A 56919-nucleotide genomic window follows, 5' to 3' on the forward strand; every position below is an offset into this window, starting at 1 on the left:
GATCGACCGCAACGAGCAGCGCATGCTGAGCCATCGAGAGATTTCCTCTCGTTCAGAAAGGCCGAGCGCCTGTTTGGCACGGTGCCGATCCGGAGGACGTATGCCACCGGTTGGCGAGATCACAGAGAAGACCGACGAGGACTCCCGGTCAAATCGGCGTCCGATCGAACTCATCGGCTCGCCGGCCTGCCAGCGATCCCAGATCTCAGACCGCTGAGCGGTCGAGTAATAAATGCGACGTCGCTGTTTCATGCCCACACTCCATCTTTGCTAAAAGATTAGAGTGTTGCGCTGACCAATTGAGCCCGCCGTGAAAAGCGGACATCGGAATTTCAGCTGCAGCGAGTCCACAACCAGTCGTTCACGGAGCGCGCCGACGCTGGGCGCGCGAGGCACCGCTGATGCATTTGGCTAGTCAGAAGGATAGCGGTGACGGTTATGAACAGTGCTTTTCGCATCAAGATCTCCAAGTTACGACTTGTGCAATCATCAAACTGAGCGCGAATGCTCCAAGCGCAATTAAATTGAGTGTTATACTCCGATGTCTTGGCAGATATCGCCGTGCGATTCCGCGATCAACGGAGATTCCGATCAGGTGCTCTCGTTGTGCGGAGTTTGCCTCGACTTGATCGCAAGTCGAATGGTGTTCCCAGTCAAAGATGCAGGACTACAGCCCGTCGAGGAGACGACAACCGGCACCATTGCTCCGCGCAATGGCGAGACAGGATTCATAGTATTCCTTCAGAGGCTCGCGTCGCGATGTTTGGCCACTCCATTTTCTCGCTAGCCATCAATGACCGGTTGTGGTCGTCGGCGCCCTGTCCGGCGGATGCGGGTCTTTACCAGAGCCGCCGAAGCGCGCTTTCACGCGCTCGCGCAACTTCTGGAACGTCACGTAAAGCATCGGCACAAGAAAGATGCCGATCGAACTCGCGGCCAGCATCCCGCCGAACACCGCGGTGCCAACGCCGCGCCGGCTGAGTTCCGCTGCACCGGTGGCAATGACCAGCGGCAGCAGACCGAGAATGAAGGCGATCGAGGTCATCATCACCGCACGGAATCGGGTCTGCGCGCCGAGGATCGCCGCCTCGTCGATCGTCATGCCGGCCTCGCGCCGCTCTTTGGCGAATTCGACGATCAGAATGCCGTTCTTGGCAGCCAGTGCGATCAGCACCACGAGCCCGATCTGACCATAGAGATCGAGATTCAGCCGGGCAATCTTGATACCGAGGTAAGATCCGAGCACGCCGACCACGACCGACAACAGCACGGGAATCGGAATCGCCCAGCTTTCATAAAGCCCGACCAGGAACAGGTAGGCGAACAGGGTCGCAAGCGCCAGAATGATCCCGGTCTGGCCGGACGCCTCGTGCTCCTGATAAGCGGTGCCGGTCCATTCAAAACTGTAGCCCGCCGGTAGCGTTGCGTTGGAGATCTCCGTCATGGCGGCGAGCGCCGTGCCCGAAGAGACGCCCGCCGCGGGGCTGCCGTTCACCGTGACCGAGCGGTAATTGTTGTAGCGGGTGATGACCTGGGGTCCGGTCACGATTTTGAGGCTGGCGATGGATCGCATCGGTACCATCTGGCCGGTGCTGTTGCGCACATAGATCTGCCAGATGTCCGAAATCTCGTCGCGATTGGCGGCCTCGCCCTGAACGTTGACTTGCCAGGTGCGGCCGTAGAGATTGAAGTTGTTGACGTAGATGCCGCCAAGCGTTGCCTGCAGCGCGGTGAAAACGTCGCTGATGTTGAGGCCGAGCACCTGCGCCTTGGCGCGGTCGATGTCGAGATAGAGCGACGGATTGGTGGCCGTGAAAGTCGAGAAAACGCGCGTGAGCCGCGGGTCGCGGTTGGCGGCGGCGATCAGCCCGCTGGTGACGCTGCCGATCGCGGCCGGGTCCTGTCCCTCCAGTGCCTCGAGCTGGTACTCGAACCCGCCGCTGGTCGAGAGCCCGATGATCGGCGGCAGGTTGAACGGCAGCACATTGGCTTGCCGGATCTGCGCGCCACCGCTGAACGTTTGTCGGATCAGTGCCTGCACCGAATCCGCCGCCGCCTTGCGATCCGCGAACGGCTTCAGCCGCGCCACCATGAATGCGTTGTTCGGTTCGGATGCTCCGTCGAGCAGGGAAAAGCCGATGATCGAGAGCGTGTGCTCGACCGCCGGCATTTGTTTCAGCAGGTCTTCAACTTGCTTGGTCACTTCACTGGTGCGCGCCACCGACGCGCCGTCCGGCAACTGCACCGAGATGAAGAAGGCGCCCTGATCTTCTTCCGGAAGGAACCCCGTCGGTGTTACAAGTGACACACCGAATACGCCGCCCGCGAACACCAGCACGAGCACGAGCGACAGCGCTGCCATTCGTACCAGCCGCCGCACGCCGCCGGCGTAGCGGTCGCGCACCCAGTCGATGCCGCCGAGCACGCGCCCCATGATGCCGCGCCGCGGCCCGGTGTGACGCAGGAACACCGCGCACAGCGCCGGCGACAAAGTCAGCGCATTCAAGGCCGAGATGATCATCGCCGCGCTGATCGTTACCGCGAATTGCCGGAACAGCGTGCCGGAAATTCCGGGAATGAAGGCAATCGGCACGAACACCGACAGCAGCACCAGCGTGATCGCGATGACCGGCGCGGTAATCTGGGTCATGGCCTTCTTGGTGGCTTCGGCCGGCGAAAGTTCCGGTTCCTCCTCCATCACGCGCTCGACGTTTTCGACCACGACGATGGCGTCATCGACCACGATGCCGATCGCGAGCACCATCGCCAGCAGCGATACCGTGTTGGCCGAATAGCCCAGCACCAGCAGCACGGCGAAGGCGCCGATCAAGCTCACCGGCACCGCAACCGCGGGGATGATGGTGGCGCGCAAATTGCCGAGGAACAGAAACACCACGATCACCACGAGGACGAAGGCTTCCCCGATCGTCTTCAGCACCTCCGCGATGGTGTCGCTCACAAAGGTGGTGGAATCGTACTGCACCAGATAGGTGAGGCCCTCCGGAAACCTCCCCGACAGCCTCTGCAACGTTGCCTGCACCGCCTTCGCCGTCGTCACGGCATTGGCGCCGGGCGAAAGATAAATGCCGATCGGCACCCCGGCGCGGCCGTCGATCCGCGATTCGCTGTCGAGATTCTGCGCGCCGATCTCGACGCGGGCGACGTCGCTGATCCGCAGCACCGAGCCATCCGGGTTCGCCCGCAGCACGATGTTCCCGAACTGCTCCGGGGTCGTCAGCCTGCCCTGTGTCTGCACGTTGAACTGGAACTGTTGCTGGTCACTGATCGGTCGCGCACCGATGCGACCGACCGGCGCCTGCACGCTCTGGGCGCTGACTGCGGCGATCACATCGGAGGGCGCGAGATTGAGGCTGGTGAGCCGCTGCGTATCGAACCAGATCCGCATCGAGTAATTCAATTTCGCGAACAGGCTGGCCTGGCCAACCCCCGGGGTTCGGGAAATCGCGTCGAGCACGTTGATAATGGCGTAGTTGGTGATGAACAACGGGTCCTGCTGGCCGTTCGCGCTGTAGAGCACGATGAACTGCAGGATCGCCGAAGATTTCTTCTGCACCACCAGACCCTGCCGCTGCACCTCGGGGGGTAGCTGCGACAGCGCGCTCTGAACGCGGTTGTTGACGTTGACGGTATTGATGTCGGGATTGGTACCGAGCGCGAACGAAACGGTGAGCGTGTAGCTGCCGTCGTTGCCGCTGGTCGACTTCATGTACAGCGCGCGATCGACCCCGACCACCTGCGCCTCAAGCGGCTGGGCAACGCTGGACTCGACCACTTCTGCGGAGGCGCCGGGGAACACACCGGTGACCGTGACCTGCGGCGGCACGATGTCGGGAAATTGCGCCACGGGAATCTGCAGCAGCGCGAGCGCGCCCGCGATGGTGATGACGAACGCAATCACGATCGCGAGACGGGGACGGTCGACGAAAACCGCGGAAATCATTGGCTCTTGCCCGCAGGCTTGATTCCGCTCCCGGCGCCGCTATCGGTGGGCGTGCCGCCGTCGGTTGCCACGGCCTTCATGCTGGACTGGATCAACTGGCTCGCCGGCCCCGGCGCGACCGGCTGGCCAGGACGCACCCGCTGCAGGCCCTCGACGATCACCTTGTCGCCGAGCGTGAGCCCGCTGAGGACTGCGGCGATTGTGGGGGTCGACTGTCCGAGCTGGATCCGGCGCTGCTCGGCGTTGTTGTCCGCGCCGACCGTGAAGACATAATCGCCCTGCTGGTCGGACAGCACGGCGGACCGCGGGACCGCCAGCACCTCGACCGGCTGCACACCCTCCAGCATTACCGTGACGAATTCGCCGTCGGTGAGTTCGCGCACCGCACCGCCTGTAGTGGAAGGATCATGCAGCGTTGGATTAGGGATTGCGCCGCGTACGGAGATGGTGTCGGTGCTTTGCTGGACGGTGTTGTCGACGAAGTTCATGTGGCCGGTCTGGCCATAAAGGCGACCATTGGGCAGGCGGACCTTGATCACCACCGCGTTGAAGCCGCCCCGCGTCGCATAACGATCGCGCAACTCCAGCGCCGCGCGCACCGAGACCGGGAAGAGGACGTACATCGGGTCCTGGCTGACGATCGTGGTAAGTACCCCCGAACTGGGACTGACGACGTTGCCCTCGGTCACCGCGGTGCGGCCGATCTTGCCGTCGATCGGCGAACGGATATCGGTATAGTCGAGATTGATCTGCGAGAATTTCACCTGCGCCTGGGCGGCCTGAACCTGGGCTTCCAGGCTGCGCTGGTTGGCGAACGCGGCGTCATAGGTCGATTGTTGACCGGCTGGCCCACCGAGCAGCGTCCGCGCCCGATCGGTCGTCAATTTGGCGTTTTCGAGCGTCGCCTGCAACTGCGCCACAACCGCCTGCTTCGACGCAAGATCGGCCTCGAACGGGGCGCGCTCAAGACGATAGAGTTCATCTCCCGTCTTGATCTCGGCGCCTTCTTCGAACAGCCGCTTCTCCAGGAACGCGGTGACGCGCGCGACCACGTTGACCCGGTTGACCGCCTCTATCCTTCCGAGAAACTCGCTGGTTTCGATAATCGGTCGCTTGATCGCTTCGACGACTCCCACCGCTGGGGGCCCACTTGCGGCTGGCTGCGCCCTGGTTGCCGCGGTCGCTCCGAGCACGACGGCACCCGCAGTCAGCAGGTTGATGGGCACTCTTGGAAGGTGCATCTCGCGCGCCCTCACCATGACCAGAGAAATGTGTTTAACATAATTCGGGTGAACAGATCACCGACATTGATCAATCTGTCGTGCGGAACAATTCTGACATCGCGGGACTCTTCACTCTTCTACGAGCCCCACATACCGGCGCTCGAGCGCCGTTCGAGCGCGGCACGATCGCTCATGTGGCGACATCGTGGCGCTGAGCCCATCACATCCGTTCACAACCTTCGACAAATGGCGTTTGATCGGGGGGATAGACGACGACTAAAATGTTGTCCGAACTATCGAGACGTTCTTTGGAGGCAACGACCGAATAACCGGAAAGATGAGCGACGGAGCGGGAAAAGCTCCGATTGCTTTCGGGAGAAGCGACATGGCCATCCATTTCAACCACACGATCTTGTCGGCTCACGACAGCAAGGCCTCGGCGATATTCCTGGCCGAGATCTTGAATCTTCCGGCCCCGAGGCGCTGGGGACCATTTCAGGTGGTCGTCACCGAAAACGGGGCCAATCTCGATTACATGGACACCGATGGCGAAATCACGCCGCAGCATTACGCGTTCCTGATTAGCGAAGCCGAATTCGACGAGATTTTCGGCCGGATTCGGGATCGAAAGCTTTCCTACTGGGCCGATCCCGGGCGGAGGCAGCCAGGTGAGATCAATCACCACGACGGCGGACGCGGTGTCTACTTCGAAGATCCGAACGGCCACCTGCTTGAAATCATCACCCGCCCGTACGGCAGCGGCGGATGGAATCCATGAGCCGGGTTTCCGCTTTGCCTTCTTTGGTGTAGCATTGTCGCATGAACGACGCGCAGCCTTTGTTTGTGGCCCTGCGTCAGTCGGCCGACGACGACGTGGTGGACATGTTCGAACGCATGGTGCGGGATGCCCCGGATCATGCCTTGAACAAGATGAACGCGCTTGATCTCGCGGCCAGGGAAGGCATCGACGAGGAGCGAGTCATCGCGGCGCTCCTGAATGCGGTGGGCCTCGGCATTTTCGAGATGACATGGAACGTCATGTGCCCAAGTTGCGCCGGTATTCTTTCCGCCAATAAAAGCCTGAAGACCCTGGATCGGGCGCAGTATCGTTGCGCTTTTTGCGCCGCGGGCTATGAGACGACGCTCGACAACCTGGTCGAGGTGACCTTCACGGTGACCCCGCGCGTGCGGAAGATTGCCGCCCACAGTCCCGACGAATTGTCCGCGGCCGAATACTATCGCCAGATCTTCTGGAGTTCGGCCATCGATCTTCCAGCCGATCTGGAGAAGCTGCTACAGGAGGTCACGCTCGACAGCGTCGACTTGCCGCAAGGGGAAAGAGCCATCCTCTCCTTGCAATTGCCGAAGGGCACGTTGATCGTGTTCGATCCCGTGACGCATGCGGCCCAGTTTCTTGATGTCAGCGGCGAGGTAGCGAGCGAGCGCCAGAACCTGACCGTGATCTTCAACAAGGTCCAGGTTCCGGTCGACACCGTTGCCTTGCGCCCCGGGCCGCTGCGCCTGGCTTTGGAAAACCGCATCGAGAGTCGCGTGTTGCCGGCTGTATGGGTGGCGAACCAGGCGCTGGACGACCTCCTGAAGCGACGCAAGCCCATTCTCACTGCAAAGCGCCTCCTCACCAATCAGACCTTCCGCGACATCTACCGGACCGAAACGCTTGCCATCGGCCAGCGCCTCAAGATCCTGAGCCTGACTTTCCTGTTCAGTGATCTCAAGGACTCCACGGGGCTCTATGAGCGCGTCGGTGACCTCGTCGCCTTCGATCTCGTCAACGAGCATTTCAGGCTGCTGCAGGAGATTATCGCGTCCGAAAGGGGGGCCGTCGTGAAGACTATTGGCGATGCCGTGATGGCGACCTTCGAGACGCCTGACCGCGCCATTGCCGCTGCGATCCGCATGCGCGAGGCGATGAGCGATCTTGGCGCCGAGCGTCAGCATCAGAGCCTGCGCCTGAAGATGGGCATCCATGAAGGATCATGCCTCGCGGTCACACTCAATGCCCAGCAGGACTATTTTGGCCAGACTGTGAACGTCGCCTCGCGCGTCCAGGGCCTCGCTGCCTCACGCTCGATCGTGGTGACGGAATCGGTGGTGGAGAATGCGCATGCCCGGGCCCTGCTTGAGACCAACGGGCTAAAGCCAACGCTCAGACGCGTGGCGTTGAGCGGCATCGCGGACAAGGTGTCGGTCTACGAGATCTCCTGAGCACAGTGGTAGTCGGGGGAAGCGCTCGCTCATATACTTTCTTTTCGCGCATGAGGGTATGGGTCCGCATTCTCGCGGCATGAGAGCCCGAGGTTTGCTGTAACTTTTCACCCTCTCGGTAGATCGAGGGCGCAGGGAAAGCCGGGTGCGCGCTGCACCCGCGGTCTCGCGTGCAAATGGACTTAAGAAATGCGCACACGAGCATACAGGTTCAGCGGAAGCAATCCGGCCTTCCCTGCGCAATGGTTTTACGGCTTACTTCGCGCTCTCCCCGGTGAGCCGAGCTCTTTTGCCACCGTCACTTCGCAGATCATCTCCGCAAAGCTTAGCGCCAGCGTCGGGCGCCAGGACCACACGACTTCGCCGTCCGCGTCAGCCACGTTCGTCTTCGTGACTTTCGCGTCCACCGCATCCCACCGCAACGTTCCTGACGATCGCGAGCCGCCCCTCTCTCGGGTGAGACGCGCGGAGTTAAAGCAGTGATTTGCCCGACGTGTTAAGCGGAATATTTTTGTGGGAGGGGATGGACAAGAATTGGGTGATTTGCCCGACGGGTTGTTATGTCGCGGCGCGGTGCCGTAATTGTGCTTGAGCGCGAAGCGAAGCAGAACTCGTAGGGCGGATTAGCCAAAGGCGTAATCCGCCGCCTCTCACCGGCAAGACGGCGGATTACGCTACGCTAATCCGCCCTACGGGCTATTTCAATTGCGTGTTGGCGATCGGCATGATCGACGCAACGTGCCAGCCGTTCGCGTCGTGAACGAATGTCTGGCTGATCAGAAACTTGTTGCCCTGCGACGGCTGGCCCGGCAGGCCTCGCGTGAAAACGATGGGAACGAGAATCTGCATCACATCGTTCGCGATCGCGGTGGCATGAAATTGCGACATGTCGGGTTCGAGATGCCACGTGCCTTCGTAGTATTCCCTGAAGCGATCGGCAACAGCTTCGCGCCCCCTGGTCTCGACGCCTCGCCCGTACCAAAGCATGCCGGGTGAATCCCAGAGCATGGCCTTCACGCTGCCCACGTCATGCGCATTTTGCGCGGCAACGAATTTGGTGAAGAACGCGCGCGCCTCGGTTTCGTCCGCGGCGGCGGATCCATGACCGCCCAGCACGACCGTCACGATGATGGCGAGAACCGCAGTCACGACCGGACTTCGCGCAGATCGTTCTGCCTGACGCAAAGTCGAGGGCTGACTATCCATGGCAACGCTCCTATGAATGATACTCATCATGAGATCATATTCATCATCCGTATAATCAATCGATTTTTGGGCGCGCACGTGAAAGTGAGCAGGAGTCGGTCGCTGAGCACCGGAAACGAATGTGATTTTCCCGCCGGGTGGATTGGGACAACGTGTTGGTCCCACCCTTGACAAGCGGCACATCGAACAGACTAGCATTGAGAATGGCGGGACTCCGAACGACAAGCAAGATCAGAGCCCGCGGACCCGATATCAGCGGGGACCCATTCCCTTCGACCGTCGTTTCCCGAAGCGGCTGGGGGATCATCATGCGCTGCTGTCTACGTCGCGACGAGCATGTCTCGCCGGGTCGCCGCCCAGAATACCATCGCCGACAGGCTGACCGCGGCCCCAAGCAAGCAGACACCTTGCCAGCCTGCATGGGCGTAGGCAGCCGTCGTGCTGATCGCACCCAGTCCGCTGCCTACCGCGTAGAACAGCATGTACAGGCCAACCAGTCGGCTATGCGCCTCCGGCCGGGTGCGGAAGATCATGCTCTGATTGGTGACATGAAGGGCCTGGCCGCCGAGGTCGAGCAGGACAATCCCGATCACCAGCGCCCAGAGCGACCACGCCATCAGCGATAGCGGCCACCAGGCCAGCAACAGCAGCATGAGTGCGGCCGCACTGGTTCGCTGGCCAAATCCCCGGTCGGCCCATTGCCCCGCGCGCGCGGCGGCGAGCGCGCCCGCGACACCCACCAGCCCGAAGGCGCCGATGACGGTGTGGGAGAATTCATAAGGCGGCGCCCGCAACGGCAATACCAGGGCGCTCCAGAAGATGCTGAAGGTCGCGAACATCAGGAGTGCGAGCATGCCGCGGATTTGCAGCACCCGTTCTTCCCGCAGCAAGGTAAACATGGAAGCGATCAGACGTGGATAGCTCGTCGCGCCGGGGGCGGGTACCAGCGCCGGCAGGCGGCGCCACAGCGGCCATGCGAGCGTCAGCATCAGCACGGCAGCGCAGAAATATACCCCGCGCCATCCGGCGAGGTCGCTGATGCCGCCCGCGAAGACACGGGCCATCAGCAGGCCGATGAACACGCCACTCTGGGCCGCGCCCACGACGCGGCCCTGCTCGTGGGGTGCGGCGGCACTGGCCGCGTAGGCGATCAGCCCCTGCGTCATCGCGGTGCCCAGCATACCAACGCCGAGCATGCCTGCCAGCAGCATCGATGCGGATTGCGCGCAGCCGACCACAGCGAGCGCGGCTACTAGCGCCAGCAATTGCACGGCCATCAGCCGGCGACGATCCACAAGATCGCCCAGCGGCACCAAAAGCAGCAAGGCAAATGCGCAACCGACTTGCGTGGCTGTGATGACACCTCCGACTACCGCATGGCTGATATTGAAATCCAGCGCCAACGCATCCAGCAGTGGCTGTGCGTAATAGACATTTGCGACGCTCAGGGTACAGGCGGCCGCGAACAATAAGACGAGACTGCGAGGCATATCGCCTCGACGTACCGGGACATCATCTTGAGCATCGTCCTGGGCTTCGTATCGGCGCAGCACCGCCTTCAAGCTGGGAGAGGTCGTCATCGCCGGGGCCCGTCCTATGTAGTTGCAAAATAAACCACTTGAACAGTTGGGCATGTAGTTTTAAATTGCAACCACTAAATGGACCTTCAGGTCTGAGGAGATGCGATGGCCGGTCACAAATCGATGAACGACGAATCCTGTCCCGTCGCGCGCTCCGTCGATATCGTCGGCGATCGGTGGTCGCTGCTGATTGTACGGGATGCCTTCGATGGCATGAGCCGCTTCGGCGACTTCCAGCGCAGCCTCGGCATGGCCCGCAACATCCTGTCGGACCGCCTGCACAGGCTGGTGGAGGCAGGCATCCTGGAAACCCGGGCCGCCTCGGATGGCAGCGCCTATCAGGAATACGTGCTGACGGCCAAGGGAGAGAGCCTTTTCACCGTCGTGCTGGCCCTGCGGCAATGGGGCGAAGCCCATTTGTTCGCGCGTGGGGAACGCCATTCCCAGCTGATCGACAAGCGAACGGGCAAACCCATCCCGTTGATGGCGCCCAAGGCCAGCGACGGCAGGGGGTTGCAACACGCGAATACGGAAGTGCGGAAGGTGTCGTAGGCATAGGTGTAGGCGACAACGCATAGGGCTGGGGTAGCAGCGGAAGCGCAGCCCGCCATCAGGAATTCAACGCGAGAAGATATGTGGCGGATTACGCCTCCGGCTGATCCACCCTACGGGTTGTTCCGCTCCACGGCCTGCATCAAAGGTGCGAACACAACATGCGCGCAGACGTCAAACAGGGGATATCTCATGCTCTCGGCTTCGCTTAATCAACCATAAGTGTCAATATCGGTAAAACTTCGATCTCAATAGGCCCAGAACCACATGGGAACCGAGACAGGGAGCGCACCAAGGACAAAGAGACGGCTCCGGGACGCGCCCAAGCCGGTGATCGAAAGATGGATGCGCATCAGGGGAATAAGGTGGGCACACACTATTTCCCGCGCGTACATGCGTCTAAAATTGCGAATATCAGAACGTGCGCGTCGGAAGGCTCTTGAGCAAACGTTCGAAACGATCAAGTACTACGCAATCAAAAATGAGAATGGAAGGTTTCGTGGCACTTTGCTCATTGCGGATAGGGACATTCAAGCAGTCAAGATTGACGCATTAACGCATCCTAACGAATGGAATCGCAAGCTCAGCGCTCGCATTGTCCTTCTCACGGTATACGAGTGGGACGCCGATAAGGTAACCGGGCGAACTCTTAGGGACGCCCTGGACTTGATGATGATTCCAGATGAGCTGAAATCCCAAGCGATCGCAGTACTGCGAAATCTAAGGCTTGTTCAGCGCAAGGTGACAAAGAATTTCAGCTTTATTCGAAATGCCACTATTGCTCATAGGGATCCGAATGCATTGGCACAATATCGCGCCATCAGAGATCTAAATACCGATGAGGTCATGGCAATCGCGGTAGAGTTTTTTGCCGCAGTCGAGCAATTCGTAGGGGTTCTCACCCAAGTTATGCTAGCTGGAAACTCACTGCAATCTTATGCCCGGCAGTGGGTCGAGAGTGAAGGCAATAGCACCGCGTCCGAGCATTGATTTACCATCCGCGCCATCACGGTAACAGTTCGCCTGAGTGCGACCGTAGGCCCCGTCAACCGGAACCCGGAACCAGGGCATGAAACTCTACAAATACAAATCGCTCGCTAACCTCTGGCATGTCCTCGACCCTGTCCTAAACCAGCGCCTGCACTGCGCGCACTGGTCGACTCTAAACGATCCTCTTGAGGGCAGATTCGAGGTCTATCTGGGAAGCAAGAGCCACGGGCTCGAGTCCAGCATGGTCAACCGCATCGAGCAGGCGCGGGACGGATTCCGAATTGCATCCCTCTCGGCGACCCCTACAAACTTCCTGTTGTGGTCGCATTATGCCGATGGCCACAAGGGTGTTGCGATCGAGGTCGACATTCCGGACGGCCACCCTGATCTTACAGAAGTAGTCTACTCGCCGTTCTCGTCTGTTTTCTCGGAAAAGGAGCAAACTCGGGAAGACATGAGACACCTGTTCAATGGAAAGGGCGAGGAGTGGGCTTATGAGGAGGAGTACCGGATCATCACTGACCGTCAGTACTTCGATTTGCCGTCAAAGCCCTGCCGCCTCCTGCTAGGTCCGATGGTCCGGCAGGAGCAGTCTTCCCTGCTTAGAAAGGCGTTATCCGATAAAATAGAGATTGTGGCGATGGATCTCGACCGGATGCAGGGTACGCTCTACGTCGTCGGGCCGACCCCGTCGCTCCAACCGGCTAGTCCGTAGGACGAGTTAGAGAATGCGTAAGCCGCCATTGCAAGCACAAATCGGTGACGTGGTAGACGCCTCCGGCTAATCCACCTTGCGAGTTAGATCTTGACAGCGCGACTAGCACGAGAGCTTTTATGCAAACGGTGAGACCATGCATCCCATCGCCTTAGTAGACGTGCAAGCAGTGCAGGAGATGCGTCGTGGATGTTTGGCCTCAGATCGTGTTCGGCGGGGTTGTCGCCGGTATAATTGCACAAGTCATTAGCGGGCGAATTTCTCGTTCAGTTAAGGTCTCCGAGTTTCGCCAGAAGTGGATCGACGCTCTGCGTGAAGATGTCGCCGCCTATATTGGCGCCGCGCATAAATGGGTCCGAAAATACGAAGAAATCAACAACATCATCTCGATGGAGGAAAGAGATCAGAAGGATCGCGACGAACTGTTGCCGGTTCAAAATGACGCCTTAGTAACCTTGTCGAGAATCAAGCTACGAATTAACCCGAATAAAAACCGCTACAAAAATGAAGACGACGCGTTTCTGCTGGCGCTCGAGAAGCTGATTGATCCGAATAAGCTCCCGCCAATTGATCCTGCAACAATTGAGGTGAGTTGGCGTAAAGCGGCAGAAGAGGCGATCGAGTTGACGAGAAGAATACTAAAAAGAGAGTGGGAAGTTACGAAGCAGCCTGGCCAATGGCTCTGACATTAACCGGCGAGGAACATTAGGTGCTCACGATACGAAAGCTCGGACTAGGATTCTTGTACATCGTTGCCGTGGCTTATTTCGGCAGTGCTGGCAGCTTTTCTTGCGGCTTATCGAGCTAACATAGATTGGTTGATCGTCCTCGGTGCGTTCTGGCTCGGTGCTTTCCTGGGAACTTTGCTGGGCTTCTACATTCACGAGGCTGAAGAATGGGGACCGCGCGCCTTGGCGGCTTCGATTTGGGTCGTGGCCGGCAGTAGCGCCCTAGTTCTTTTGCAGTTCCTCAGTCCGAGTACCGGAGTACGGGAGGTATGGTTTTATCCGATTTGGAATTGTCGGCGGATTTATCGTTGGTACGATTTGGGAATATGTAGATCCACCGGTCTCCGGATAGTCTGATTTTCCAAGATAAGTCGACTATACCTCGATCATCAAGACATCCGCCTGCCCGGGAAAGCTAAAGCGCTCGGTTTCGTCCAACAGGTCGTTGATCGTCACGAACGCGTAGTCCAGAAGCATCAACGCCTCTGAAGGCGATAATGCTTTTTCGGTGATCAAGTTCATTGGGGTGGCGTGAAGCAGCTTGCTGGTGTAGCTGTAGAGGAAGTCGTACTGGGCTTTCATGCCGACCTCACGGGCACGGTCACTCCAGTTCCAGCGAGATTTTGCGCGTGTCAACATTGCGGGGGTCAGAAGGGTGTTCTTTACTCCCTCATAGCGAGCAAGATGCGTCTCGATCTCGGTAAGCGTCGCGCGATGCCGCGGTATCACCTCTTCGCGCAACAGGTGGCATTGATAGGCGTAACTGTTGAACTGTGCAGCGGCGGCATAGAGCGCGAAGTTTCGGCGAACGCGCATGTCCAACTCACTCGTGAGCGCCCGGTGAGTCTCCCCTGCTCTTTGAACCTCCGCTTCGCTCGGATCTTCTGCCTCCATTACGGAGGCGAAAGCAGTATCGAGATTATCGCCGTCCAGCTTGTCGTATTCCTCGAATAGCGCGATCTCGCCCTCTACCTTGGCGATCATGTTCCCCGTGTTCTGCTTTTGCTGAATTAAGAGCTGCTCATAGAACACGAGCCCGTACTGCGGGTCGCGATTGAACAGCCGGAGCCAGACAAGATTCTCGAAGAGGTTGCGTGCAATCGCAAGCAGCTCGAACGTCTCGTACTCGCCATCTCGTGTGAGCAGCCCTTTGAGCTTGTCGAGGGTACCGATTTGCGCTCGTAAGATCCAGATAAGAGGCGAGTGCTGATGGTCAAGTTTGCTGGCGAAGGTAGCGGTGAGAAAAAATAGTTTGCCTTTCACCCTACCACGGATCACGGGCTCGCGCTCCGCAACTAGGCCCCGGATTTCTTTCAAGAGCTGCTCTGAGGTTCTCAAGAGCATTCAGCTCTACCCCTTCATTGTAGCCGGAACGAGGTCTGGCGAGCGCGAACCGCGCCTTGTCAGCTGTATGCCGGAGATGGCGCGAGAGCGAATACACGATACCATGCGAGGTAGAAACTTAATCAGAAAGCCACAAGCACCGGCAAAGACTGCGCTCCCCTACTCCCACTCAATCGTCCCCGGCGGCTTGCTCGTCACGTCATACACCACCCGGTTAACGCCCTTCACCTCGTTGATGATCCGCGTCGCGGTCTCGCCCAAAAACTTCATGTCGAACGCATAAAAATCCGCGGTCATGCCGTCGGTCGAAGTCACGGCGCGCAGGCCGACGACATATTCGTAGGTGCGCCCGTCGCCCATCACGCCGACGGTCTTCACCGGCAGCAGCACGGCGAAGGCCTGCCAGATCTTGTCGTACAGGCCGGCCTTGCGGATCTGATCGATATAGACGGCGTCGGCGTTGCGAAGGATCTCGAGTTTTTCCGGCGTGATCTCGCCGGGGCAGCGGATCGCAAGGCCGGGCCCGGGGAATGGATGCCGGCCGACAAAGATTTCGGGCAGGCCGAGTTCGCGGCCCAATACGCGCACTTCGTCCTTGAACAATTCGCGCAAGGGTTCGACCAGCTTCATGTTCATGCGCGCGGGCAGACCGCCGACATTGTGGTGCGATTTTATCGTCACCGACGGGCCGCCGGTGAAAGAGACGCTTTCGATCACGTCGGGATAAAGGGTGCCCTGCGCCAGGAATTCGGCGCCGCCAATTTTCTTCGCTTCCGCGTCGAACACATCGATGAACAGGCGGCCGATGGCCTTGCGCTTCTGTTCGGGGTCGCTGACGCCGGCCAGCTCGCCGAGGAATTGTTTCGAAGCATCAACATGTACCAGCGGGATGTTGTAGTGGTGACGAAACAGGTCGACCACCGTCTCGGCTTCATTAAGCCGCAGCAACCCGTGATCGACGAACACGCAGGTGAGCTGATCGCCGATCGCCTCGTGGATCAGCACCGCGGCGACGGCGGAATCGACGCCGCCGGACAAGCCGCAGATCACCTTGCCCTTGCCGACCTGCTTGCGGATTTTCTCGATCGCTTCCTCGCGGAACGCGCGCATGGTCCAGTCGCCGGTTAATCCAGCGACCTTGCGCACGAAATTGCGGAGCAGTTTCGCGCCGTCGGGCGTATGCACCACCTCAGGGTGGAACATCAGCCCGTAATATTTTCGCTTCTCGTCCTGAATCACGGCGAACGGCGCATTGGCTGACACGCCCGCGACGGCAAAGCCCGGCGGCATTTTTGTGATGCGGTCGCCGTGGCTCATCCAGACCGGATGCCGCTCGCCCATGCCCCAGGTGGAATCGAACAGCGCGCTTGCGGCCTTGACCTCGACGTCGGCGCGGCCGAACTCGCGGTGATGCCCGCCCTCGACGCTGCCGCCGAGCTGGGCGGCCATGGTCATCTGGCCATAGCAGATGCCGAGCACGGGAACGCCGGAATCGAAGATCGCCTGCGGCGCGCGCGGCGAGCCCTCTTCGTGCACCGATTCCGGCCCGCCGGAGAGGATCACCGCCTTCGGCTTCATCTCGGCAAAGGCCGCTTCCGCCTTCTGGAACGGCACGATTTCGGAGTAGACGCCCTCCTCCCGCACCCGGCGCGCAATCAGTTGCGTCACCTGGCTGCCGAAATCGACGATCAGAATCTTGTCATGCGCCGAGGCCACCGAAGGCGTCGACTCGCGGGCTGGCTGGGCTGCTGTCATGGGAAGCAATTACGCGACGGGGCGCGGGCTCGCAACCGCACAAACGACTGGCCCACATTCTTCTGATTGGGATCGACAAGCTCCTGTAGGTCAGTATTATTGACCCAATTTGCGCGGCAAAACCGGCTTCAAACCTATTGGGGCAAGGCGCTCCAGTTGCTGCCCGATCTGCACTTCGAGCTGATCGATCTTTTCGTCAGCCCCGGCAGCATCGTTGTGTTCTACAAGAACGACCGCGGCGCCAAGGTTTGCGAATATCTGAGGCTCGATGCGCAAGGCAAGATCATGGTGCTTAAACCCATCATTGCACAACGTAGGGCTTCCCCATGAAGATTCCAGCCTTGCCCTTTACCGTCACAGACTGGAGCAAAGTTCCTGCCACGGCGCATCCGGGCGAAACGGGTCAGGCGCTCTGGCGCACCCTGAATATCGGCGATCTGCGTGTCCGGATGGTCGAGTACACGTCCGGCTACCTCGCCGATCACTGGTGCGACCGAGGTCATGTGCTCTACGTGCTGCAGGGCGAACTCGAGACCGAATTGCGCGACGGCCGCTCATTCACATTGCTGCCGGGCATGAGCTACCAAGTGTCGGACTTCGGCGACGCGCCACATCGGTCATCGACGAAGACCGGTGCGAAGATCTTCATCGTCGATTGACGGAGCCTGTCAGATGAGCCGCCAATTCAGCGGCGCAGGATGGACACGAAAAACCCATCGGTTCCGGTACGGCGCGGCGTCATCAGCCAGCCCTCCGGGGATTGCAGCGCGGCTGCGGCAAAATTCTCGGCCTTGTCCCACAGCACTGCCGCGGTCTGCGATGGCGGCACCACGGCAAATTCGGGATGGCGCGCGACGAACGCGCGGACTTGCTCGCCGTTCTCCGGTGGCAGCACCGAGCAGGTGATATAGACGATCCGCCCGCCCGGCTTGACCAGGGCTGCGGCACGATCCAGTACCGCCACCTGATCCTTCAGCCGCACCTCGAGCGCGCCGGGGCGCATCCGCCATTTGGCGTCCGGATTGCGCCGCCATGTACCGGTTCCCGTGCAGGGCGCATCGATCAACACCAGATCGGCCGTGGCATGGATATCAGCCAGCGTATCGTCCGGCCCCTTGGGCGTGCGCACGTCACAATTGTGCACGCCGGCGCGGGACAGCCGCTCGTAGATCGGCGCGAGCTGCCGCTTGTCGTGGTCGGTGGCGATCAGCCGGCCCTTGCCCTGCATCATCGCCGCCAGCGCCAGCGTCTTGCCGCCGGCGCCGGCGCAGAGATCGATCACCTGCTCGCCGGGTTTCGCCGCCGATAGCAGCGCCGCAAGCTGCGAGCCTTCGTCCTGCACCTCGATGGCGCCCTTGATGAAATCCTCCTCGGCATGAATGCCGGGATTGCGGGCGTCGGCGCCGAGCTCGATGCGCAGGCCAATCGGCGACCACGGCGTCGGCTGCGCGCCGAGATGGGCGAGCGAGGCCAGCATCTTCTCGCGTTTGGCTTTCAAGGTGTTGACGCGCAGATCGAGCGGCGCCCGGCTTGCCATGGCGGTCGCCTCCGCGACCCGGTCGTCGCCGAACACCTGCGCCAGATATCCGTCCAGCCATTCCGGGTAATCGCCGGCGATGTGGGAAGGAGCCTCGTCAAGGATTCGCGAGGTGAGCGCGGCACGCTCGCGGTCGGTCAGCGGCGCGGGCGCAAAACGGCCGCCATTACATAAAGCGTCGATGGCATCGACATTCATCCCGCGCTCGAGCTTCATCATGCCCAGCACGCGCGCACGCGGCGTATCGTCATCCATGATCCACGCGCTCGAAGCGCGCCGGCGCAGCACATCCCAGACCAGGCCGGAGATCGCGGCGCGATCGCCGGAGCCGGCATAGCGATGCGCGGTGCCCCACTCTTTCAGCGCCTTCGACGCGGGGACGCGTTGGGTGTCGATAGTGTCGATCAGTTCGATGGACGCGGAGAGCCGGGCAGCGGGAGTCATTCAAAGCTTTCGGTTTGAGAACGGGAGGCGCGGGCTAGATCAGCAGGATCCTCAGTGCGAAATAGAGCCACATGGCGAACAGCACCAGTACCCCGGCGAACCATGCCAGCGAACGCTGCCGGACGTCGTTTGAAGTCACGAAGATTCCGGCATGGGCGAAGCGGGTGACCACGAACACCCATGAGAGCAGCACGATCACGAGGTCTGCATGGCGAAGCGGCAGCGCCAGCGCGATCAGGCTGTAGAACAGCAGCGGCAGCTCGAACTGGTTTCTGAAGCAATTGCCGATCTGGGTGGCCCGGTCCGGCCAGTTCTGCTGACCCAGGGCGATATCCTTGATCCTGGTTTCCCGGCTGATGAGCGCGCGGGTACGCGCCGACGCCATCCACAACAGCAGGGCGAAGGTCAGCCCCACCAGAACGAAAACCGGCAACAAAACTGTTTGAACCGACATAGGAATTCTCCCCCGGATGAGCCCGAGGGCCCGCTATAGCGACCGCGCTTCCCCCTGACAATCAATCCGCCACGGCCGGGTTGAACCACAATCACCGCTCCGGCCACTAACTAACAACACTTTCAGTCATTTCCGTCCGTCATACCGGCCACCGGGTCTCGCCTTTGGCGAGCCCAATGACAGGCTCCAGCGGGTATCAGGTCGCCGCGGCTTCTCGATGCTTTCGTTTGTGCTCTGGAATATTGGATCATCCGCTTTCGCGGATGATGACGGCCGTGGCCGTGTGACGTGTTCGGTTTCATGATCCCGACGTGCACGGAATGTATGATCGGGGCTCGGAAGGAATATGGCATGCCCGAGTTTCGCCTGACGCAGATTTCCGACACCCATCTTGCCCGCCGCCTGACGAAGCTGACCGATAACTTTCATCGCGTGAGCGAGTACATCAACGCGACGCGTCCGGATCTCGTCATCAACAGCGGCGATGTCGCCTTCGACGGCCCGACCAGTCGGGACGATCTCGAATTCGCCGGGACGCTGCACAATGCGCTTCCCGTCGCCTGCCGTTACCTGCCCGGCAATCATGACATCGGCGACAATCCGACCAAGGTCGGGCCACCCCCATCGCAGCCAGCCACGGAACAGGGCCGGCAGGCGTTCCTCTCGATATTCGGCGAAGACCGCTGGCGTTTTGAGGCTGCCGGCTGGTGCCTTATCGGCCTCAATTCGCTTGTGATGAACACTGGTTTGGCGAGCGAAGCCGAGCAGTTCGACTGGCTCGCTTCGCAGCTCTCCAGCGCCAACGGAAGACCGGTGGCGCTGTTCCTGCACAAGCCGCTTTTTCTGGATTCACCCGACGATCCGGAGCTCGCGGCAACGTCGATACGCTACGTTCCGATGCCGGCGCGGAGCCGCCTGGTCGAGATGTTTGGCGCCGTCGACCTGCGGCTGGTCGCCAGCGGCCACATTCACCAGCGCCGGGATTTTACCTTTGGCCACGTCCGCCATGTCTGGGCGCCCTCCGCCGGCTTTGTCATTTCCGATGCCAAGCAGGACGTGATCGGCGTCAAGGAGGTCGGGCTGGTGGAGTATCGCTTCCAGCCCGAAGGCTTCGAAGTGCGTCACGCAAGGGCGCCGGGCCAGATCGATGTCGATCTGGATTCGTTGCTCGGCGCGGCTACCAAAGGCTAGACACTCCTATCGATCGGCGTTTCCGCAACTCACGCCTTGTCGGGCCCGACCCGCACCAGCTGCTTGCCGAAATTGGCACCCTTGAGCAGCCCCATGAACGCGCCGGGCGCGCTGTCGATCCCTTCGGTGACGAACTCGCGATACTTAACCTTGCCCTCGCGCACCCACTGCGACATGTCGCGCTGGAAGTCGGGATGACGCGCGGCGAAATCGCGGACAATGAAGCCCCGGATGGTCAGGCGCTTGGTCAGCACGGCGCGCATCAGCGATGACGCCCATTTCGGCACGGACGGTTCGGTGTCGTTGTATTGCGCGATCAGGCCGCACACCGGCACGCGCGCAAAATCGTTGAGCAGCGGGAATACCGCTTCGAACACCGCGCCACCGACATTCTCGAAATAGACGTCGATGCCTTTCGGGCAGGCCTCCTTCAATTTTGCCGCAAGATCGGGATCGCGGTGATCGAGGCAGTCGTCGAAGCCAAGCTCGCGTTTGACGTAATCGCATTTGTCTTTGCCGCCGGCGATACCGACGGCACGCGCGCCCTTGATCCTCGCGATCTGGCCGACCGCCGAGCCGACCGCACCGGACGCCGCCGCGACCACGACGGTCTCGCCCGGCTGCGGCTTGCCGATATCGAGCAGCCCGGTATAGGCGGTCATGCCGGGCATGCCGAGCACACCCACCGCGGTCGAGACCGGGCCGAGTTTCGGATCGACCTTGCGCAGGTCCTTGCCGTCGGAAAGCGCGTGGGTTTGCCAGCCGGCGCGTGCGAGAACGATGTCGCCCTTGGCAAAGGAGGGATTGTTCGAGGCGATCACCTCGCACACCGTGCCGCCCTCCATCACGCCGCCGACCGGCACCGGCGCCGCATAGGACGGGCCCTCGCTCATGCGTCCGCGCATATAGGGATCGAGCGACAGCCAGATGGTGCGCAGCAGGACCTGGCCTTCGCCGGGCGTCGGCAGCGCGTAATCCTCGATGCGGAAGTCCGACGCCTTGGGCTCGCCGACTGGACGAGAGACGAGAACGACGCGCTTTGCCTGATTGGACATGGTTGTTTCCTCCGATTTTGCCATTCGTCATTGCGAGCCATCCGGTCGCGCCAATGCGCGCTCCCGATGACAGGTTCCGCGAAGCAATCCATCGTTGCCGCACAATGGGTTGCCTCGTCGCGCAGCTCCTCGCAAGAACGGTACCGATTTAAGCCGTGATTTTCGCCAGCGCCGCGTCGAACGCCGCGGCCGCGCTCGGCAAATCCTTGAAGGCGCGGATATGCCGCTGCTCCTGCGCATCCTTCTCCGAGATGCCCGGCCGAACTTCGGAGACCGGCTTGCCGCCTTCGATCATTTCAGCCGGCGCGCTGACATGGAATTCGTGATCCTCGATCGGCGCGTCCTTCAACAGCCACACGCCCAGCGTCACAATGTCGTTGCCCCGCCGATACGAGATATAGCGATCGACCGCCACCGTTCCGTCGCGCTGGTGCCCGCCGAGCTTTGCGTAACCCTTGGCATCCAAAAGCTTGTGCGATCGAAATCCTTTCACGCCCGCCGACTTTGCCTTCGCGGTCTCCTCCGTGAGATCGTACTTCCCGGCCATCTCTTTGCCGACGCCCGCCAGCTGGGCGGACATATCGTGCTCGAATTCTTTCAGTTCGGTGCGCGGCTTCGATGCCTTGCGGGGCTTTGCCGCGTCCCGCTTTTCCATCTCGGCCTTGCATTGCGCGACGACGCCGGCGACGGATTTCCGCTCCGCATTGACCAGCAAATTCTTCAGATCCTGATCTGAAAGCGCAGCGATCCTCTCCTCCGACCAATCGACCATAGACCGACTTCTTTCAAGTTGTGTTGAGATGAATCTTTTCGAGATCCGCTCCTACAATCGCGAGCGGGCATTCCAGTGCGGAACGGCGAACCGCGTTCCAACAGTACCGCGTTTCGCCGGCCTTGTGGTGTCAAATTAGGTGAAAAAAGCTACATCCCGCCGGGGTAATTCGGGCTTTCACGGGTGATGGTGACATCGTGGACGTGGCTTTCGCGCAGGCCCGCCCCGGTGATGCGCACGAACTGCGCCTTCTCATGAAACTCGGCAAGATTTCTCGCGCCGACATATCCCATCGCCGCGCGCAGTCCGCCCGCGAGCTGATGCATCACATTGCCGACCGGCCCCTTATAGGGCACCTGACCCTCGATGCCCTCCGGAACCAGCTTGAGCGTGTCCTTGATATCCTGCTGGAAGTAACGGTCGGCGGAGCCGCGCGCCATCGCGCCCACCGAGCCCATCCCGCGATAGGCCTTGTAGGAGCGGCCCTGCCACAGGAACACTTCGCCTGGGGTCTCGTCGGTCCCGGCCAGCAACGAACCGACCATAACAATGTCGGCCCCGGCGGCCAGGGCTTTGGCCAGATCGCCGGAATACTTGATGCCGCCATCGGCAATCACGGGCACGTTGGCTTTCTTCGCGGCTTCGACCGCATCCATGATGGCGGTCAGTTGCGGCACGCCAACACCGGCCACAATACGCGTGGTGCAGATCGAGCCGGGACCGATGCCGACCTTGATCGCGTCGGCACCAGCATCGATCAGCGCCTGCGCGCCTTCCTGGGTCGCGATATTGCCGGCGATGACCTGCACGGCATTGGAGAGCCGCTTGATGCGGTTGACGGCTTCCAGCACGCGCGAGGAATGGCCGTGCGCGGTGTCCACCACGATCACATCGACGCCGGCATCGATCAGCAGTTCGGTGCGGTCATACCCGCCCTCCCCGACCGTGGTCGCGGCCGCGACCCGCAAGCGGCCATGCGCATCCTTGCAAGCCAGCGGATGCGCCACCGCCTTCTCCATATCTTTGACGGTGATCAAGCCAACGCAGCGGTACTGGTCGTCGACGACGAGCAGCTTTTCGATGCGGTACTTGTGCAGCATCCGCTTGGCTTCGTCCTGGTTGACGCCTTCGCGCACCGTCACGAGATTCTCATGCGTCATCAATTCGCTGACTTTTTGGTGCGGATCGGTGGCAAAACGCACATCGCGGTTGGTGAGAATGCCGACCAGCTTGCCCGGTACGCCCTTGCTGGCGCCCGTGACCACCGGAATGCCGGAGAAACCGTGATCCTTCATCAGCGCCATCGCATCCGACAGCATCGCGTCGGGGCCGATGGTCAGCGGGTTGACCACCATTCCGGATTCGTACTTCTTGACCTGCCGCACCTGGGCGGCCTGGCCATCGGGGTCAAAATTGCGGTGGATGACGCCAATGCCGCCAGACTGCGCCATGGCGATCGCCATTCGCGCCTCGGTGACCGTATCCATGGCGGAGGCGATAATTGGAATGTTGAGCGGGATGGCCCGGGTGAGGTGAGAGCGGATATCGGCTTCCGAGGGCAGGATATCCGAGAGGCCAGGCTTCAGAAGCACATCGTCGAACGTATAGGCTTCGCGTATTCCTTGTCCCTGCACCATCGCCAACTCCATTCAGCGGCCATCGCCGCGATACACCCCGGAATGAACGCTTGCTTCGGCGACGCTGTTTGCATCGCCGTCGAATCGCCCATCGGTAGGGTTGGCGGTGGTCGATAGCACGGTGGGCTGCCGAATCAAAGCGTTTGCCTGCCATGCACAGGCTTTTCCTAAAAACCGCGCTTCCCCCCGCGTCAGCGCGAATAACCTGGCGGCGGGCCATGCTGGCGGATCGCCTCCACCACTTCCCGATGCATGCGCTCTTCGCGTTTCAGATGAACTGCGATCACCGCGTGTGCCGACGGCACCAGCAGCAGGACATGAAAAAATAGCCCGAAAATCCCGCAAAAGACCATCAGGACCAGATTGAAAATCGCCGAGAACGGCTGCCCGTTCACGAGCAGCCCGAGCGGCGGTAGCAAGGCAGCGAGGACATAGATCATCGTCGGATCTCCAGCGGAGGCCTCAGGCAATCGCGAAGATTGTTACCGACGATTTAGGCGGTTTCCGGGGTTCCGCAATGGCCTGTGTGGCAATGTGATGATACAGCCCTCCTCCCGCTGCCTTCCATTCCTCTCCACGAATCTTCCATGAACAAAGAACGCCTGATCCCGCTCATCGTGGCCACAGCCCTGTTCATGGAGAACATGGATTCGACTGTGATCGCGACCTCGCTTCCGGCGATCGCGGCGGACATCGGCACCAGCCCGCTGACGCTGAAGCTAGCCATCACCTCGTATTTGCTGTCGCTGGCCATATTCATTCCGGCAAGCGGCTGGACCGCCGATCGCTTTGGCGCGCGGACCGTGTTCTCGGTCGCCATCGCCGTCTTCATGGTGGGCTCGATCGGCTGCGCGCTGTCCACCTCCGTCACCCATTTTGTCATCGCGCGTATCCTGCAAGGCCTCGGTGGAGCGATGATGACGCCGGTCGGACGGCTGGTGCTGCTGCGCTCGATCGACAAAAGCGCGCTGGTAAATGCCATGGCCTGGGTCACCGTGCCGGCCCTGATCGGACCGGTGATCGGTCCGCCGCTCGGCGGCTTCATCACCACTTATTTCTCCTGGCACTGGATCTTCCTCATCAACATTCCGATCGGCCTGCTCGGCATCTTCATGGCCCTGCGCTATATCGATCCGATCCGCAGCGAAGACCCCGAGCGCTTCGATCTCTACGGGTTGGTGCTGGCCGGGATCGGCCTTGGCGGTATAGCGTTCGGGCTTTCGGTCGCCGGCCTCAATATGTTGCCGTGGCCCATCGTCGCCGGGCTTGTCGGCGTCGGGTCGATTTCGATGACGCTCTATGTGATCCACGCCAAGCGCACTGCCTCGCCGGTACTCGATTTTACCCTCATGCGGCTGCCGACGCTGCGCGCCAGCATCATCGGCGGCTTTCTGTTTCGGCTCGGCATCGGCGCGCTGCCGTTTCTGCTGCCGCTCTTGATGCAGGTCGGGTTCGGCCTGTCGCCGTTTCGATCCGGGCTGGTGACGTTTGCCTCCGCGGTCGGTGCGATGGGCATGAAGACGCTGGCGGCCCGCATCATCAGAACTTTCGGCTTTCGCAATATCATGGTGATCAATGCGGTAGTCAGCTCGGTCTTTCTCGCCGCCTGCGCGCTGTTCACGGTGACCACGCCATTGTTGCTGATCATGATCATTCTCGTGGTCGGCGGCTTCTTCCGTTCCCTGCAATTCACAGCCATCAACACCGTCGCCTATGCCGAGGTCGAGCCGGCGCAGATGAGCCGGGCCACCACTTTGGTTAGCGTCAACCAGCAGCTTGCGATTTCAGCAGGCGTCGCCGTCGGTGCGTTCTCGGTGGAATCGACCATGCTGGTGCGCCATGTGAACGAGTTGAGCGCGGCCGATTTCGCGCCGGCGTTCCTGATCGTCTCGATCATCTCCGCGGTCTCTGCCTATTTCTTCTGGCGGATGCCCGACGATGCCGGGCATGAGATCTCCGGCCACAAGGCGGTCGAGATTTCCAGCCGCAAGGGCGCGGAAAAGGCTGGCGTCAAGGCGGCCAGCGAGGGTACCCAGGACGCAAGGGATCAGCGGCTGGGGTAGAGACGAAGGTAAAGTCATTGTCATCATTGCGAGCCACGGCTCTGCGATCTTGCGGCGCGATGCGCCCGAATGTGCATGGATCGTTCGTCCAACAGAGGGCGCGGGGAATGCCGGGTGCCCGCTGCCCCCGCAGCCTCGTGTGCAGTGTGTTGGTAGCACACGAGTGTAGTCACCACGGTCGCACCGGAACACCCGGCATCCCGCACGCAATGGCTTTAACGGCTTATCTCGTGCTCTCCCCGGCCAAGAAGCGGCGCGTGATCCAGCAGCCGCTTTCCGATCTGGCGGTGGAGATCATCAAGGAGGCGCTGATCAGCGACGAGCAGCAATTCGTATTTTCAAGCCCGCTCGGCGACCAGCCGATGAACCGCAAGGTGATGGCAACCGCGCTGCGCGGCACGAAGGTCAAGGGCAAGGTGAAGACGGCATCTGCGCGCTGCTCGCCGGGAACAAGCCCGCAGCATGTGATCACGTTCGGCGAGCGGCGGTGAACACGATCGTGCTGCCGGAGCTGCTGCCTGCTCTCCCCGGCATGCACGGGCGCGGGACACCTGTTTGTCGGCAGACCGTCCCGCAGAACCCGCGCCATCTGGCACATGCTGCTGGACGGCGTCAGGGCTGCCACCTCGCTGGCGCAGGGTGTGCCGCCCGATCCGGCATTATGGATGGTTTGCTTATGCCGATGACTCCGTCATCGGATTCGAGCATCATAGGCCAACGGCGTCGCGCCGCTCAGTACGGACGGTACCCGCCCGGGCAAACGTAGTTGCCGTAGGCGTCGTAGCCGCAGCCGCCTCGGTAGTAGGACCCCGCCGCAGCGGCACCGACCGCAGCCGCGCCCACTGCCGCGGCACCGACACCGTAACCGCGATAGCCGTAGCCGCGATAGGCACCTGCACGGTATGCGCCCCCATAGCCGTAGCGCCCTCCGCGCACAGCGACAGCGCCACCGCGGTATCCCCGAGCTGCGACCGCGCCGCCGCGGTAGCCTCCCGCTCGCACGGCTCCGCCGCCGTGAAAACCTCCAGCGCGCATGCCGCCGCCGCGGCGGGCGAACGCGTCGTCGGGAGTGAAGGTGACCAGCAGCATGGCTGCGGCTGCCGAAGCGATGAGAATTCGACGCAACATCAGCGAACTCCTTCCTAGAGTGAGGAAAGCCGCGGACGCCTGCGCATCGCGGCAAGCCGCGGTCAGTCCAAAGCCTCGGGAGCGGAAGCTTCGCGTCCTTGACCTAGATCAAACCTCACGTTCATCTACGTGAACGGGACTGCTCCATCACCCGCTCCATCGCGGGAAGCGGTCCGCCCAGTCATAAGCCGTTGCGCGTGAAGCAGCGGATTGCGCGCACCATCCCGGCGCGCCATCAGTCGGTAGCCATCGTGCTTGATTTCGTGAACCCAAAGCGGGCCGGACGGCGGTCGGGCCACCTTCGACGGCTGGCACGGTTCGATGAAGCCGGAGGGACGCGGCACGGTCATGCTGCCATCGTGCCGTTCGTCGCCACCGCCGTCGCACAGGCAATGCGGTGGTACGACGCGGAGAAGCCGGGCGCATCGCGGATGGCCATAGGCAATGCGATCCGGTTGATGTGCCGCGCCAAGAAAAGCCGCGAGGGCGATCACTTCGCTGCGGCCATCGGGCTGCGCGAACAGCTTGAAGGCTACGTCCCGACCATCCCCGATTGGGCCAACGACAAGCACACACTGGCAGGCCGCAAGCTGGGGCGCGGCCTCGACCACTTCCGCAAGGAACGAAGCTGGTACTGGAGCCGACCGAACCCGACTTGTTTGTCGAGGAAGCCTACAGGCTCTGGGCAATCAAGCAGCAGGGCAAGGGGCCGGTCTCGACGTGAACGAACCCATGCGGCCCGGCCTCTCTCAATCACAGCTTGTCGTCAGATTTCAATCTCAGTCGCCATGTTAGAACGCACCCACGTAGTGTAGCCCGCCTTCATCCTCTTAGCTTGCCAAGCTCGAACTTCTTTGTCTTCAGCCATCTTATCAACGGCCGCGCCGAATGCTGCAAAGTTCTCGAACGTTATCGACAACACCCTATTTCCAACTTCACCAAGGGCGACAGTCCAATAGGTTACTTTTCCGCCGTGTTTGCGCCAGAGGACAGCGCCTTCTTTGGCGAGTTCGGTAATCTTGGCGGGATCAGTTCCGGGGTTCGGCCTGACTACGTATTGAACAACTACTGACATTGTTCTCTCCCTTGAAATTACAAAGGTATATGCGTAACGCAAAAAAATATTCGCATCTAAAAAAGTAAGCAAAGCAATTCTCAGCGATCACGCTGCAATGCGGTCTGGGAACGATCCGGCACGGCAGGCGGCGACCGGATCAGCCTCATTCAGGGTGTTGCGACTGCACCCATGAATGTCTGCTGTTCGCGGTACAGCTGACTAGTGAGAGACTTCCCCGAGCGCGACGCTTGGCATCGAAGTGCCGCTGCCACTGTGGCCATACGTGTCGTCGTCACCAGTCGTTGAGTTCGAGGATCAAATCAGCATCGGGACCCTGCTCGGGGTCTCTGCCACTAAGTGCATTCAGTTGATCGTTCATTCCAGCAAGTCGTATCTGGATCGTCTTCAATCGCATTTCGAGTTCGCCAGCCGTCCACAGGGTAAACGCACCGAACCAACATATCAGCGTGTCAGTCCGACCAAGATCGAGAAGCCACGGCGCGGACATCGCACCGACTGCCATGATTGCCATTCCAGCGCGTCGCCATGATCGCATCCGACGATACTTTTTCAGCGCGCCCTTAAGCTCGAACTCCATATCACCCCTCCCCGAAATCAGTCGCAGCTAGCGTAGACCTGTTCGCTGGCGGGGCACGGCTTGTTTGTCGGTATCCACAGTCCCGGCAGCCGGGAGCGGCAATCGACAGCGCTAAGGCGTCAGGCGTCAGCGTCGAGGCCGCAGGAAGGCCCTACAGCGCGCCGGGTCCACCGCATCCCACCCCGCGCACGTCAGTTGGCCGTGGTGACCGTGTAGTCGGAAAAATGCATGTGGCTGTCGGCCTTGGACCACAGGCCGATGCGCCCCGAGACTGGCTGCGCAAGCGTGTGCTCCAGATAGAGCTTGCCATCGAGGTAGCCCTCAACCTTGGTGCCACGGATGCGAACCTTGAGATCGTGCCATTGGCGCGTCGCGGTCGGCGTATTTCGTACCCATTTGACCGATGAGCGCTTGCCATTTTCGAACTTCCAGAGCACGAGGTTGTCTTCGAGACAGTTGGCGCGGATCGTGAGGTAATCGCCATTCGGTTTGAGGTTGAACAAGATGCCGGCTCCCTGGTCGATGCGTCCGGACAATCCTTCGAAGCGCACCGTGATCTCGCCGTCCGTAAAGTTCTGGACATCGGGCGCGACCACGTAAGGGAAGTAGGCATAGACCTGAACCCGATCGAGGAATTCCGCATAGCGTTCGCCGTATAGTGCGCGTGCCTTGTCGGCGATGCCCGTGGAGGATTGCCCTTCCTTCCAGTGCCGACCGTCGACCGCGAGCACTTTTTTTCCGTTGTCGTTTTCGATCCGCCAGAAACCGACGACCGGCACCAGCGATTTCGGCTCAGCGCCGACGGTTTCGCCTGAGAAGTCGATCGTCGTTGGCTGCGCAGCGAGCCCCGGTAGAGCCAATGCGGCCAGACCAAGCGCCGTGGCGATCATCAGTCCGATGCTCTTGCTTGTGACCATGATTGACCTCCTTCAGCCATGGAAGAGAATTTGACACGTGGCGAATGTCGGCTCCGCCACCAGCTGAGCGCGATCAAAAGCGGCAGTGCACCGAGGAACCAGAACCAGGTCGCATCTGCACTGGTGACGAAGGGATAACCGGGATACTCGCCTCCCACGACGGGCGCTGGAGGCGGCGTGCCCGCCAGCGCGTAGAGCAGCGGCAGGATCTCGCGGGGGCTGGTCGAGCGGCTGACGTCGGATCGAGGGCCGTAAGTGTAATCAATCTCGCCGTAAGTGTCCTGGCGTGAATTGCTTGCGAAGTCCTTCCGGTTTCCAGCGAGAACGACAGACACATTCGGCATCACGCGGCCGAGTTTTTCGAGCACGTTGCGCTTCAGATCAACATAGCGCGGATCCTCGGGGATCAAGTGTACAGTGATGACCAACGGAAGCCTGAGCGTCGCGAGCAACTTCTGGTCCGCGGCGGGGAAGGAATTTCGCCGATCTTCCGTGACATCTACCGATTGCCCGATCTGTGTCGCAGCGCCGAGCACGGCGATCGTCACGAGCACATATGGTACCGAACGCAGGACCTTGCCTCGCAGGGAAGTGCCAGGCGGCAGCCACACGCTGGCAAGCGCCGAGAGACCGCAGACCACGGCTACAATGCCGAGCACGAGTCCGGCAGATAGCAGCCCCTGCTCGAAGGGGCGCAAGGTCTGGGTTAGCGACAACTGCGCAAGCCACGCGGACAAACCGGAACGCCCGGCAAGCATAAAATCCAGCACCCACGATCCAATGGTTGCAGCGAGCGCGATAATGGCGGCGGTGGCTGAACTCTCCGAGATCGAGGCCGCAAACAGCGCGATCGCACCGACCAATAAACCGTAGAGCGAATGGCCGAACAGAAGATTCAATGTCTCAGGTGCCGCCAGGTGCCCGCCCAGGATGGCCCAGATCGCAAGCGCGGAAAACGCTGGAATGCTCACCATAGCCCACGCCGCCAGCACCGCGGCAAGCTTTAGCAGAATGAGTGTGGAGCATCGATAAGGCAATTGGACCAGCAGGCGCAATGCGCCGGATTCCTTCTCCTGGCCAAGCACGCGGATCGCCACGAAGGGAAACAACAGCGTAACCGCGACGTAAAGCGAGCCGAATGTCGGGACCAGAATCCCATCGAGTGGCGATAAGCTTGTCGCCAGCACCGGCGATTCCAACGCCGCAGCACTGGCTTCGCTATAAAGCGACACTGCCTGAACGAAGCTATATCCGACCAGTGGACAGACTAGTAACAAGACGATCCACAACGCTCGCCCGCTTACAATCGCCGCTAGCTCCTTTGCGAGCAGCGGATGCAGCGGACCCGCGTATACTCCGTATGCCTTAGGTGAGCGCAAGAAAGATCTCCTCCAACGATCCGACGGGTATGCCAGTTTGCGCACGCAGTTCATCGAGCTTGCCAACCCCGCGCACCTGCCCTCCGGCGAAAAGGATGAAACGATCGCAGACCCGCTCCGCGTCGGCCAGTTGGTGAATGGCAAGAATGAACGTGCGTTTCTTGGCGGCCTCGTTGCGGACTACTTCGATGATGTTGCGAGTCTGCCGAAGATCGAAGCCATCGAATGGCTCGTCCATGAGCAGCACGTGCTGCGGCGTTAAGAGACCGACAGCTAAGAGCAGCCGGCGGTTATAGCCCTTTGACAGCGCATGCACGCGTTTTTGGAGAACGGGCTCCAGTCCGACGGAGGATATGATCGCCGCCACTTCCGCGTCGGATCGACGGTAAACGCCCGCAAAAAAGGTCACGACTTCAGTCGCGAAGCGATCCTGATACAGCCTTATGCCGTCAGGCAGGTAGAATAGCGCTTCTTTCCTGCGGCGTGCCGGCAATTCCTCGCCGAGACAGAAAACGCTTCCCGAATCCGCCGCAAGCAGGCCGGCAAGGAGTTCCAACAATGTTGTCTTCCCGGCGCCATTCGGCCCCACAATACCAAGCACCTCGCCTGCAGTGACAGAGAATGCAACGCGCGCAATCGCCTGCTCTCGGCCGTAATGTTTGGTGAGATTGGCGACACGCAAAACCTGCGCTGAATTCCCGCCGCGATCGGCATCCGCAGTCATCATTGATCAACTCCGATTCCGAACGGTGTAAATGGCGGCGGTCTCGGCCTCCGCGATGCCCTTTCTCGGTGACAAGCCGCACCGGCTTCGGCTTTGTTCCAGCATCCGCAGCAACTCCGCCGATATCGGGAATTGGCGCATGCGGCGAAACCTAAAAGCAGCGAAGGTCGCCAGCCTCGACAGCAGACCGGCACACGGAAGCGCCGCTCGCGCGGGCAAAGCCAGTCCGGAATGATGGAGTTAATGGCGGCATGCTGCGTCCTCGGAAAACCGGACGCGATTCTTCGGCATGTCGCCTCATGGGGAGATCGCTTTCCCCATGGTGGCGAATACTGCAACGGAGTTTCGACTTGTCAATTGGAAGTCGGTTCCAACCGGTTTCCGCCGCGCTCAATTTCACCCGCGGGTGAGCAATGCGATGTGTTTGATATGCCGGGCAGTTTGGAGAAGCGCCCCCTGACTGTTCCGGCAGTCGATCACGAACAATTCAAAGTGAAATGCTGCCGATCAGTCGCCACTCTGCTTCAAAGGCTTCGATGGCGAGCCAATCGTCTTTGATCGGCGCATATCTTTCGCCGCTTCCCGCCGATCAGACGCCGATCAGACAATGTTGCGTCGATCTGTTTCGCCGGCTCGTCGATGCCGAAAACCCGAAATGTGCGGAGCACCATGCCGACATCGTCGGCAGGTTCGGACGCTTTCCACACCGCAACGCGCTTTGCAGGAAACACGACGTCGGACGAACAGTCCTTTCTGACCAGCGGCGGGTTTTCCGGCTGAATGCGACAAATTGACACGATGCGGCAAATAATCAACAACAGCCGCTCCGGATAAGACTGGAGGAATCCCAATGGCCTCGTTTCAGACGCGCCTGCTTGGCGCGGTCGTCGCGCTGATGCTTGCGGCCAGCTGTCCGGCCCTCTCGCAGCAGCTCGAACTCAAGCTGATGGCGCCCGCAGCACCTGGCGGCGGATGGGATCAGACCGCCCGTGCGATGCAGCAAGCCCTTGTCGCCGCCGGTATCGCTCGCAGCGTCCAGGTCACGAACGTTGCAGGCGCCGGTGGCAGCGTCGGCATCGCGCAGTTCGTCAACGGCGCCAAGGGCGACGGCAACCAAATGATGGTGAACGGCTTCGTCATGGTTGGGGCGCTGGCCATGAACAGATCGCCGGTGACGCTCGATCAGGTGACGCCGATTGCGCGCCTCACCGAGGAGACCCAGGTTATCGTCGTGCCGGCGAATTCGCCGATCAAGACGGCGCAGGATCTTGCCTCCGCTCTCAAAGCCGACATCGCCAAGGTAACCTTTGCCGGCGGCTCGGCCGGGGGCGTCGACCATGTGATGGCGGCGCTGTTCGCGAGGACGATCGGCGCCGACGCGAAGAAGGTCAACTACATTCCATTTTCCGGAGGTGGCGAGTCGCTGGCGGCCATTCTTGGCGCGAAAGTCACCGCAGGCATTTCGGGACTGAGCGAATACGAAGGTCAGATCAAGTCCGGCAAACTGCGCGCGCTCGGCGTGACGTCGGAAAAACGCATGGCCGGCGTCGATATCCCGACCTTTAGGGAACAAGGGATCGACATGGTGCTGGCGAACTGGCGCTCAGTGGTCGCACCTCCGGGCATCACCGCGGAACAGCGCAAGACCCTGAGCGATGCGGTGGAAAGGATGGTTAAGTCCGACGCCTGGAAGGACATCCTCAAGCAGAAGGGCTGGGATGACGCTTATCTTGGCGGCGATGCGTTCGCGGATTTCCTGAAGAAGGAAAATGCGCGCGTCACCGATGTGCTGAAGTCGGTCGGCCTCGTCAAATCATGACGCCGGATAGTGCTCCCAGCGATCTACCGCGGGGTCCGGCGTCGCGGAGCATCGATCGTTCGGGTCTTGTCATTGCCCTGGCGCTCGCGGCACTTGCCGCGGTTCTGGTATGGGACGCAAGCCAACTGCAATCCAACACGGTCTACGGCATGGGGCCCGAGGCGATGCCGGTTGTCATCGCCGTCGGACTCGGCATTCTTTCGATCGGCAATCTGATCGACGCGCTGCGCGGCAATCTGCCGGCGCGCGAGAGCGCCGATCCCAAGGCGGTGTGGCTTATTCTCGCCGGGCTTGCGCTGCTGATCGCCATCATCGGGTTTGGCGGCGGCTTTATCCTTGCAACCACCGCACTGTTCGTCACCACGTCGGCAGCCTTTGGACGGCGCGCAATTCTCGCCGACTCCGCCATCGCCCTCGTGATGACCACCCTGATCTATCTCGCTTTCGATCGGCTGCTGACGTTGAGTCTTCCTGCCGGCCCGCTGGAAAGACTGCTGTAATGGACAGCTTCGCCGCGCTCGCTCATGGCATGGCCATCGCCGTCCAGCCCATGAACCTGCTCTATGCGCTGATCGGCGTGTTCCTCGGCACCGCGGTGGGCGTGCTGCCCGGCATCGGTCCCGCGCTCACGGTCGCGTTGCTGTTGCCGGTGACCTACAAGCTCGACCCCGGCGGCTCGCTGATCATGTTCGCCGGAATCTATTACGGCGGCATGTACGGGGGATCGACCACGGCCATCCTCATCAATACGCCCGGCGAGAGCGCATCGATGGCGACCGCGCTCGAGGGCAACAAGATGGCCAAGGCCGGCCGCGGCGGTCCCGCGCTTGCGACCTCAGCGATCGGCTCGTTTGTCGCGGGCACCATCGCCACTCTTGGTCTGGCTTTCCTGGCGCCGTGGCTGGTCGATGTCGCGGTGCGCTTCGGGCCTGAAGATTATTTCGCATTGATGTGCCTGGCCTTCGTCACGGTGTCGGCAACCTTCGGAGATTCGCCGGTCCGCGGACTGACCAGCCTGTTCATAGGGCTGACGCTCGGGCTGATCGGCATCGACAAGCTCACCGGTCAGGCCCGGCTCGCTTTCGGCATTCCCGAACTGCTCGATGGCGTCGAAGTGACGACGCTCGCGGTCGGCCTGTTCGCCGTGGGGGAAGCGCTCTACGTCGCATCGCGCCGTCATCACGCCGAGGAGAAGCTCGAGCCAGTGCGCGGCTCGCTATGGATGACGAAGGAGGACTGGAAGCGGTCATGGAAACCATGGCTGCGTGGGACCCTGTTCGGTTTTCCGATCGGCGCACTTCCCGCTGGCGGCGCCGAGATACCAACATTTCTGTCCTACTCCACTGAGAAGCGGTTGGCGAAACATCCGGAGGAATTCGGCAAGGGCGCAATCGAAGGCGTCGCGGGGCCGGAAGCCGCCAACAACGCCTCCGCCGCCGGTACCCTTGTGCCTTTGCTGACGCTCGGGCTTCCGACATCGGCAACCGCCGCGATGATGCTGGCGGGCTTTCAGCAATACGGCCTGAACCCGGGACCGCTGTTGTTCGCGGAGCGGCCCGATCTGGTGTGGGGCCTGATCGCAAGCCTGTTCATCGCCAATGCCATGCTGCTGATTCTCAATCTACCGCTGGTCGGCTTGTGGGTGAAACTGCTGGCGATCCCGCAGCCGTGGCTTTACGCCGGGATTCTCGTGTTCGCGACAATGGGCACCCTCGCGGCGAAGCCGTCGGTGGTCGAGCTGTCGATGCTGGCGGGCTTCGGAGTAATGGGCTTCCTGATGCGCAGGTTCGATTTTCCGATCGCGCCGGTGGTCATCGGTCTCATCCTCGGACCAATCGCCGAAAGCCAACTGCGCCGCGCCCTGGCGATCAGCCTCGGCGATCCGATGACGCTGCTGCAAAGCTCGATCTCGGCGGCGCTGCTCGGCGTCGCGCTGATCGCCCTGCTGGCACCGTTCGTGCTGAAGGGACTGGGACGGTTCAAGGCGAACGAGGACTAGTCCTTGTGCCTGTGACAAATCAAATCCGGACGTATTGTGATCGGCTATTCAATGGGCAAATCGCCCGGGTCACGCGTGCGGTTTTTGAGAATTGTCAAGTTTAACCATCAGCTGTGTGCACTGGTTCGGGTCGAGCGAAACGAGACCAGGCTCCAAGGGTCTCTCCGTCAATTGTCGTGAAAGCTCAAGGCCGGAGTCGAGCGCTGGCTGAAGGCGGGCCCTGAGGGTGCCGCATGAGTAGTCGAACCCCCCAAAGGGAAGGACACTGATCAATGGCCAGCGAGGAATCTGCCAAGGCAGCCCGCCTGATCAAGGTGGCTAAGGCTGTAGTCGGTGAGCTGCAGCGTCAGGGGTTCTCTGAGGTTCTAGCCGACCGGAGGTTCGATCCCGTCGAGATAGCCAAGGCGGTTATCAAGGCGGAAGACGGCGACGTGGTCCCGATCCGACGGTCCAGATAGCTGAGAGGGCCTGCGCGTTCGGAGAATTGGCCTAGCCGCGTAGTTCGGCTTTGGCGCCTAACCTCGAAGAAGCAGAATAATCAGCGTGACAAATATGATCGAACCTACCCAACCAACAACTAGCGCCATTTTCAACATGACCTGCCGACGCGCGGTCTCCTCGATATGTCTTTCAATTGAAGCGCTTAAATCGCTGTCGGTGATCTCCCCGGACGCGACCCCGCCAATATTTGCCTCGTCATCGGGGCTACCTGACGGTCCACTTCCTTTTTCGACTCGTTGCCCGACACGCATTTTCCCTAAGCCTGCCATCTGCGGGAACCTGCAATTTGAGGGAAAGTGTCTGCCAACCCAAGCGTGCGTGCAAGGATAAATTCCAGGTCCCGCTCTCGGCCAGACTAGTTTAAACTTGCTAAGTTCCAGCCTTGTGCAAACATGGAATCGTTCGGTGACGCCGCAGTGCCTGCCTGACATTTGTTCGGCGCACGATTTCATTGTTCGAAACGGCGGCACCTGCAGGAGCAGGAGATACGGACGTAGGGAAAAAATCCAAGCGCGCGCAATTCGGCAAGACGTAGGTAGCGCACATCAGCACAAAGCGTGACCCAGGGAGCGACCACTTTGTCCCGCCATGTCGTTTTTCTATGCTCGATTGTGATCGCTGCACTCAGCGCGGCGTCGGCTGCTTGCGCCGCGGACTCTGAGCGCTGCCAGGAGCTTGGTCGTGCGTTTGAAATCGCGAAACCGCAGATCACTGCGGTCGAAGTGTCGTTGACGCTATTTTCGGCTGTTGACGCGAATTGCGTCAATCTGGCAACCGAACTGCTTGATCACGGCGCGTCGGTTGACGCGCGTGACCGGCTTGGCGCCCGGCCGCTTAGCCATGCCGCCAGGTTCGGTCATCTCCAGATGGTTGATCTTCTGCTGGCGCGCGACGCTCCGATCAATGCGCGCAATCTCGCCGGCGCCACCGCGCTGTTTTTTGCCGCCGAACGCGGCCATACTGCGGTCGCGCAACGGCTGATCGAACGCGGCGCCGACGTCAATTTCGTCGGGCGCAGTGGGGTTTCGCCGGTTTCTGCCGCCGCGTATGCGGGCAACGACGCGATCGTCGAAGCGTTGCTCGCACGTGGGGCCGACGAGCGGGTGCCCGACGGAACCGGCAAACCGCCGATCGTCTATGCGGCGGCCGGCGCACGGCTCGACATCGTGACGCGGTTGCTGGCCCGAAATGTCGACATCAACGCTCGTTACCCCAATGATCTCACCCTGCTCATGTGGGCGTCGGGCCCGGATCAATCGGCACCGGAAGCACAGGCGATCAAGATCGTTACATATCTGCTGGACGCAGGCGCGCATATCGATGATCGGGACGCCCGCGGCCGTACCGCCCTTATGATTGCGGCCGAAGGCGGCCGTTCGGGGATCGTCAACTTGTTGCTTGCGCGCGGAGCCGACCTGTCTCTCAAGGACAAGGGCGGACTTCGCGCCGCCGACTTGACCGTGCTGACCTCGCTGCGTGAACAGCTGACGCCGCGCTGACGGCGATTCAAAGTCCGGCGAGATATTCCGCCAGCGCCGCAAGGTCATCGGGGGCGGTCGCAAGCATCAAATCTGACATGCCGGGATTGTTGCCGCGCGCGCGGGTGCGGAAGTCAGCGATTGTTTTCGTCAAATAGTCCCGGCTCTGGCCCGCCAGACGGGGCACGGTGCCGTCGCCCTGAAATTGATCGAGATGGCAGCCGGTGCAGCCCACAGAGCGGTTGGCGCTCAAGGCGCGGCCCGAAATTTCCTTTGACGCACGAGGCTGCCCCAGATCAGGCCACGGCTTTTTCGAGAAATATTCCGCGATGGCCAGCATGTCCTCCCGTTCCATGGACGAGGCGATCGGCTGCATGATGTCGTTCTTGCGGTCGCCCCGCTTGAAATCGCGCAGCTGAATGTAGAGGTAACCCTGTGGTTGCCCCGAGATGATTGGAATCGTCTTTTCAACCGGTTTGCCGTCCGCGCCATGGCAACTGGCGCAGATCTGCGTCTTTTCTTCAATGCTTTGTGCGCCTGCGGGCGTGCCGAAGAGGTCCGAACCAATACCGAGCGCGACAGCGACAACAACGCACCACTTAAACCTGCCGCGCATCATCGATTCCAATTGGAGCTTTTAATTGAGGCGGAACCGTAGCCGGCCCCGCCTCTCATTCGCTATATCGTGCGTTCTCAGTTGAGCGAGAAAGCAATGATGTTGTTGCCCCGGCGGAAATCGATCTGGGTGTTACCCCCCGCGCCGACCACAATATACTGCTTGCCGCCCACCATATAGGTGGAGGGCGGCGCATTGACGCCGGCTCCGGCGCGAAAACTCCACAACTCCTTGCCGTTGGACGAGTTGTAAGCCGCAAACTTGCCGTTGCCTTCGCCGGTGAAAACAAGACCACCTGCGGTGGCAAGGATGCCGCCGATCATCGGTTCGGGCGTCTTCACCTGCCACTTGATCTTGCCGGTGTTATAGTCGACGGCGGTGATGTTGCCCGACTGCGCCTCGCCAGGGATCACCTTGAAGGCGCCGCCAAGCCACAGCTTACCGTTCGGATACGGCGTGCTCTCGACCTGGTAGGTCATCGGCTGATGCAGATTGATGGCATAGGCGAGGCTCTGTGACGGATCGATCGCAATCGGCGACCATTCGACACCGCCATTTGCACCCGGCAGCATGCGCGCGCCTTCCTTGGTGGGAAGGGTCCACATGTTCTCTTGCGCCACCATGGCCTCAGAGAAGCGGATCAAACTGCAATCCTTGCGGTCGTGGACATAGATGTGACCGGTCTTGCCCGCATGGATCACGCCCGGGATGGTCTTGCCGTCTTTCCCTTTCACGTCCAGGAGTACCGGAGGGCTTGCAGCATCAAGGTCCCATACGTCATGGGCGATGTACTGAAAGTGGCATAGATATTTGCCGGTATCCAGATCAACGGAAACCAACGAGTTCGTGTAGAGGTTGTCGCCGGGGCGCATTGAGCCGTCGAGGTCGGGCGACGGATTGCCGACAACAAAATAGAGCCGGTTCGTAGCCAGATCGACCGCAGGATTTTGCCACACGCCGCCACCAAGTTTCTCGAAGGGATCGCCCGTCTTTGCGAGCTGGTCCTTTTCGGCCTGAATATTACGGTGCATGTCACGACCAGTGGCGTCTTTCGTTGCCCAGACGCCGACTGAATTCTCCGGTATCGTAAGGAACGTCCAGAGCAACTTGCCGGTCTTCGCATCGTAGGCTTTCACAAAGCCCCGGATGCCGTACTCGCCGCCATTCGTTCCGATCAGAACCTTGTCCTTGATTACCGTTGGAGCCATCGTCTCGCTGTATCCGAGCTCCGGATCCGCGATGTCGCTCTGCCAAACAACATCACCGGTTTTTGCCTTCAGAGCCACAAGCTTGGAGTCGAGCGTGGCCAGGTAGACAAGGTCGCCCAAAATTTGGACGCCGCGATTGTTAGGACCGCAGCAATAGGTCGTTACCGGTCCCATCTTGTGCTTGTAGTGCCAGATTTCTGCGCCGGTTTTGGCGTCAAGCGCGTAAACATGGCTGAACGACGTCGTCACATACATGACTCCGTCGATGACAATGGGCGAAGTCTCAAGCGATTCCTTGACGTCCGTCTGGAAGATCCACGCGACGCGCAGGCCCTTCACGTTGTCGCGTCCGATCTGTCGGGCCGGATGAAAGCGCGTCTGGGCATAGTTGCCGTTTGTCAGCAGAAAATTGTTGACGCTTTTGTCTGCCGAGTCGAGCTGTTGCTGAGTAACCGGAGAAATTGTTGCCTGGCCCGACACGGACCTGGCTTCCTGCTTAACTTCCTGCGCGCCAATGGGCCCTGTTAAACAACCAGCGAGGCCGACAAAAGTGGCGCATAAAATAGAATATCTATTCATGTTCCCGCCCCTATTATTGTCTGTTCACTTTAACCGACACATTCGAAAGTCGGTGCCATTCAAACTTAACCGATCGAACTACTTTGACAAGGCGAAAACGCTAAGCGCTAAGGTTCACAGACGCCGCGACCGAACGCCAACCGTTCGGTGAGCAGATTTGCGACCGCCGGTGGACGTGCGTCGGAGTCCAACTGACTCAGAAATATTTCGTACCTGCGGCAGCTATAGAGTTCGGCAGCTTCCGGCGGCAGCAGCGCAAGTTTCGTCCGCAACATCATTCGCTTGGGACTTTTGTTGCACTGCATTTTATTTCTTCAACGGCGTCCTTGAACTCCGCGCTGCCGCAATCAAAGCTGCAGCGGGAAGAAACTTTTCGTTTGGATCGATGTTGTCATTCCAGCAACGGAACCGGGCCGACTGGCAGTTGCTCGAGAGGCCGCTCGGCGTAACGCCCGGGCGGCTTTTTCTTTTAACGTGGGAGGGTGACATGCCGAATGATAAGCCCCTCAAGCCCGACGACTTTCCGGTTGAGGTTGAGGGCGAAAAATTAGTGACTGCAGACGGCAAGCCGATCGCCAAGGCGAAAACGCCAGCCATCGCAGAGGATATCGCGGACCGTCTCAACGAAGACGATTACCGCAAAGGGATGGATAGATGGTCGGCGTGATCCAGCTCATGGTTCGCGGCGAAGCACGCCGCCCACCTTCGGGATCATGCGCTAACGCTACGAAGAGGATGTCGCCGGCGTCGGTGCTGGCGGCTCACTTCCGTCGGCTGGCAGCGTGAACTGAAAAACGGCGCCGTGCGGTGTGTTCGGCGACGCCCAGAAACGCCCGCCATGGGCTTCGATGATCGATCGGCAGATCGAGAGCCCAATGCCGATACCTTTGGGTTTGGTCGTATAGAAGGACTCGAAGATGCGATCGGCGGTCGCCGGATCTATTCCCGCGCCCGTATCCTTGACTGCAACGAGCACGCCGCCCGCTTCAACGCGTTCCGAAGATATCGTCAATATTCTAGGGCGGTCCGTGACCGCGCTCATGGCTTCAATGCCGTTCATGATCAGATTGAGCAGAACCTGCTGCAGCTGCACCCGATCCCCGAACACCGTCCGATCGCCGGTGGACAGATCCGTGTGAAGCACAAGATTGTGCAGCGTCAATTCGCTGCGGGTGAGCGCCAGAATTTCCTGAATGGCGCCATTGATGTCGAGCCTTTCCAATTGGGGCCTGGATTTCTTTGTCATTGCGCGGAGGTTTTCGATTATTTCAGCCGCGCGCCTGCCGTCTTGGATGATGTACGACAATGTCCCCCGCGCTTCATCGAGGTTGGGCTCGTCCCGGTTGAGCCAGCGCAGGCCGGCCTCGCCATGGGTCACTATGCCGGTCAAGGGTTGGTTGACCTCATGGGCAATGGAGGCGACAAGTTCGCCCATCGTCGCCAGCCGGCCAACGCGGGCGAGTTCCGCCTGGGTCCCCTGGCGTTCCATCATGTTATCCTTAAAAATCTGGACCGCCGTCGCCATCGCGCCAATCTCGTCCTCGCGACCAACCTCGGGCACTTCGACGGCGCTATCGCCTTTGGCAAGCGTTGTCATGGCGCTGGTCATGCGAGTGATCGGCACGGCGATGCCGCGCGTGAGTAGAACGCCCATCAGCGTCGCAATGATGAGCGAGGCTGCACCGCCGATGATTGTCGCCACGTATGCAGTCGCGAACGCCTCTTTGCGCACGACGTCACGCTTCGCCAACAGATCGCGCTCAATCCCGTCGATTTCGTCCACTTTGGCGCGGATGAGGTCCATTGCGGCTTTGCCGGCCTCCGAGCCCTCCAAGGCGCGCGCATCCTCGCGCGTCTCGGGCGTCGCCATCAGCGCGATCTCCCGCTCGGCAATCTCCGAACGCCACTTCCTCGCCAGCTCGTTGAGTTCGTCGAGCCGGCTCTGCGGCGCGGGGTCGTCCGAGGTAAGGGCTTTTATTTTCTGGATCGCTGCGGTGTAGGCATTGCCACCCCTATGATAGGGCTCCAGAAATTTCTCCTCGGCGGTGATCAAATAGCCGCGCACACCGGTTTCCTGCTCCACCATTGCGTCCATTGCCGCCTGTAGCGTCTCCAACACGTCGGTGGTTTGGACATGCTGATTTTTGGCCCATTCGATCACGCGAAGTCTGTCGTAGACGATAGCGCTGCTTACAAATATGACGACGACCACTGCGGAAAACGCGGCCATAAGCTTGCGCGAGATCGGCAAGTTCGCAAAAGCGGACACATGATCCTCTGAAGCGTTACGCTGTGAACTCATTAAGGTCCGCCTCGAAGCGGCCGAACGCGCCGTTGGCGAGCCGCCACAATCTTAAGGCATCTCATCGAAAATTGGCCCGGCAAACTTGGCAGCGTGCCGCCGCGGCGCAGTCGCGGCCGCCCGTTGCCGCCGTCCCCCTGTCAACAGAGCGTGGTTGGCCGCAAGATCGATCGGGTCAAATAATACCTTCGAATGTGTGGTAAGGCTAGTTCGCAATAGAACTGAAACGGTGTGTCTATGCAGGTTTTACGCACGCGCGCGATGTGGCTGCTGACGGCGTTGATCGTCGCAGACGGCGCTACCAGTGCGGCCGCCACGCCATTGAACCCATTTCGCTATGAAGCTCAGGCGCAGCGACATTGCCCGACTGACACTGTGGTCTGGCTCGATTTTCGAAAAGAGATTTACTACCTCAAACGGCAGAAGCGCTACGCCCTGGGCAGCACCGGCAGCTTCGTGTGTCTGAACGAAGCCCGCAGCAACCGCTACCGCCGCTCGTTGCTTGGACTTCGGTAGGCAGGTCAATGAAGCCAGCGACTTCAACTCTAGTTTAGAAAAGCTACGTGATCGCTAGCACCCGAACGCAAGGCGTCATCTCCTGTTTCTCTCACGATAGCTGCCGCTCGGAGAGTTGCCGTTTGTCCGTTTTTGGAGGTACGGGGCGAAGTGCAGCCTAAACATCCGCTTTGAGCAGTCTGTGAATGTGAGTATCTGCCGCTGCAGATAAAGTTGCGCTTGCCAAGTTGCAGCCTTGTGCGAGTATGGAACCTTCTGTGAAGTCTGAGGTGCCTGCCTCGGCGCACAATTTGCAATATTCGGAATCGAGAGATATTTGAGCGAATCCCTTCATCCAAGCGCCCCCCATCATCTACCAGGCTTCATCACCGCTCCGGGCGACACCGATACCCTGATGGTGGTGGTCGGCATCGTCCTGATCGGCTCCGTTCTTGCGGTGGGCAATTTCTATCTGCATTTGCACACTTTGCCCGAGCGAATGGCGCACAAGTCGCAAAAGCTGCAATTCGAGATCGTGGCTGTGCTGGGCTTGCTGGCGCTCTTTACGCACATCCATCTCTTTTGGATCGTAGGGCTGTTGCTTGCCATGATCGACCTGCCCGATTTCAGCACGCCACTGCGCAGCATCGCAGGTTCGGTCGAAAAAATCGCGGGTTTGCCGCCCGGCGAAGCAACGGCCGAGCTTGCGAATGACGAGATGGCAGCCGGCGTTTCTCACACGGCGGCTGCGGGAGCGCCGGCTACGACAAAAGCCGGCGCCGCCAAGAGTGAGGTGCCGAACCATGCTTGAGCTGCTTCTCTGCTCCTTGCTGACCATCTTTCCGGACTACCTTTATCGCCGCTACAGGCAGGGCAAGCGCCTCGGAAAGGAGATCACGTTCTATTCGGTGTGGTTCGAACTCAGGTTTGGCATCATTACGTGTCTCATGCTGACGGTGGCCCTGATTACTGTCATCTTTTATTTCCATCCATCCACCTCGACGGCGACCTTGTTCTACAGGACCGTTCCGATCGTTCCCGAGATCACCGGCCGGGTGGCGGAAGTTCATCTTGATTACAGCGCTCCCGTCAAGAAAGGCGACGTGATCTTCAGGCTGGACAGTTCGAAGCAGGAAGCCGCCATGGAAACGGCCCGGCGCAAGATTGCCGAGGTCGATGCTGCTTTGCTGACCGCGCAGACGGATATTCTCAAGGCAGAGGGGCAGATCCAGGAAGCAAAGGGCGCCTATCAGCAGGCGTCGGACGAACTGGACACCAAGCGCGAACTCCAGAAACGCAATCCCGGCATCGTCCCGCAGCGTGACATCGAAAAGCTCGAGGTGCTGCTCGCCGGCCGTCAAGGCGCCCTTGATGCCGCCACGGCGTCGAAGCAGTCGGCAATGACCCGCGTGAGCGCTCTTCTCCCTGCCGAGAAGGCGAGCGCCGAGGCGGCGTTGGCGGAAGCGCAGGTGGATCTTGACAAGACCTATATTCGTGCGGGCGTCGACGGGCGCGTCGAACAGTTCCTGTTGCGCGCGGGAGATGTCGTCAATCCCATGATACGGTCTGCCGGCATCCTCATTCCTGAAGGTGCGGGGCGACGAGCCCTTTCAGCAGGGTTCGGCCAGATCGAAGCACAGGTCATGAAGGTTGGGATGGTCGCCGAGGCGACATGCATCTCGAAACCCTGGACGATTATTCCGATGGTGGTGACGGGCGTGCAAAATTACATCGCGGCGGGGCAATTCCGGGGTGGCGAGCAACTGCTCGAAGCGCAGCAGGTACAGCGTCCGGGCACAATTCTTACCTTCATAGAGCCAATCTACAAAGGTGGCCTCGATGGCGTTACGCCCGGAAGCAGCTGCATCGTCAATGCCTATACCAGCAACCACGAGCTGATTGCCTCAAAGCAGACCGGCGCATTCAAGGGTCTTGTGCTGCATGCCGTCGACGCCGTCGGAATCGTGCATGCGATGCTGTTGCGCGTCCAGGCCCTGCTGCTTCCCGTCAAGACGCTGGTGCTGAGCGGCCACTGATTCTGCTGCGGACTTGTTCCACTGGCTCGCTTTTTGAGTCATGCTCTCAGGATAACGGTCTTCCCTGCACGCCCCGAAATCCCATGGCCAGCACGTAGCGTTCGGAGGAGTCTTGCCGGCTCGATGCCGGCTTCACATGACGCACGCTTGAAAAATCGCGCTTTAGTTGTGCCAATAACTCAGCATCGGCGCCGCTCTGAAACACCTTGGCGACGAACGTTCCACCGGGATTGAGCACGTCGGAGGCGAACGCGGCAGCGCCTTCGACGAGGCCGAGGATGCGCAGCTGATCGGTCTTGCGATGGCCTGTGGTGTTGGCGGCCATGTCGGACAGCACCACATCCGCGCGGCCACCCATCATCTTGAGCAATTTGTCGGGCGCGTCGTCGGCGAGAAAATCGAGCTGTGCAAAGCTGACGCCTGGTATCTCCGGCATCTCCAAGAGGTCGATCGCGACGACCTTGCCCTTGCTGTCCGTCGCGCCGACACGTTTGGCTGCGATCTGGCTCCAGCCGCCGGGCGCCGCGCCGAGATCGACCACCGTGATGCCGGGTTTGAGGAAATGGTACTTGTCATCGATTTCGATCAGTTTGTAGGCCGCGCGCGAGCGCAACCCCTCCCGCTTGGCCTGCGCCACATAGGGATCGTTGAGCTGCCGCTCCAGCCACAGTTTCGATGACAACTTGCGCTTGCCACCGGTTTTGACCGTTACGTGCAGCCGCCCGGTGGTATCCTTCGCCATATCGGTATTGTTTCCCTTGGAGAACTTATCCTGGAGAACCGGTGCCGCTCTAGCACATTGCGAGCCGAGGCGCCTATCGGCATCCGCTGAGAGCGCGGTCCTCGCGCATCATCTCGACCAGCATTCCCTCGCGCAGGCCGCGATCAGCGACACGCAGCCGCGGCAGCGGAAACGCATCGCGGATCGCATCGAGAATGGCGCAGCCTGCCAGCACCAGGTCGGCGCGCTCGACACTGATACAGTTATTGTTGGCGCGCTCCTGATAGCTCATATCGAGCAGGCGTGCGATGGTGGCGGTGATATCCGCATCGCTCATCCAGACGCCGTCGATGCGGCGGCGATCGTATCGTACCAGGTTGAGATGAACCCCGGCCAGCGTTGTCACCGTGCCGGAGGTGCCGAGCAGATGCATATCCCTGAGATCGGCGCCGTGCTCAGATGCAAAAGGCGCGACGTGTTGCGCGACCTCCTGCACCATCCGCGCATAGGATTGTTGCGTCACGTCCCTGCCGCCGAAATGCTCTGCCAATGTGACAACGCCGAGCGGAATCGACATCCAGTCCTTGATGCGCGGCACGGCGTCTTGTTGGTCCGGATCGCGCTCGATCCGAACCAGCTCCGTCGATCCCCCGCCGATGTCGAACAGAATGGCGCCGCGCCCCCGCGGATCGAGCAGCGGCGAGCAGCCGATCACGGCAAGCGTCGCCTCGGTTTCGCGGTTGATTACCTCTAACCGGATGCCGGTCTCCGCCGCGACCCGGTCCCGGAAGCCATCGGCGTTCGATGCCGCGCGACAGGCTTCCGTTGCGATCAGTCGCAGGCGCTTGGCTTTCCTGGACTGGATCTTGTCGCGGCAAATGCTTAAAGCGCCAATGGCGCGCTCGATCGCGGCGTCGCTGATACGGCCGGTCGCCGAGATGCCCTCGCCCAACCGGATGATCCGCGAGAATGAATCGACCACGCGAAATCCGTCGCCGGTCGGACAGGCGATCAGCAGGCGACAATTATTGGTACCGAGGTCCAGCGCAGCGTAGACGCCGGTTCCCGTGGCCGGCGCATTGACCGCGATCGATCCCCGCAGGCCACCGAGCGGCCCCTGGCCGTCCATGCTACGCGGCTCTTTCCCGTCGCTGCGCGGCCGCTGGCTTTCGCCTCCGCGCGGCCCAAAGCCATCGCGAAGCCGCGTGTCATCGTTCATCCAGAATGTCTTTCCGTGGCCATATCGACCAACGAGGAATTTCCGTTCACGGAAACTTTAGCAGCGCGCACCGGCGGCGCAACAGCCGTTCACAACGACACCATGCCCAATCAGGCGTTGTCGATCGGATAGGGGTGCCTTATCTGCTTGGAGGCTGCGAAATCGCGCAAAAATTCGGCATTTAGGTGTGTTTCAATGCAAGATCATACGTCTCCCTCTTCCCTCGAAAACGCCATCCCACTGCAAAAATTCGGCGTCGGGCAGCCGGTCCGCCGCAAGGAAGACGACACGCTGGTGCGCGGCAAGGGCAGATACACCGACGATTTCAATCTGCCCGGTCAGGTCTTTGCCTGGGTCGTGCGCTCCAGCCACGCCCATGGCATCATCCGCGGCATCGACACCGCTGCCGCGAAAGCCATGCCCGGCGTGCTCGGCGTCTGGACGGGCGCCGACCTCGCCCCTGCAAACTACGGCCCCTTCGCCTGCGGCCTGCCGCTGAAGAGCCGTGACGGCACACCGCTGTTGCAGACCAACCGCACCGCGCTCATGACCGACAAGGTACGTTATGTCGGCGATCCCGTGGCGTTCGTCGTGGCAGAGACGCTCGCGCAGGCGCGCGACGCCGCCGAAGCGGTGGTGGCCGATATCGACCCTTTGCCGGCGGTCACCAACCCCGAGGAAGCGGCCAAGCCCGGCGCACCGCAGCTTTACGATCACATCCCCAACAACGTGGCACTGGATTATCACTACGGCGATGCCGCCAAGGTCGAGGCCGCCTTCGCCGGCGCCGCACATGTCACAAAACTCGATATCGTCAACACCCGGGTCGCCGTGGTGGCGATGGAGCCGCGGGCGGCGCTGGCCTCCTACGACAAGGCGAGCGAGCGCTACACGATTCAGGTGCCGACCCAGGGCGTCGCCGGCAATCGCACCAATCTCGCCAAGAACATCCTGAAAGTTCCGAACGAGAAGGTTCACCTGCTGACCGCCAATGTCGGCGGCTCGTTCGGCATGAAGAACATCAACTATCCCGAATATATCTGCATATTGCATGCGGCGAAGGCGCTGGGCCGTCCGGTGAAATGGACCGACGAGCGCTCGACCAGCTTTCTGTCCGACAGCCATGGCCGCGCGCAGCAGATTCACTGCGAGCTTGCGCTCGACAGCGAAGGCAAATTCCTCGCGGTCAAACTCTCAGGCTACGGCAATCTCGGCGCTTACATTGCCGGCGTCTCGCCGGGCCCGCTCTCGCTGAACGTCGGCAAGAATCTGGCCAGCGTCTATCGCACGCCGCTGATGACCGTCGACATCAAGACCGTCTTGACCAACACCACGCTCATGGGCGCCTATCGCGGCGCCGGACGCCCCGAGGCAAACTACTTCATGGAGCGCTTGATCGATCGCGCCGCCGATGAAATGGGCATCAACCGGCTGACGCTGCGCAAACGCAATTTCATCAAGCCCCAGCAAATGCCGTTCGAAGCGTCATCCGGCGTCACCTACGACAGCGGCGATTTCCAGGGTGTCTTCAACAAGGCCCTTGAGATCTCCGATCACGACGGCTTTGCCAAACGCAAGAAGGAGACCCGCAAGCAGGGCAAGCTCCGAGGCATTGCGATCGGCTCCTATCTCGAAGTCACCGCACCTCCCAGCGTAGAACTCGGCAAGATCGTGTTTGAAGATGACGGCTCGGTGCGGCTGATCACCGGCACGCTCGACTATGGTCAGGGGCATGCGACACCGTTTGCGCAAGTGCTGGGTGCGCAACTCGGCGTCCCCTTCGAAAGCGTCAAGCTCGAGCAAGGCGACAGCGACCTCGTGCATACCGGCAACGGCACCGGCGGCTCGCGCTCCATCACCGCCAGCGGGATGGCAATCGTCGAGGCTTCAAAACTGGTCGTCGAGAAGGGCAAGCGCGCGGCCGCGCATCTGATGGAAGCCTCGGAAAGCGACATCGAGTTCGCGAACGGTCGCTTCACCATCGCCGGCACCGATCGCAGCATCGACATCATCGAGCTGGCGCGCCGCCTGCGCGAAGGCAAGATGCCGGAAGGCGTGCCGTCGTCGCTCGACGTCGACCATACCACCGAGGCCGTGCCATCGACCTTTCCCAATGGCTGTCATGTCGCGGAAGTCGAGATCGATCCGGAAACCGGAATCGTGCAAATCGTGCGCTATACCGGCGTCAACGACTTCGGCACCATCGTCAATCCGATGCTGGTCGCCGGGCAGCTTCATGGCGGCGTCGCGCAAGGCATCGGTCAGGCGCTGATGGAACACGTCAACTACGATGCAAGCGGCCAGCCGATTACCGGTTCGTTCATGGACTACGCGATGCCCCGCGCCGAAGACATTCCCATGATGGCGGTCGGCGACCACCCCGTGCCCGCGAAATCCAATCCGCTGGGCACCAAAGGCTGCGGCGAAGCCGGATGCGCCGGCAGCCTCTCCACCATCGTCAACGCGGTACTCGACGCGCTCTCTGAATACGGTATTGCGCATATCGACATGCCGCTGACGCCTGAGCGGGTCTGGCGCGCCATCCAGGAGGCGAAGGCGAAGGCGGCGTGAGGTAGGACCACACGCAACAGTCGTTGCCCGGCTTGCCCGGGCGATCCAGTATTCCAAAGCTGGTAGTGATTGAGTCGTGACGCCGCGGCGTACTGGGTCCCCGCTTTCGCGGGGGACGACGAGGTGGATGTTGGAGAGACGTGCGCTACATCCAACATCCGTCATACGCGGGCTTGACCCGCGTATCCATCAATCTTTCACGAGAGTCTTGCGAAGAGGATGGATTGCCGGGTCAAGCCCGGCAATGACGAGTTGAGAGAAGTCGCACGTGCCCCCTTTAGGCCGCTGCCTGCTCGCGCGGCTGGTAGATCGCAATGTGCTGGCAATGCGCCACGGGGCTGCGGCCGTTGGCGACGACCAGCGCGTCGAGTTCAACGAAACGGTGGCCCTTCTTTTCATAGTTGCCGGTCACCTTGGCGCGCGCCGTCAGTTCATCGCCACTGCGAGCCGCGTTGAGAAGCTGCATCCGGCTGCCGACATGGATCCACGGCCCGAGAATGGCATTGTCGACCAGCACCTTGTTCATAACTCGCTGCAGCAGGCCGGGATGACCTAGTCCTTCGCTGGCGTAGATCGGATCGGTCTCGCGAATGTCCGTCAGGTAATCTCTCGCCACATCGCCGGCCCAGGCGCGCGGAACCGTGCCGAGCCACTTGCCGAGTTCATATGACGTTGCGTCGACCGGTCTGCGCTCCGTCACGGCAGCGGTTTCGCTGAAGTCCGACATCGAGACGGCTGGAGCGGACGCAGATAATGACGCGCTCCCGGTGGCACAGAGCTGTCCACGGCTTTCAACCTTGATCACAAGCCCGCCATCGCCCTCCTCCCCGGTGACGTCGGCGGTCTCGCCATCATAGACCGGCTTGACGAAACGCGCCTCGATCAAGCCGCGCTCGAGAAAGGCGCGGCCCCATTTCGAAACCGGCAGGTGCATCATGTAGGCCATCACATCGACGCCGGGGACGAGCCCGCCGCTGAAGCCGAACCGCTTCGCAACGGTGTCGTCATGTATCTTGTTTTCAGATTGCTTTGAGGTGTTGTAGGCCGAGACGCGATACGGCTCGATGCGGCTCGTCATGCCTGTTTCCCTGATTTGGCTGGCTTTTCTGTCGATAATCGTACGCGAACAAAATGCCGTGGCAAGCGCGTTCCATCAGCTGTTTTGCTCGCAATTCCGCTTCCGATGGAGTACCACCCGTGCATCCGGGAGCACCCGCGTTCCCCGCCTAAATCCCAACCGATGACGCCATTCTTGAACACCACCCGCATCTATGTCGACGCCGACGCCTGCCCGGTCAAAGACGAAATCTACCGCGTCGCCGCCCGTCATGGCCTGCCCGTCAGCGTCGTCGCCGGCAATTTCATTCGGGTGCCGCAGGACCCGATGATCGAGCGTGTCGCGGCCGGTGCGGGGATGGACGCCGCCGATGACTGGATCGCGGAACGCGCCGGAAGGGGCGATATCGTCATTACATCCGATATCCCGCTGGCGAGCCGCTGCGTCAAAGCGGGGGCCGAGGTGATCGCGCCGAACGGCAAGCCGTTTACCGAACAGTCGATCGGGATGACGCTCGCGGTTCGCAACCTGATGACCGATTTGCGTTCATCCGGCGAGGTGACCGGCGGACCCAAATCGTTCGCTCCGCGCGATCGCTCGGCGTTCCTGTCGGCGCTCGATCAGACCATCCGCCGCATCCAGCGCCAACGCGCGGAGCAACCGGCACAGAAACAGAGTTGAATCAAACGCTATGGCGCCTCCGCTAATCCAGTTGAAAGACATCAAGCTGACCTTCGGCGGCACACCGCTATTGTCGGGCGTCGAACTGTCGGTGTCATCAGGCGAGCGCGTGTGTCTGATCGGCCGTAACGGCTCCGGCAAATCGACGCTGCTGAAGATCGCGGCCGGCCTCGTCGAACCCGACAGCGGCAGCCGCTTCGTGCAGCCCGGCGCCACCATCCGCTATCTGCCGCAGGAGCCGGATTTTGCCGGCTTCGCCACGACGCTGGCCTATGTCGAAGCAGGCCTCGGCCCCGGTGACGACCACTATCAGGCCCGCTACGTTCTGGAGCAACTCGGGCTTCACGGCGACGAAGACCCCGCGAATGTATCCGGCGGCGAAGCCCGCCGCGCGGCGCTGGCGCGCGTGCTGGCGCCCTCGCCCGATATCCTGCTCCTGGACGAGCCCACCAACCATCTCGATCTCACCACTATCGAATGGCTGGAGAGCGAACTCGGCGGCCGCCGCAGCGCGCTGGTCATCATCAGCCATGACCGCCGCTTCCTTTCAAATCTGTCGCGGAGCACCGCGTGGCTCGATCGCGGTCAGATCAGGCAGATCGACCGCGGCTTCAGCGCGTTCGAGGCCTGGCGCGACGAGGTGCTGGCGGAGGAAGAGCGCGACCAGCACAAGCTCGACCGTAAAATCGTCAACGAGGAGCATTGGCTGCGCTACGGCGTTTCCGGCCGCCGCAAGCGCAACGTCAAGCGGCTCGGCAATCTCTACGCACTGCGCGACCAGCGCCGCGACTATCGCGGCGCCGCGGGGAACGCCAACCTCGCCGCCGCGGAAGCGGACAAATCCGGCAAGCTGATCATCGAAGCCAAGGACATCGGCCGCTCGTATGGCGACCGCAAGATCGTCGACGGCTTCTCGATACGGGTTCAGCGCGGCGACCGCATCGGTATCGTCGGGCCGAACGGCGCCGGCAAGACCACGCTGATCGACATGCTGACCGGTGCGAAGCCGCCCGATAGCGGCACCATCCGGTTCGGCGCCAACATCGAAATGGCGACGCTGGACCAGCATCGCGAAAGCCTTGATCCCAAATCGACGCTCGCGGAAGCCCTAACCGGCGGACGCAGCGACCACGTGATGGTCGGCGGCAAGCCGAAGCATGTTGTCAGCTACATGAAGGATTTTCTGTTCGGGCAGGAGCAGATGCGAACGCCGCTGGAAGTGCTTTCCGGCGGCGAACGCGGCCGGCTGATGCTGGCGCGCGCACTGGCAAAACCCTCCAACCTCTTGGTGCTGGACGAGCCGACCAACGATCTCGATCTCGAAACCCTCGACGTATTGGAGGAAATGCTCGGCGACTACGCCGGCACCGTGATCCTGATCAGCCACGACCGCGATTTTCTCGATCGGGTAGTGACCTCGGTGATCGCGCCGGAGGGCGACGGCCGCTGGGTCGAATACGCCGGCGGCTATACCGACATGCTGGCGCAGCGCGGCGCGGATTTGAAGCGCGAGGCGGTGAAGGCTGCCGCGGCCGAAACCGCAAAGGGAACCAAGGGCGGCGCGGCTTCGGGCGCATCCAGGCGCCGGCTCAATTTCAACGAAAAGCACGCGCTGGAAACGCTGCCGAAGACGATCGCCAAACTGCAGGCCGAAATCGCAAAGCAGCAGCGGCACCTTGACGACCCCAATCTATACACCAAGGATCGCAAGAAATTCGATACCGCCTCGGCCGCGCTTACGACGGCGCAGAAAGAGCTGCAGGCGGCTGAAGACAAATGGCTGGAGCTCGAAGTGCTGCGCGAAGAAATCGAACAGGCCTGAGGCCACAGGATAATTCCACCGTCATTGCGAGGAGCACTTGCGACGAAGCAATCCAGCTTCTTTAAACATGGCATTAGGCTGGATTGCTTCGCGGAGTTTATCATCGGGCGCGCGTTGCGCGACCCGTTGGCTCGCAATGACGGGAATACACAACCGGAGCCGACCTTATGACCACACCCCTCGCCGCCAAGATAGCCCGCGAATACGGCACGCCCGCCGCGGTGATCGACATGGATCGCGTCGAGCGCAACATCGCGCGGATCCAGGCGGCGTGCGACGCCGCCGGCGTCGCCAATCGCCCGCATATCAAAACCCACAAGAGCCCGATGCTGGCGAAGCTGCAGATTGCCGCCGGGGCCAGCGGCATCACTTGCCAGAAACTCGGCGAAGCGGAGGTGATGGCGGACGCCGGCATTGATGACATCCTGATCAGCTACAACCTGATCGGCGAGCAAAAGATGGCCCGGCTCGGCGCGCTGCAGGCCAAGGCCAACATGACCGTCGCCGCCGACAATCCGGTTGTGATCGCGGGCCTGCCGCAGGCCGCTGCTATTTCCGGCCGCCCGCTCTCGGTCGTGGTCGAGTGCGACACCGGACGCAAGCGCGCCGGGGTCGAAACGCCGGCGGAAGCGGTCGCGCTGGCGCGCGAGATCGCGGCCTCAAAGGGGCTCACGTTTGCCGGCTTCATGCTGTATCCGACGGAGAGCGGCTGGCCAGAAGCACAACGATTTTACGACGAAGCTTTGGCCGGCGTCCGCGCGCACGGACTTGACGCGGCAATGGTGTCTACCGGGGGCACGCCAAATCTAAAGAATGTCGGCAAACTCAAAGGAGCCACCGAGCATCGGCCCGGCACCTACATCTACAACGACCGGATGCAGGTCGCGGCCGGCGTCGCGACCTGGGACGATTGCGCGCTGAGCATCTATTCGACCGTGGTGAGCCGGGCCGGCCCGGATCGCGGCATTCTCGACGCCGGTTCAAAGACGCTCACCTCCGACACCGGCGGCGGGCTCGACGGCCACGGGCTGATCCTTGAACATCCGGAGGCGAAGATCGCGCGCTTTGCCGAAGAGCACGGCTTTCTCGACCTCACGCGCAGCAATACCCGCCCCAATGTCGGCGATGTGGTCCGGATTGTGCCGAACCACGTCTGCGTCGTCGTCAACATGATGGATGAGGTGGTGATGGTGCGCGGCGACGAGATCGTCGGCACGCTGCCAGTCGCGGCGCGCGGGAAGCTGCGGTAGGCGAATAGCGAGTGGCGAATGGCGAATAGGAAACTTCCATTCGCTATTCGCCACTCGCTATTCGCCTCTCCAGCCACTTCAACACACCCCTTCCCGCCGCTGCCCCCGTGGCAAACGAGGCCTGCAGCAGATAGCCGCCGGTCGGCGCTTCCCAATCGAGCATCTCGCCGGCGGCGAAGACGCCGGGCAAGGGGCGGATCATAAAGTCGGCGTCGAGTTCGCTGAATGCGATTCCGCCCGCGGTCGAGATCGCGCGTGCGATCGGCGCGACACCGTTGAGTTCAATCGGCACGGCATTGATCAATCCGGCAAGGCTTGCAGGCGACAGCGATGAGAGCGACACGCCTGAAGCAATCGCCGCCTCCTGCAACAGTCCAATACCGGCTGGAGAAAGCTGCGCCGCCTTTCGCAGAAAATTGGAGAGCGATTGTTTGCCCTTGGGAGCCGACAGCCGCGCCATCAGGTCGTCCTCCCCGAGATCGGGCCGCAATGCGATGCGGAGCGTCGCCTGCCCGGAACTGGCGATGGCCTCGCGCAAGCCGGCCGCCAGCGCGTAGATCGCGCCGCCTTCGATGCCGGATCGGGTAATGACCGCTTCGCCGCGCACGGTGTGCGCACCAAATGACAGCGCAACGCTTTTTAGCGGTTGGCCTTCGAAGCGGTCGCGGAAGATATCGGACCAGGCAACAGTGAAACCGCTATTGGCGGGCCTGAGCGGCGATATCGTCACACCTTTCCCAGCGAGCATTTCGACCCAAGCGCCGTCGGACCCAAGCCGCGGCCAACTCGCGCCGCCGAGCGCGACCACCGTTGCGCGCGCGTCGACGGCGCGTTGCCCGCCAGGAGTTTGAAACAATAGACGGCCATCCGCGTCCCAGCCGATCCAGCGATGGCGCAGCGCGAGTTGCACGCTCATGGAATCCAGCCGCCGCAGCCATGCGCGCAGCAAGGGCGAAGCCTTGAACGCATTTGGGAAAACCCGGCCGCTGGAGCCGACGAAGGACGGCTGTCCCAGCGCCTCGCTCCATGCGCGCAACGCGGCAGGCGGGAACGCGTCGATAGCAGGCGCGATATGCGGCATCGCCTCGCCATATCGCTTCAAAAATTCCGGCATCGCTTCGCTGTGCGTCAGATTGAGCCCGCCGCGTCCGGCCATCAGGAGCTTGCGGCCCGCCGACGGCATGGCGTCATAAACCGTGACGGTAGCGCCGCCTTGCGCCAGCACCTCGGCCGCCATCAGGCCGGCAGGACCGGCGCCGATGACGGCGACGTGATTTGTAGGAGATGGGGTCATGCCGCGAGTGTAGGCTGGATTCGCGGACCGCAAAAAACAGCGGTCATTCCGGGACACGCGTCTTCGCGTGGACCCGGAATCTCGAGATTCCGGGTTCGATGCTTCGCATCGCCCCGGAATGACATCAAAGCTTCACGCCCGCCCTCGCCGCGGCCTGTTCGACATATTTCTGGGTCTGCTGGAACGCGCCTTCCAATGCCTTCGCCTTCGACATGTCGCTGATCTCGGCGAAATGCGCGGCGACTGCGTCGGGCGTCCAATCGGATTGCGGCAGGTTGACGCCTTCGGTTTCCATGATCTTGATCACCGCGAACGACCCCGCCCCCGCGCCCATGATCGTGCGCGTCGGTGCATCCTCGCCGAGCAAATACAGTACCGCCGGCGTGATCGCTTCCGGCCTCATCAGCGCGAGCGCCTGCGGCGGAAGCAGTTCTTCCGTCATCCGCGTCGCCGCAGTCGGCGAAATCGTGTTGACGCGGATGTTATTCTTGCGGCCTTCCTCGGCCAGCACGTTCATCAGGCCGACCATGCCGGCTTTGGCGGCGCCATAATTGGCCTGGCCAAAATTGCCGAACAGGCCCGACGACGAGGTGGTGACGACGATGCGACCGTAATTGCGCTCGCGCATGCCATTCCACACCGCCTTGCAGCAATAGAACGTGCCGGTGAGATGGACGTCCAGCACCTTCGCAAAATCGGCCAACTCCATCTTGGCGAAAGATTTATCGCGCAAGATGCCAGCGTTGGCGCAGATTAGATCGACACTGCCCCATTCTTTGGTTGCGCGATCCACCATCGCCGTGACCTGCTCGAAGTCAGAGACATCGGCGCCGTCGGCCATCGCCACGCCGCCGGCCTTGCGGATTTCTTCAACCACGCCTTGCGCCGGAGTGATCGATCCGCCGGATCCGTCGCGGGCGCCGCCGAAATCGTTGACGACGACCTTTGCACCGCGGCTCGCCAGTCCCAGCGCGTGCGCCCGTCCAAGGCCATTGCCCGCGCCGGTGACGATAGCGACGCGTCCGTCAAACCTGATTGTCATGTATGGATTCCTGTTCGCTCGTCATGCCCGGACTTGATCCGGGCATCCATCCAAATTCGATGGTTTTTGATCAGTGATGGATTGCCGGGTCAAGCCCGGCAATGACGGCTGGTGGTCATGCGAAGTAGATCAGGCCGATCCAGTCGGCCACGAGCGCGGGCTTTTCCTCGCCCTCGATCTCGACGCTGACATTGGTGCACGACAGCAGTTCGGTCGGCTTTCTCAGCTTCGCTTCCGCGAGCCTAAAGCGGCCACGGACGCGCGAACCTGAGCGCACCGGCGAGATGAAACGCAGCTTGTCGAAGCCGTAATTGATTCCCATTGTCGTACCCTGGATGACCGGCATTACCTCATACGACATGATGCTCATCAGCGACATCGTCAGAAATCCGTGCGCCACTGTCGTGCCGAAGGCTGTTTCCCGCTTCGCGCGTTCGGGGTCGACATGGATGAATTGATGATCCTCAATCACATCAGCATAGACGTCGATCCGCTTTTGATCGATTAGATGCCATGAGGACACGCCGACCTCATGGCCGACCATTTGCTGATAGGCCTCAAGCGAGATCGGCGGCTTCTTCCAGACTTCATTCATCCAATCAATTCTCCACTGAACCAGCCGGCCGCAGTTTTTGCAGTTCCGGGAAATCCTCCTCGCGGAATTCCTCGCCCCTTAGCGGATCGTCGCGATTACTGTCGTTCTCCAGACGGCGCAACTGTACGCGGCGAATCTTGCCGGAAATCGTCTTCGGCAGCTCCGTCACGAGCTCGATCCGCCGGATGCGTTTGAACGGAGCGAGCCGCGTGTGCAGGTGGCGAAAGATCGATAGCGCGGTTTCCGCCGAGCGCTCCGCGCCCGATGCCAGCAGCACATAGGCTTTCGGGATCGCAAGTCGGATCGGATCAGGACTGGGAACCACGGCGGCCTCGGCGACCGATTGATGTTCGAGCAAAATGCTCTCAAGCTCGAACGGACTGATCCGGTAATCGGAT

At 61.1% G+C, this 56919-nt stretch carries 55 protein-coding genes and 1 pseudogene (1 of these 56 only partly in view); 25 read left to right on the plus strand and 31 right to left on the minus strand.

All coding sequences use genetic code 11. The features are described 5' to 3' along the window. The 3 genes and pseudogenes from N554_RS41505 to N554_RS0121325 all read right to left on the minus strand — a co-directional run. A pseudogene (locus tag N554_RS41505) lies at window positions 1-252 on the minus strand (IS30 family transposase); the annotation flags it as partial. A 538-nt stretch (window positions 253-790) separates the two neighbouring features. After that, on the minus strand, window positions 791-3961 hold the full coding sequence (locus N554_RS0121320; protein WP_029585327.1) for an efflux RND transporter permease subunit: 3171 nt from the start codon (window positions 3959-3961) through the stop codon (window positions 791-793). Then, window positions 3958-5202 carry an efflux RND transporter periplasmic adaptor subunit gene (locus N554_RS0121325; protein ID WP_156042028.1) on the minus strand — a complete coding sequence of 415 codons (1245 nt, stop codon included), beginning with the start codon at window positions 5200-5202 and terminating at the stop codon, window positions 3958-3960. Before N554_RS0121325 ends, N554_RS0121320 begins: the two co-directional genes overlap by 4 nt. Before the next feature lie 367 nt (window positions 5203-5569). Here N554_RS0121325 and N554_RS0121330 point away from each other — a divergent pair, with 367 nt between their 5' ends. Together N554_RS0121330 and N554_RS0121335 are read left to right on the plus strand one after the other, a co-directional pair. Beyond that, window positions 5570-5962 carry a VOC family protein gene (locus N554_RS0121330; protein WP_029585329.1) on the plus strand — a complete coding sequence of 131 codons (393 nt, stop codon included), beginning with the start codon at window positions 5570-5572 and terminating at the stop codon, window positions 5960-5962. Window positions 5963-6003: 41 nt separating this feature from the next. Continuing rightward, window positions 6004-7410: an adenylate/guanylate cyclase domain-containing protein gene (locus tag N554_RS0121335; protein ID WP_029585330.1), complete on the plus strand. Its 1407-nt coding sequence runs from the start codon at window positions 6004-6006 to the stop codon at window positions 7408-7410. A gap of 248 nt (window positions 7411-7658) precedes the next feature. Here N554_RS0121335 and N554_RS42740 read toward each other — a convergent pair whose 3' ends face one another. The 3 genes from N554_RS42740 to N554_RS0121350 all read right to left on the minus strand — a co-directional run bounded on the left by N554_RS42740 (window position 7659) and on the right by N554_RS0121350 (window position 10196). Further along, complete coding sequence (locus tag N554_RS42740) at window positions 7659-7790, minus strand: hypothetical protein (RefSeq protein ID WP_256378751.1); 132 nt, start codon at window positions 7788-7790, stop codon at window positions 7659-7661. Between the two features lie 316 nt (window positions 7791-8106). Further along, window positions 8107-8616 carry a Cif family virulence factor gene (locus N554_RS0121345; RefSeq protein WP_081851355.1) on the minus strand — a complete coding sequence of 170 codons (510 nt, stop codon included), beginning with the start codon at window positions 8614-8616 and terminating at the stop codon, window positions 8107-8109. Between the two features lie 320 nt (window positions 8617-8936). After that, window positions 8937-10196 carry an MFS transporter gene (locus N554_RS0121350; RefSeq protein WP_197033666.1) on the minus strand — a complete coding sequence of 420 codons (1260 nt, stop codon included), beginning with the start codon at window positions 10194-10196 and terminating at the stop codon, window positions 8937-8939. Between the two features lie 105 nt (window positions 10197-10301). Here N554_RS0121350 and N554_RS0121355 point away from each other — a divergent pair, with 105 nt between their 5' ends. The 4 genes from N554_RS0121355 (at window position 10302) to N554_RS0121375 (ending at window position 13139) form a co-directional block, all read left to right on the plus strand. Beyond that, window positions 10302-10748, plus strand: coding sequence for a winged helix-turn-helix transcriptional regulator (locus N554_RS0121355; RefSeq protein WP_029585333.1), 447 nt, complete (start codon window positions 10302-10304; stop codon window positions 10746-10748). 345 nt (window positions 10749-11093) lie between these two features. Beyond that, window positions 11094-11738: a hypothetical protein gene (locus N554_RS0121365; protein WP_156042029.1), complete on the plus strand. Its 645-nt coding sequence runs from the start codon at window positions 11094-11096 to the stop codon at window positions 11736-11738. Between the two features lie 79 nt (window positions 11739-11817). After that, window positions 11818-12453 (plus strand): DUF2971 domain-containing protein, encoded by a 636-nt coding sequence (locus N554_RS0121370; protein WP_051677621.1) that lies wholly within the window; start codon window positions 11818-11820, stop codon window positions 12451-12453. Between the two features lie 185 nt (window positions 12454-12638). Further along, complete coding sequence (locus N554_RS0121375; RefSeq protein ID WP_029585336.1) at window positions 12639-13139, plus strand: hypothetical protein; 501 nt, start codon at window positions 12639-12641, stop codon at window positions 13137-13139. Window positions 13140-13556: 417 nt separating this feature from the next. Here the strand turns inward: N554_RS0121375 and N554_RS0121380 are convergent, their stop codons facing one another. Both N554_RS0121380 and guaA read right to left on the minus strand, forming a co-directional pair. Beyond that, complete coding sequence (locus N554_RS0121380; protein ID WP_029585337.1) at window positions 13557-14525, minus strand: hypothetical protein; 969 nt, start codon at window positions 14523-14525, stop codon at window positions 13557-13559. A gap of 159 nt (window positions 14526-14684) precedes the next feature. Next, window positions 14685-16280 carry a glutamine-hydrolyzing GMP synthase gene (guaA, locus tag N554_RS0121385; protein WP_029585338.1) on the minus strand — a complete coding sequence of 532 codons (1596 nt, stop codon included), beginning with the start codon at window positions 16278-16280 and terminating at the stop codon, window positions 14685-14687. 99 nt (window positions 16281-16379) lie between these two features. Here guaA and N554_RS0121390 point away from each other — a divergent pair, with 99 nt between their 5' ends. Next, window positions 16380-16610, plus strand: a complete 231-nt coding sequence (locus N554_RS0121390) for a hypothetical protein (protein ID WP_051677622.1) — start codon at window positions 16380-16382, stop codon at window positions 16608-16610. Continuing rightward, a complete protein-coding gene (locus N554_RS0121395) occupies window positions 16607-16939 on the plus strand; it encodes a DHCW motif cupin fold protein (protein WP_029585340.1) in 333 nt (110 codons plus the stop codon). The genes N554_RS0121390 and N554_RS0121395 overlap by 4 nt, the downstream gene beginning before the upstream one ends. 26 nt (window positions 16940-16965) lie before the next feature. On the opposite strand, the gene N554_RS0121400 is transcribed toward N554_RS0121395, so the two are convergent. After that, window positions 16966-18261 carry an RsmB/NOP family class I SAM-dependent RNA methyltransferase gene (locus N554_RS0121400; protein ID WP_029585341.1) on the minus strand — a complete coding sequence of 432 codons (1296 nt, stop codon included), beginning with the start codon at window positions 18259-18261 and terminating at the stop codon, window positions 16966-16968. Between the two features lie 34 nt (window positions 18262-18295). Further along, window positions 18296-18715, minus strand: a complete 420-nt coding sequence (locus N554_RS0121405; protein ID WP_029585342.1) for an MAPEG family protein — start codon at window positions 18713-18715, stop codon at window positions 18296-18298. 351 nt (window positions 18716-19066) lie between these two features. On the opposite strand from N554_RS0121405, the gene N554_RS0121410 reads away from it, so the two are divergent. Continuing rightward, entirely contained in the window at window positions 19067-19906 is an 840-nt protein-coding gene (locus N554_RS0121410; RefSeq protein ID WP_029585343.1) for a metallophosphoesterase family protein, read from the plus strand. Between the two features lie 29 nt (window positions 19907-19935). On the opposite strand, the gene N554_RS0121415 is transcribed toward N554_RS0121410, so the two are convergent. The 4 genes from N554_RS0121415 to N554_RS0121435 form a co-directional block, all read right to left on the minus strand. Then, window positions 19936-20961: an NADP-dependent oxidoreductase gene (locus tag N554_RS0121415; protein ID WP_029585344.1), complete on the minus strand. Its 1026-nt coding sequence runs from the start codon at window positions 20959-20961 to the stop codon at window positions 19936-19938. Between the two features lie 148 nt (window positions 20962-21109). Then, entirely contained in the window at window positions 21110-21733 is a 624-nt protein-coding gene (locus tag N554_RS0121420) for a hypothetical protein (protein ID WP_029585345.1), read from the minus strand. Window positions 21734-21882: 149 nt separating this feature from the next. Then, the gene (gene guaB / locus N554_RS0121425) at window positions 21883-23370 is read right to left on the minus strand and encodes an IMP dehydrogenase (RefSeq protein ID WP_029585346.1); all 1488 of its coding nucleotides are present in this window, start codon (window positions 23368-23370) and stop codon (window positions 21883-21885) included. Between the two features lie 191 nt (window positions 23371-23561). Beyond that, entirely contained in the window at window positions 23562-23810 is a 249-nt protein-coding gene (locus tag N554_RS0121435; RefSeq protein WP_029585347.1) for a hypothetical protein, read from the minus strand. Between the two features lie 147 nt (window positions 23811-23957). Between N554_RS0121435 and N554_RS0121440 the strand changes: the two genes are divergently transcribed. Then, complete coding sequence (locus N554_RS0121440; RefSeq protein ID WP_029585348.1) at window positions 23958-25433, plus strand: MFS transporter; 1476 nt, start codon at window positions 23958-23960, stop codon at window positions 25431-25433. 209 nt (window positions 25434-25642) lie between these two features. After that, on the plus strand, window positions 25643-25924 hold the full coding sequence (locus tag N554_RS38570) for a site-specific integrase (RefSeq protein ID WP_029585349.1): 282 nt from the start codon (window positions 25643-25645) through the stop codon (window positions 25922-25924). 241 nt (window positions 25925-26165) lie between these two features. On the opposite strand, the gene N554_RS0121450 is transcribed toward N554_RS38570, so the two are convergent. The 6 genes from N554_RS0121450 to N554_RS0121480 form a co-directional block, all read right to left on the minus strand. Further along, the gene (locus N554_RS0121450) at window positions 26166-26561 is read right to left on the minus strand and encodes a hypothetical protein (protein WP_029585350.1); all 396 of its coding nucleotides are present in this window, start codon (window positions 26559-26561) and stop codon (window positions 26166-26168) included. Between the two features lie 766 nt (window positions 26562-27327). Beyond that, complete coding sequence (locus N554_RS0121460) at window positions 27328-27636, minus strand: NIPSNAP family protein (protein WP_029585352.1); 309 nt, start codon at window positions 27634-27636, stop codon at window positions 27328-27330. A 274-nt stretch (window positions 27637-27910) separates the two neighbouring features. Further along, complete coding sequence (locus N554_RS0121465) at window positions 27911-28216, minus strand: hypothetical protein (RefSeq protein ID WP_029585353.1); 306 nt, start codon at window positions 28214-28216, stop codon at window positions 27911-27913. 191 nt (window positions 28217-28407) lie between these two features. Then, window positions 28408-29133, minus strand: coding sequence for a LamG domain-containing protein (locus N554_RS0121470; RefSeq protein WP_029585354.1), 726 nt, complete (start codon window positions 29131-29133; stop codon window positions 28408-28410). Then, on the minus strand, window positions 29106-30512 hold the full coding sequence (locus tag N554_RS0121475; protein WP_245283667.1) for an ABC transporter permease subunit: 1407 nt from the start codon (window positions 30510-30512) through the stop codon (window positions 29106-29108). Before N554_RS0121475 ends, N554_RS0121470 begins: the two co-directional genes overlap by 28 nt. After that, window positions 30499-31239, minus strand: a complete 741-nt coding sequence (locus tag N554_RS0121480; RefSeq protein ID WP_245283668.1) for an ABC transporter ATP-binding protein — start codon at window positions 31237-31239, stop codon at window positions 30499-30501. The genes N554_RS0121475 and N554_RS0121480 overlap by 14 nt, the downstream gene beginning before the upstream one ends. Before the next feature lie 533 nt (window positions 31240-31772). On the opposite strand from N554_RS0121480, the gene N554_RS38575 reads away from it, so the two are divergent. From N554_RS38575 to N554_RS0121510, 5 genes are all read left to right on the plus strand, one after another. Next, complete coding sequence (locus tag N554_RS38575; RefSeq protein ID WP_245283669.1) at window positions 31773-32030, plus strand: DUF924 family protein; 258 nt, start codon at window positions 31773-31775, stop codon at window positions 32028-32030. A gap of 56 nt (window positions 32031-32086) precedes the next feature. After that, window positions 32087-33055: a Bug family tripartite tricarboxylate transporter substrate binding protein gene (locus N554_RS0121495; protein ID WP_029585359.1), complete on the plus strand. Its 969-nt coding sequence runs from the start codon at window positions 32087-32089 to the stop codon at window positions 33053-33055. Next, window positions 33052-33555, plus strand: a complete 504-nt coding sequence (locus N554_RS0121500; protein ID WP_029585360.1) for a tripartite tricarboxylate transporter TctB family protein — start codon at window positions 33052-33054, stop codon at window positions 33553-33555. Before N554_RS0121495 ends, N554_RS0121500 begins: the two co-directional genes overlap by 4 nt. Beyond that, complete coding sequence (locus tag N554_RS0121505; protein ID WP_029585361.1) at window positions 33555-35054, plus strand: tripartite tricarboxylate transporter permease; 1500 nt, start codon at window positions 33555-33557, stop codon at window positions 35052-35054. Before N554_RS0121500 ends, N554_RS0121505 begins: the two co-directional genes overlap by 1 nt. A 272-nt stretch (window positions 35055-35326) precedes the next feature. Continuing rightward, window positions 35327-35512 (plus strand): hypothetical protein, encoded by a 186-nt coding sequence (locus N554_RS0121510; protein ID WP_029585362.1) that lies wholly within the window; start codon window positions 35327-35329, stop codon window positions 35510-35512. Window positions 35513-35569: 57 nt separating this feature from the next. On the opposite strand, the gene N554_RS0121515 is transcribed toward N554_RS0121510, so the two are convergent. After that, on the minus strand, window positions 35570-35824 hold the full coding sequence (locus tag N554_RS0121515) for a hypothetical protein (protein ID WP_029585363.1): 255 nt from the start codon (window positions 35822-35824) through the stop codon (window positions 35570-35572). A 309-nt stretch (window positions 35825-36133) separates the two neighbouring features. Between N554_RS0121515 and N554_RS37450 the strand changes: the two genes are divergently transcribed. After that, entirely contained in the window at window positions 36134-37054 is a 921-nt protein-coding gene (locus N554_RS37450) for an ankyrin repeat domain-containing protein (RefSeq protein ID WP_197033672.1), read from the plus strand. Window positions 37055-37061: 7 nt separating this feature from the next. Here N554_RS37450 and N554_RS0121525 read toward each other — a convergent pair whose 3' ends face one another. After that, window positions 37062-37649 (minus strand): c-type cytochrome, encoded by a 588-nt coding sequence (locus N554_RS0121525; RefSeq protein ID WP_245283670.1) that lies wholly within the window; start codon window positions 37647-37649, stop codon window positions 37062-37064. A 77-nt stretch (window positions 37650-37726) separates the two neighbouring features. Then, entirely contained in the window at window positions 37727-39337 is a 1611-nt protein-coding gene (locus N554_RS0121530; protein ID WP_245283671.1) for a pyrroloquinoline quinone-dependent dehydrogenase, read from the minus strand. Window positions 39338-39923: 586 nt separating this feature from the next. On the opposite strand from N554_RS0121530, the gene N554_RS0121540 reads away from it, so the two are divergent. Then, window positions 39924-40103, plus strand: a complete 180-nt coding sequence (locus N554_RS0121540) for a hypothetical protein (RefSeq protein WP_029585367.1) — start codon at window positions 39924-39926, stop codon at window positions 40101-40103. A 57-nt stretch (window positions 40104-40160) separates the two neighbouring features. On the opposite strand, the gene N554_RS37455 is transcribed toward N554_RS0121540, so the two are convergent. Beyond that, entirely contained in the window at window positions 40161-41738 is a 1578-nt protein-coding gene (locus N554_RS37455; protein WP_081851353.1) for a CHASE3 domain-containing protein, read from the minus strand. A 261-nt stretch (window positions 41739-41999) separates the two neighbouring features. Between N554_RS37455 and N554_RS0121550 the strand changes: the two genes are divergently transcribed. The 3 genes from N554_RS0121550 (at window position 42000) to N554_RS0121560 (ending at window position 44269) form a co-directional block, all read left to right on the plus strand. After that, the gene (locus tag N554_RS0121550) at window positions 42000-42254 is read left to right on the plus strand and encodes a hypothetical protein (protein WP_029585369.1); all 255 of its coding nucleotides are present in this window, start codon (window positions 42000-42002) and stop codon (window positions 42252-42254) included. Between the two features lie 316 nt (window positions 42255-42570). Then, window positions 42571-43044, plus strand: a complete 474-nt coding sequence (locus tag N554_RS0121555; RefSeq protein ID WP_029585370.1) for a hypothetical protein — start codon at window positions 42571-42573, stop codon at window positions 43042-43044. After that, window positions 43037-44269 carry an HlyD family secretion protein gene (locus N554_RS0121560; RefSeq protein ID WP_029585371.1) on the plus strand — a complete coding sequence of 411 codons (1233 nt, stop codon included), beginning with the start codon at window positions 43037-43039 and terminating at the stop codon, window positions 44267-44269. Before N554_RS0121555 ends, N554_RS0121560 begins: the two co-directional genes overlap by 8 nt. 46 nt (window positions 44270-44315) lie before the next feature. Here N554_RS0121560 and N554_RS0121565 read toward each other — a convergent pair whose 3' ends face one another. Then, window positions 44316-45011, minus strand: a complete 696-nt coding sequence (locus N554_RS0121565) for an RlmE family RNA methyltransferase (RefSeq protein ID WP_029585372.1) — start codon at window positions 45009-45011, stop codon at window positions 44316-44318. A 73-nt stretch (window positions 45012-45084) separates the two neighbouring features. Then, entirely contained in the window at window positions 45085-46119 is a 1035-nt protein-coding gene (locus N554_RS0121570; RefSeq protein ID WP_051677629.1) for a Ppx/GppA phosphatase family protein, read from the minus strand. 285 nt (window positions 46120-46404) lie between these two features. On the opposite strand from N554_RS0121570, the gene N554_RS0121580 reads away from it, so the two are divergent. Continuing rightward, the gene (locus N554_RS0121580) at window positions 46405-48780 is read left to right on the plus strand and encodes a xanthine dehydrogenase family protein molybdopterin-binding subunit (RefSeq protein WP_029585374.1); all 2376 of its coding nucleotides are present in this window, start codon (window positions 46405-46407) and stop codon (window positions 48778-48780) included. Window positions 48781-49057: 277 nt separating this feature from the next. Here the strand turns inward: N554_RS0121580 and N554_RS0121585 are convergent, their stop codons facing one another. Further along, window positions 49058-49858: a hotdog family protein gene (locus N554_RS0121585; RefSeq protein ID WP_029585375.1), complete on the minus strand. Its 801-nt coding sequence runs from the start codon at window positions 49856-49858 to the stop codon at window positions 49058-49060. Between the two features lie 162 nt (window positions 49859-50020). On the opposite strand from N554_RS0121585, the gene N554_RS0121590 reads away from it, so the two are divergent. The 3 genes from N554_RS0121590 (at window position 50021) to N554_RS0121600 (ending at window position 53590) form a co-directional block, all read left to right on the plus strand. After that, window positions 50021-50518, plus strand: a complete 498-nt coding sequence (locus N554_RS0121590) for a YaiI/YqxD family protein (protein ID WP_029585376.1) — start codon at window positions 50021-50023, stop codon at window positions 50516-50518. A gap of 10 nt (window positions 50519-50528) precedes the next feature. Beyond that, window positions 50529-52340, plus strand: coding sequence for an ABC-F family ATP-binding cassette domain-containing protein (locus N554_RS0121595; RefSeq protein ID WP_029585377.1), 1812 nt, complete (start codon window positions 50529-50531; stop codon window positions 52338-52340). Between the two features lie 167 nt (window positions 52341-52507). Further along, on the plus strand, window positions 52508-53590 hold the full coding sequence (locus N554_RS0121600) for a D-TA family PLP-dependent enzyme (protein WP_029585378.1): 1083 nt from the start codon (window positions 52508-52510) through the stop codon (window positions 53588-53590). A 43-nt stretch (window positions 53591-53633) separates the two neighbouring features. Here N554_RS0121600 and N554_RS0121605 read toward each other — a convergent pair whose 3' ends face one another. The 4 genes from N554_RS0121605 to N554_RS0121620 all read right to left on the minus strand — a co-directional run. Continuing rightward, on the minus strand, window positions 53634-54884 hold the full coding sequence (locus N554_RS0121605) for a BaiN/RdsA family NAD(P)/FAD-dependent oxidoreductase (RefSeq protein ID WP_029585379.1): 1251 nt from the start codon (window positions 54882-54884) through the stop codon (window positions 53634-53636). A 124-nt stretch (window positions 54885-55008) separates the two neighbouring features. Beyond that, window positions 55009-55926 carry an SDR family NAD(P)-dependent oxidoreductase gene (locus N554_RS0121610; RefSeq protein WP_029585380.1) on the minus strand — a complete coding sequence of 306 codons (918 nt, stop codon included), beginning with the start codon at window positions 55924-55926 and terminating at the stop codon, window positions 55009-55011. Window positions 55927-56041: 115 nt separating this feature from the next. Next, on the minus strand, window positions 56042-56521 hold the full coding sequence (locus N554_RS0121615) for a MaoC family dehydratase (RefSeq protein ID WP_029585381.1): 480 nt from the start codon (window positions 56519-56521) through the stop codon (window positions 56042-56044). Window positions 56522-56525: 4 nt separating this feature from the next. Then, a protein-coding gene (locus tag N554_RS0121620; RefSeq protein ID WP_029585382.1) for an AMP-binding protein crosses the window boundary here: on the minus strand, window positions 56526-56919 show its 3' portion. Its footprint extends 1343 nt past the window's final position; only the last 394 of its 1737 coding nucleotides appear in the window; its start codon lies beyond the right edge, outside the window; its stop codon occupies window positions 56526-56528.

It is taken from the genome of Bradyrhizobium sp. URHD0069 (assembly GCF_000701345.1).
Lineage (GTDB): Bacteria > Pseudomonadota > Alphaproteobacteria > Rhizobiales > Xanthobacteraceae > Bradyrhizobium.

Bases quoted from the DNA above. Each gene is read 5' to 3' on its own strand.
- N554_RS0121320 (WP_029585327.1), bottom strand. From the start codon at position 3,961: ATGATTTCCGCGGTTTTCGTCGACCGTCCCCGTCTCGCGATCGTGATT.
- N554_RS0121325 (WP_156042028.1), bottom strand. From the start codon at position 5,202: ATGCACCTTCCAAGAGTGCCCATCAACCTGCTGACTGCGGGTGCCGTC.
- N554_RS0121330 (WP_029585329.1), top strand. From the start codon at position 5,570: ATGGCCATCCATTTCAACCACACGATCTTGTCGGCTCACGACAGCAAG.
- N554_RS0121335 (WP_029585330.1), top strand. From the start codon at position 6,004: ATGAACGACGCGCAGCCTTTGTTTGTGGCCCTGCGTCAGTCGGCCGAC.
- N554_RS0121345 (WP_081851355.1), bottom strand. From the start codon at position 8,616: ATGGATAGTCAGCCCTCGACTTTGCGTCAGGCAGAACGATCTGCGCGA.
- N554_RS0121350 (WP_197033666.1), bottom strand. From the start codon at position 10,196: ATGACGACCTCTCCCAGCTTGAAGGCGGTGCTGCGCCGATACGAAGCC.
- N554_RS0121355 (WP_029585333.1), top strand. From the start codon at position 10,302: ATGGCCGGTCACAAATCGATGAACGACGAATCCTGTCCCGTCGCGCGC.
- N554_RS0121365 (WP_156042029.1), top strand. From the start codon at position 11,094: ATGCGCATCAGGGGAATAAGGTGGGCACACACTATTTCCCGCGCGTAC.
- N554_RS0121370 (WP_051677621.1), top strand. From the start codon at position 11,818: ATGAAACTCTACAAATACAAATCGCTCGCTAACCTCTGGCATGTCCTC.
- N554_RS0121380 (WP_029585337.1), bottom strand. From the start codon at position 14,525: ATGCTCTTGAGAACCTCAGAGCAGCTCTTGAAAGAAATCCGGGGCCTA.
- guaA (WP_029585338.1), bottom strand. From the start codon at position 16,280: ATGACAGCAGCCCAGCCAGCCCGCGAGTCGACGCCTTCGGTGGCCTCG.
- N554_RS0121395 (WP_029585340.1), top strand. From the start codon at position 16,607: ATGAAGATTCCAGCCTTGCCCTTTACCGTCACAGACTGGAGCAAAGTT.
- N554_RS0121400 (WP_029585341.1), bottom strand. From the start codon at position 18,261: ATGACTCCCGCTGCCCGGCTCTCCGCGTCCATCGAACTGATCGACACT.
- N554_RS0121405 (WP_029585342.1), bottom strand. From the start codon at position 18,715: ATGTCGGTTCAAACAGTTTTGTTGCCGGTTTTCGTTCTGGTGGGGCTG.
- N554_RS0121410 (WP_029585343.1), top strand. From the start codon at position 19,067: ATGCCCGAGTTTCGCCTGACGCAGATTTCCGACACCCATCTTGCCCGC.
- N554_RS0121415 (WP_029585344.1), bottom strand. From the start codon at position 20,961: ATGTCCAATCAGGCAAAGCGCGTCGTTCTCGTCTCTCGTCCAGTCGGC.
- N554_RS0121420 (WP_029585345.1), bottom strand. From the start codon at position 21,733: ATGGTCGATTGGTCGGAGGAGAGGATCGCTGCGCTTTCAGATCAGGAT.
- guaB (WP_029585346.1), bottom strand. From the start codon at position 23,370: ATGGTGCAGGGACAAGGAATACGCGAAGCCTATACGTTCGACGATGTG.
- N554_RS0121435 (WP_029585347.1), bottom strand. From the start codon at position 23,810: ATGATCTATGTCCTCGCTGCCTTGCTACCGCCGCTCGGGCTGCTCGTG.
- N554_RS0121440 (WP_029585348.1), top strand. From the start codon at position 23,958: ATGAACAAAGAACGCCTGATCCCGCTCATCGTGGCCACAGCCCTGTTC.
- N554_RS38570 (WP_029585349.1), top strand. From the start codon at position 25,643: ATGGCTTTAACGGCTTATCTCGTGCTCTCCCCGGCCAAGAAGCGGCGC.
- N554_RS0121450 (WP_029585350.1), bottom strand. From the start codon at position 26,561: ATGTTGCGTCGAATTCTCATCGCTTCGGCAGCCGCAGCCATGCTGCTG.
- N554_RS0121460 (WP_029585352.1), bottom strand. From the start codon at position 27,636: ATGTCAGTAGTTGTTCAATACGTAGTCAGGCCGAACCCCGGAACTGAT.
- N554_RS0121465 (WP_029585353.1), bottom strand. From the start codon at position 28,216: ATGGAGTTCGAGCTTAAGGGCGCGCTGAAAAAGTATCGTCGGATGCGA.
- N554_RS0121470 (WP_029585354.1), bottom strand. From the start codon at position 29,133: ATGGTCACAAGCAAGAGCATCGGACTGATGATCGCCACGGCGCTTGGT.
- N554_RS0121480 (WP_245283668.1), bottom strand. From the start codon at position 31,239: ATGATGACTGCGGATGCCGATCGCGGCGGGAATTCAGCGCAGGTTTTG.
- N554_RS38575 (WP_245283669.1), top strand. From the start codon at position 31,773: ATGGCGAGCCAATCGTCTTTGATCGGCGCATATCTTTCGCCGCTTCCC.
- N554_RS0121495 (WP_029585359.1), top strand. From the start codon at position 32,087: ATGGCCTCGTTTCAGACGCGCCTGCTTGGCGCGGTCGTCGCGCTGATG.
- N554_RS0121500 (WP_029585360.1), top strand. From the start codon at position 33,052: ATGACGCCGGATAGTGCTCCCAGCGATCTACCGCGGGGTCCGGCGTCG.
- N554_RS0121505 (WP_029585361.1), top strand. From the start codon at position 33,555: ATGGACAGCTTCGCCGCGCTCGCTCATGGCATGGCCATCGCCGTCCAG.
- N554_RS0121510 (WP_029585362.1), top strand. From the start codon at position 35,327: ATGGCCAGCGAGGAATCTGCCAAGGCAGCCCGCCTGATCAAGGTGGCT.
- N554_RS0121515 (WP_029585363.1), bottom strand. From the start codon at position 35,824: ATGGCAGGCTTAGGGAAAATGCGTGTCGGGCAACGAGTCGAAAAAGGA.
- N554_RS0121525 (WP_245283670.1), bottom strand. From the start codon at position 37,649: ATGCGCGGCAGGTTTAAGTGGTGCGTTGTTGTCGCTGTCGCGCTCGGT.
- N554_RS0121540 (WP_029585367.1), top strand. From the start codon at position 39,924: ATGCCGAATGATAAGCCCCTCAAGCCCGACGACTTTCCGGTTGAGGTT.
- N554_RS37455 (WP_081851353.1), bottom strand. From the start codon at position 41,738: ATGAGTTCACAGCGTAACGCTTCAGAGGATCATGTGTCCGCTTTTGCG.
- N554_RS0121550 (WP_029585369.1), top strand. From the start codon at position 42,000: ATGTGGCTGCTGACGGCGTTGATCGTCGCAGACGGCGCTACCAGTGCG.
- N554_RS0121560 (WP_029585371.1), top strand. From the start codon at position 43,037: ATGCTTGAGCTGCTTCTCTGCTCCTTGCTGACCATCTTTCCGGACTAC.
- N554_RS0121565 (WP_029585372.1), bottom strand. From the start codon at position 45,011: ATGGCGAAGGATACCACCGGGCGGCTGCACGTAACGGTCAAAACCGGT.
- N554_RS0121570 (WP_051677629.1), bottom strand. From the start codon at position 46,119: ATGGACGGCCAGGGGCCGCTCGGTGGCCTGCGGGGATCGATCGCGGTC.
- N554_RS0121580 (WP_029585374.1), top strand. From the start codon at position 46,405: ATGCAAGATCATACGTCTCCCTCTTCCCTCGAAAACGCCATCCCACTG.
- N554_RS0121585 (WP_029585375.1), bottom strand. From the start codon at position 49,858: ATGACGAGCCGCATCGAGCCGTATCGCGTCTCGGCCTACAACACCTCA.
- N554_RS0121590 (WP_029585376.1), top strand. From the start codon at position 50,021: ATGACGCCATTCTTGAACACCACCCGCATCTATGTCGACGCCGACGCC.
- N554_RS0121595 (WP_029585377.1), top strand. From the start codon at position 50,529: ATGGCGCCTCCGCTAATCCAGTTGAAAGACATCAAGCTGACCTTCGGC.
- N554_RS0121600 (WP_029585378.1), top strand. From the start codon at position 52,508: ATGACCACACCCCTCGCCGCCAAGATAGCCCGCGAATACGGCACGCCC.
- N554_RS0121605 (WP_029585379.1), bottom strand. From the start codon at position 54,884: ATGACCCCATCTCCTACAAATCACGTCGCCGTCATCGGCGCCGGTCCT.
- N554_RS0121610 (WP_029585380.1), bottom strand. From the start codon at position 55,926: ATGACAATCAGGTTTGACGGACGCGTCGCTATCGTCACCGGCGCGGGC.
- N554_RS0121615 (WP_029585381.1), bottom strand. From the start codon at position 56,521: ATGAATGAAGTCTGGAAGAAGCCGCCGATCTCGCTTGAGGCCTATCAG.